The organism is Paenibacillus sp. JT22N12, from assembly GCF_056269365.1.
Window position 1 is genome coordinate 861,295 of record NZ_JBWDNU010000003.1, and the last position, 57,671, is coordinate 918,965.

50 protein-coding genes (2 of these 50 only partly in view) are annotated in these 57,671 nt (G+C 52.8%); 17 read left to right on the forward strand and 33 right to left on the reverse strand.

What is annotated here, in order from left to right; all coding sequences use genetic code 11:
• A protein-coding gene (locus AC0YOA_RS15370) for an ATP-binding protein (RefSeq protein WP_475787330.1) crosses the window boundary here: on the reverse strand, positions 1–30 show its beginning. 2,091 nt of this gene lie to the left of the window's left edge; the window shows 30 of its 2,121 coding nt (coding positions 1–30); its start codon is at positions 28–30; the stop codon falls past the left edge of the window.
• A 47-nt stretch (positions 31–77) separates the two neighbouring features.
• Between AC0YOA_RS15370 and AC0YOA_RS15375 the strand changes: the two genes are divergently transcribed.
• The 4 genes from AC0YOA_RS15375 to AC0YOA_RS15390 are packed head-to-tail and all read left to right on the forward strand — an operon-like array spanning position 78 to position 3,739.
• On the forward strand, positions 78–806 hold the full coding sequence (locus AC0YOA_RS15375) for a response regulator (protein WP_210040405.1): 729 nt from the start codon (positions 78–80) through the stop codon (positions 804–806).
• Positions 793–1,659: a class I SAM-dependent methyltransferase gene (locus AC0YOA_RS15380; RefSeq protein ID WP_475787331.1), complete on the forward strand. Its 867-nt coding sequence runs from the start codon at positions 793–795 to the stop codon at positions 1,657–1,659. The genes AC0YOA_RS15375 and AC0YOA_RS15380 overlap by 14 nt, the downstream gene beginning before the upstream one ends.
• Positions 1,656–2,414 carry an RluA family pseudouridine synthase gene (locus tag AC0YOA_RS15385; protein ID WP_475787332.1) on the forward strand — a complete coding sequence of 253 codons (759 nt, stop codon included), beginning with the start codon at positions 1,656–1,658 and terminating at the stop codon, positions 2,412–2,414. Before AC0YOA_RS15380 ends, AC0YOA_RS15385 begins: the two co-directional genes overlap by 4 nt.
• Complete coding sequence (locus AC0YOA_RS15390; RefSeq protein WP_475787333.1) at positions 2,411–3,739, forward strand: CapA family protein; 1,329 nt, start codon at positions 2,411–2,413, stop codon at positions 3,737–3,739. The genes AC0YOA_RS15385 and AC0YOA_RS15390 overlap by 4 nt, the downstream gene beginning before the upstream one ends.
• A 136-nt stretch (positions 3,740–3,875) precedes the next feature.
• On the opposite strand, the gene AC0YOA_RS15395 is transcribed toward AC0YOA_RS15390, so the two are convergent.
• A complete protein-coding gene (locus AC0YOA_RS15395; RefSeq protein ID WP_210040398.1) occupies positions 3,876–4,283 on the reverse strand; it encodes a MarR family winged helix-turn-helix transcriptional regulator in 408 nt (135 codons plus the stop codon).
• Positions 4,284–4,476: 193 nt separating this feature from the next.
• On the opposite strand from AC0YOA_RS15395, the gene AC0YOA_RS15400 reads away from it, so the two are divergent.
• Positions 4,477–4,647: a hypothetical protein gene (locus AC0YOA_RS15400; protein ID WP_210040396.1), complete on the forward strand. Its 171-nt coding sequence runs from the start codon at positions 4,477–4,479 to the stop codon at positions 4,645–4,647.
• 6 nt (positions 4,648–4,653) lie between these two features.
• Here the strand turns inward: AC0YOA_RS15400 and gyrA are convergent, their stop codons facing one another.
• The 16 genes from gyrA to leuC form a co-directional block, all read right to left on the reverse strand.
• The gene (gene gyrA, locus AC0YOA_RS15405; RefSeq protein WP_475787334.1) at positions 4,654–7,089 is read right to left on the reverse strand and encodes a DNA gyrase subunit A; all 2,436 of its coding nucleotides are present in this window, start codon (positions 7,087–7,089) and stop codon (positions 4,654–4,656) included.
• An 89-nt stretch (positions 7,090–7,178) separates the two neighbouring features.
• Complete coding sequence (gene parE, locus AC0YOA_RS15410) at positions 7,179–9,155, reverse strand: DNA topoisomerase IV subunit B (RefSeq protein WP_475787335.1); 1,977 nt, start codon at positions 9,153–9,155, stop codon at positions 7,179–7,181.
• A 438-nt stretch (positions 9,156–9,593) separates the two neighbouring features.
• The gene (locus AC0YOA_RS15415) at positions 9,594–10,580 is read right to left on the reverse strand and encodes an ABC transporter permease (RefSeq protein WP_475787336.1); all 987 of its coding nucleotides are present in this window, start codon (positions 10,578–10,580) and stop codon (positions 9,594–9,596) included.
• Positions 10,573–11,568 carry an ABC transporter ATP-binding protein gene (locus AC0YOA_RS15420; RefSeq protein ID WP_475787394.1) on the reverse strand — a complete coding sequence of 332 codons (996 nt, stop codon included), beginning with the start codon at positions 11,566–11,568 and terminating at the stop codon, positions 10,573–10,575. The genes AC0YOA_RS15415 and AC0YOA_RS15420 overlap by 8 nt, the downstream gene beginning before the upstream one ends.
• 22 nt (positions 11,569–11,590) lie before the next feature.
• Positions 11,591–12,415 carry a GDSL-type esterase/lipase family protein gene (locus AC0YOA_RS15425; RefSeq protein ID WP_475787337.1) on the reverse strand — a complete coding sequence of 275 codons (825 nt, stop codon included), beginning with the start codon at positions 12,413–12,415 and terminating at the stop codon, positions 11,591–11,593.
• A 227-nt stretch (positions 12,416–12,642) separates the two neighbouring features.
• Positions 12,643–13,824, reverse strand: coding sequence for a formate-dependent phosphoribosylglycinamide formyltransferase (gene purT / locus AC0YOA_RS15430; protein ID WP_475787338.1), 1,182 nt, complete (start codon positions 13,822–13,824; stop codon positions 12,643–12,645).
• Positions 13,825–13,952: 128 nt separating this feature from the next.
• Positions 13,953–15,782: an ABC transporter ATP-binding protein gene (locus AC0YOA_RS15435; RefSeq protein ID WP_475787339.1), complete on the reverse strand. Its 1,830-nt coding sequence runs from the start codon at positions 15,780–15,782 to the stop codon at positions 13,953–13,955.
• A complete protein-coding gene (locus AC0YOA_RS15440; RefSeq protein WP_475787340.1) occupies positions 15,779–17,560 on the reverse strand; it encodes an ABC transporter ATP-binding protein in 1,782 nt (593 codons plus the stop codon). The genes AC0YOA_RS15435 and AC0YOA_RS15440 overlap by 4 nt, the downstream gene beginning before the upstream one ends.
• Before the next feature lie 306 nt (positions 17,561–17,866).
• A complete protein-coding gene (locus tag AC0YOA_RS15445; RefSeq protein WP_475787341.1) occupies positions 17,867–21,808 on the reverse strand; it encodes a dynamin family protein in 3,942 nt (1,313 codons plus the stop codon).
• A gap of 56 nt (positions 21,809–21,864) precedes the next feature.
• Positions 21,865–22,131, reverse strand: coding sequence for an NAD/NADP transhydrogenase alpha subunit (locus AC0YOA_RS15450; RefSeq protein WP_210040377.1), 267 nt, complete (start codon positions 22,129–22,131; stop codon positions 21,865–21,867).
• Between the two features lie 25 nt (positions 22,132–22,156).
• Positions 22,157–22,810 carry an endonuclease III gene (gene nth / locus AC0YOA_RS15455; RefSeq protein ID WP_475787395.1) on the reverse strand — a complete coding sequence of 218 codons (654 nt, stop codon included), beginning with the start codon at positions 22,808–22,810 and terminating at the stop codon, positions 22,157–22,159.
• A 321-nt stretch (positions 22,811–23,131) separates the two neighbouring features.
• On the reverse strand, positions 23,132–25,831 hold the full coding sequence (locus AC0YOA_RS15460) for an S-layer homology domain-containing protein (RefSeq protein ID WP_475787342.1): 2,700 nt from the start codon (positions 25,829–25,831) through the stop codon (positions 23,132–23,134).
• A 22-nt stretch (positions 25,832–25,853) separates the two neighbouring features.
• Positions 25,854–26,402: a GerMN domain-containing protein gene (locus AC0YOA_RS15465; RefSeq protein ID WP_475787343.1), complete on the reverse strand. Its 549-nt coding sequence runs from the start codon at positions 26,400–26,402 to the stop codon at positions 25,854–25,856.
• A 10-nt stretch (positions 26,403–26,412) separates the two neighbouring features.
• On the reverse strand, positions 26,413–27,939 hold the full coding sequence (locus AC0YOA_RS15470; protein WP_210040371.1) for an N-acetylmuramoyl-L-alanine amidase: 1,527 nt from the start codon (positions 27,937–27,939) through the stop codon (positions 26,413–26,415).
• A gap of 256 nt (positions 27,940–28,195) precedes the next feature.
• Positions 28,196–28,789, reverse strand: coding sequence for a 3-isopropylmalate dehydratase small subunit (gene leuD / locus AC0YOA_RS15475; protein WP_475787344.1), 594 nt, complete (start codon positions 28,787–28,789; stop codon positions 28,196–28,198).
• Positions 28,790–28,839: 50 nt separating this feature from the next.
• Entirely contained in the window at positions 28,840–30,261 is a 1,422-nt protein-coding gene (leuC, locus tag AC0YOA_RS15480) for a 3-isopropylmalate dehydratase large subunit (RefSeq protein WP_475787345.1), read from the reverse strand.
• A 163-nt stretch (positions 30,262–30,424) separates the two neighbouring features.
• On the opposite strand from leuC, the gene AC0YOA_RS15485 reads away from it, so the two are divergent.
• The gene (locus tag AC0YOA_RS15485; RefSeq protein ID WP_475787346.1) at positions 30,425–31,327 is read left to right on the forward strand and encodes a LysR family transcriptional regulator; all 903 of its coding nucleotides are present in this window, start codon (positions 30,425–30,427) and stop codon (positions 31,325–31,327) included.
• 6 nt (positions 31,328–31,333) lie between these two features.
• On the opposite strand, the gene AC0YOA_RS15490 is transcribed toward AC0YOA_RS15485, so the two are convergent.
• Positions 31,334–32,134, reverse strand: coding sequence for a carbon-nitrogen family hydrolase (locus AC0YOA_RS15490; protein ID WP_475787347.1), 801 nt, complete (start codon positions 32,132–32,134; stop codon positions 31,334–31,336).
• A 128-nt stretch (positions 32,135–32,262) separates the two neighbouring features.
• Here AC0YOA_RS15490 and AC0YOA_RS15495 point away from each other — a divergent pair, with 128 nt between their 5' ends.
• From AC0YOA_RS15495 to AC0YOA_RS15535, 9 genes are all read left to right on the forward strand, one after another.
• Positions 32,263–32,706 carry a hypothetical protein gene (locus tag AC0YOA_RS15495; RefSeq protein WP_475787348.1) on the forward strand — a complete coding sequence of 148 codons (444 nt, stop codon included), beginning with the start codon at positions 32,263–32,265 and terminating at the stop codon, positions 32,704–32,706.
• A gap of 124 nt (positions 32,707–32,830) precedes the next feature.
• Entirely contained in the window at positions 32,831–34,021 is a 1,191-nt protein-coding gene (locus AC0YOA_RS15500; RefSeq protein WP_475787349.1) for an aminotransferase class I/II-fold pyridoxal phosphate-dependent enzyme, read from the forward strand.
• A gap of 406 nt (positions 34,022–34,427) precedes the next feature.
• Positions 34,428–35,543, forward strand: coding sequence for a glutamate 5-kinase (gene proB, locus AC0YOA_RS15505; protein WP_475787350.1), 1,116 nt, complete (start codon positions 34,428–34,430; stop codon positions 35,541–35,543).
• 111 nt (positions 35,544–35,654) lie between these two features.
• On the forward strand, positions 35,655–36,902 hold the full coding sequence (locus AC0YOA_RS15510) for a glutamate-5-semialdehyde dehydrogenase (RefSeq protein WP_475787351.1): 1,248 nt from the start codon (positions 35,655–35,657) through the stop codon (positions 36,900–36,902).
• Positions 36,903–36,921: 19 nt separating this feature from the next.
• Positions 36,922–37,806 (forward strand): pyrroline-5-carboxylate reductase, encoded by an 885-nt coding sequence (proC, locus tag AC0YOA_RS15515; protein WP_475787352.1) that lies wholly within the window; start codon positions 36,922–36,924, stop codon positions 37,804–37,806.
• Positions 37,799–39,031, forward strand: coding sequence for a 2,3-diketo-5-methylthiopentyl-1-phosphate enolase (locus tag AC0YOA_RS15520; RefSeq protein WP_475787353.1), 1,233 nt, complete (start codon positions 37,799–37,801; stop codon positions 39,029–39,031). Before proC ends, AC0YOA_RS15520 begins: the two co-directional genes overlap by 8 nt.
• Positions 39,028–39,726: a 2-hydroxy-3-keto-5-methylthiopentenyl-1-phosphate phosphatase gene (locus tag AC0YOA_RS15525; protein ID WP_475787354.1), complete on the forward strand. Its 699-nt coding sequence runs from the start codon at positions 39,028–39,030 to the stop codon at positions 39,724–39,726. The genes AC0YOA_RS15520 and AC0YOA_RS15525 overlap by 4 nt, the downstream gene beginning before the upstream one ends.
• 1 nt (position 39,727) lies before the next feature.
• Complete coding sequence (mtnB, locus tag AC0YOA_RS15530) at positions 39,728–40,375, forward strand: methylthioribulose 1-phosphate dehydratase (protein WP_475787355.1); 648 nt, start codon at positions 39,728–39,730, stop codon at positions 40,373–40,375.
• 108 nt (positions 40,376–40,483) lie between these two features.
• The gene (locus AC0YOA_RS15535; protein ID WP_475787356.1) at positions 40,484–41,605 is read left to right on the forward strand and encodes a MerR family transcriptional regulator; all 1,122 of its coding nucleotides are present in this window, start codon (positions 40,484–40,486) and stop codon (positions 41,603–41,605) included.
• A 36-nt stretch (positions 41,606–41,641) separates the two neighbouring features.
• Here the strand turns inward: AC0YOA_RS15535 and AC0YOA_RS15540 are convergent, their stop codons facing one another.
• Positions 41,642–42,877 carry a DUF2515 family protein gene (locus AC0YOA_RS15540; RefSeq protein ID WP_475787357.1) on the reverse strand — a complete coding sequence of 412 codons (1,236 nt, stop codon included), beginning with the start codon at positions 42,875–42,877 and terminating at the stop codon, positions 41,642–41,644.
• Positions 42,878–43,121: 244 nt separating this feature from the next.
• Here AC0YOA_RS15540 and AC0YOA_RS15545 point away from each other — a divergent pair, with 244 nt between their 5' ends.
• Entirely contained in the window at positions 43,122–43,808 is a 687-nt protein-coding gene (locus AC0YOA_RS15545; protein ID WP_475787358.1) for an SOS response-associated peptidase, read from the forward strand.
• 207 nt (positions 43,809–44,015) lie between these two features.
• On the opposite strand, the gene AC0YOA_RS15550 is transcribed toward AC0YOA_RS15545, so the two are convergent.
• From AC0YOA_RS15550 to AC0YOA_RS15570, 5 genes are all read right to left on the reverse strand, one after another.
• On the reverse strand, positions 44,016–44,303 hold the full coding sequence (locus AC0YOA_RS15550; protein WP_475787359.1) for a stage VI sporulation protein F: 288 nt from the start codon (positions 44,301–44,303) through the stop codon (positions 44,016–44,018).
• Between the two features lie 74 nt (positions 44,304–44,377).
• Positions 44,378–46,426 (reverse strand): ATP-dependent DNA helicase RecG, encoded by a 2,049-nt coding sequence (gene recG, locus AC0YOA_RS15555; protein ID WP_475787396.1) that lies wholly within the window; start codon positions 46,424–46,426, stop codon positions 44,378–44,380.
• Positions 46,427–46,436: 10 nt separating this feature from the next.
• Complete coding sequence (locus AC0YOA_RS15560) at positions 46,437–47,291, reverse strand: DegV family protein (protein ID WP_475787360.1); 855 nt, start codon at positions 47,289–47,291, stop codon at positions 46,437–46,439.
• A 15-nt stretch (positions 47,292–47,306) separates the two neighbouring features.
• Complete coding sequence (locus tag AC0YOA_RS15565) at positions 47,307–49,079, reverse strand: DAK2 domain-containing protein (protein WP_475787397.1); 1,773 nt, start codon at positions 49,077–49,079, stop codon at positions 47,307–47,309.
• A gap of 55 nt (positions 49,080–49,134) precedes the next feature.
• On the reverse strand, positions 49,135–49,494 hold the full coding sequence (locus tag AC0YOA_RS15570; protein ID WP_210047081.1) for an Asp23/Gls24 family envelope stress response protein: 360 nt from the start codon (positions 49,492–49,494) through the stop codon (positions 49,135–49,137).
• A gap of 290 nt (positions 49,495–49,784) precedes the next feature.
• On the opposite strand from AC0YOA_RS15570, the gene rpmB reads away from it, so the two are divergent.
• Complete coding sequence (rpmB, locus tag AC0YOA_RS15575; protein ID WP_210047080.1) at positions 49,785–49,973, forward strand: 50S ribosomal protein L28; 189 nt, start codon at positions 49,785–49,787, stop codon at positions 49,971–49,973.
• A gap of 335 nt (positions 49,974–50,308) precedes the next feature.
• Here the strand turns inward: rpmB and spoVM are convergent, their stop codons facing one another.
• The 8 genes from spoVM to rsmB form a co-directional block, all read right to left on the reverse strand.
• Positions 50,309–50,389, reverse strand: a complete 81-nt coding sequence (gene spoVM / locus AC0YOA_RS15580; RefSeq protein WP_010345573.1) for a stage V sporulation protein SpoVM — start codon at positions 50,387–50,389, stop codon at positions 50,309–50,311.
• Positions 50,390–50,658: 269 nt separating this feature from the next.
• Positions 50,659–50,925: a hypothetical protein gene (locus AC0YOA_RS15585; RefSeq protein WP_475772716.1), complete on the reverse strand. Its 267-nt coding sequence runs from the start codon at positions 50,923–50,925 to the stop codon at positions 50,659–50,661.
• Between the two features lie 14 nt (positions 50,926–50,939).
• Entirely contained in the window at positions 50,940–51,584 is a 645-nt protein-coding gene (rpe, locus tag AC0YOA_RS15590; protein WP_475787361.1) for a ribulose-phosphate 3-epimerase, read from the reverse strand.
• Positions 51,585–51,586: 2 nt separating this feature from the next.
• A complete protein-coding gene (gene rsgA, locus AC0YOA_RS15595) occupies positions 51,587–52,546 on the reverse strand; it encodes a ribosome small subunit-dependent GTPase A (protein ID WP_475787362.1) in 960 nt (319 codons plus the stop codon).
• The gene (gene pknB / locus AC0YOA_RS15600; protein WP_475787363.1) at positions 52,506–54,632 is read right to left on the reverse strand and encodes a Stk1 family PASTA domain-containing Ser/Thr kinase; all 2,127 of its coding nucleotides are present in this window, start codon (positions 54,630–54,632) and stop codon (positions 52,506–52,508) included. Before pknB ends, rsgA begins: the two co-directional genes overlap by 41 nt.
• Positions 54,633–54,637: 5 nt before the next feature.
• Positions 54,638–55,393, reverse strand: a complete 756-nt coding sequence (locus AC0YOA_RS15605) for a Stp1/IreP family PP2C-type Ser/Thr phosphatase (RefSeq protein ID WP_210047075.1) — start codon at positions 55,391–55,393, stop codon at positions 54,638–54,640.
• 4 nt (positions 55,394–55,397) lie between these two features.
• Entirely contained in the window at positions 55,398–56,444 is a 1,047-nt protein-coding gene (rlmN, locus tag AC0YOA_RS15610) for a dual-specificity RNA methyltransferase RlmN (RefSeq protein WP_210047093.1), read from the reverse strand.
• A gap of 252 nt (positions 56,445–56,696) precedes the next feature.
• On the reverse strand, positions 56,697–57,671 hold the 3' portion of the coding sequence (rsmB, locus tag AC0YOA_RS15615; RefSeq protein ID WP_475787364.1) for a 16S rRNA (cytosine(967)-C(5))-methyltransferase RsmB. 558 nt of this gene lie beyond the right edge of the window; only the last 975 of its 1,533 coding nucleotides appear in the window; the start codon falls outside the window, past its right edge — the gene reads right to left on this strand; it ends in the stop codon at positions 56,697–56,699.

Below are 57,671 nucleotides of genomic sequence, written 5' to 3' on the forward strand. Positions count from 1 at the left end.
ACTCCTTTTTTGAAAACGCTGATTGCCCATACCTCCCTCCATTAGATATAATGGTTCGAGATAGGGGAGGGTGTAAGATGAACGGCAGTAAAATTTTGGTGGTCGATGATGAACCGGATATTACCGAGCTAATTGCCCTATATATGGAACGTGAGGGTTTTATTGTCCATTCCACGGATAATGGAGAAGAAGCCATCACCCTTGCGGATGCATTGAAACCGGATCTGATCATTTTGGATATATCGCTTAAGACGCTCGACGGCTTCGAAGTTTGTACAAGAATTCGCGCTTCATCCGAAGTGCCCATCTTGTTCATTAGCTGTAAAAGCGATGATATGGATATTATACACGGTCTGAATGTGGGCGGCGACGACTATATCACCAAACCCTTCAGTCCCAGCCAGCTGGTAGCCAGAGTCAAGGCCCACCTGCGCAGACAGAACGTCTTCGAGCAGCAGCGCGCCGAGAGGGAATACGAAGAGGTTCTGAGCTACGACGGCTTAATCATCGATCTTCTGGCCAGGACTGTCCATGTTCAGGGGAAGGAAGTATTCCTCTCAGCCAAAGAATTCGAGCTGCTTGTCCGTCTGGCCAAGTCTCCCAACCGGGCGTTTGCCTTAAATGAGCTCTATATGATCGTTTGGGGTCATGACAGCATGGGGGATACACGGACCCTTATGGTTCATATCAGCAATCTGCGCAAGAAAATCGAGCCCAATCCGGCAAATCCGCTTTATATTCTGACGGTACGCGGTGTGGGCTATAAATTCAATTTCAAGGAAGGAAGTTCTCATGTACAACGCTGATCAATGGAAGGATTATGAACTACTGGATACCGGAGGAGGTGAAAAGCTGGAGCGCTGGGGCTCCTTTGTGCTCAGGCGCCCGGATCCCCAGGTGATCTGGCCGATCACAAGCGAAGCCGGCTTGTGGACAAGCGCGGACGGCCACTATCACCGCAGTTCGTCGGGCGGCGGCGAGTGGGAATTCCGCACGAAGATGCCCGATCGCTGGTCGGTCTCATACGGCGAGCTGAAATTTCATATCAAGCCTACCAGCTTCAAGCACACGGGGTTGTTTCCCGAGCAGGCTGTCAACTGGAGCTGGATGATGGATAAAATCCGCAGGGCCAACCGTCCGATCCGGGTATTGAACTTGTTCGCCTACACAGGCGGTGCAACTGTTGCAGCCGCAGCCGCCGGTGCAGAGGTCTGTCATGTCGATGCAGCCAAGGGCATGGTGCAGTGGGCCAAGGAGAATGCCCAGCTGTCCGGGCTTGAGAACCATCCCATCCGTTACATTACCGACGATGTGTTCAAATTTGTGCAGCGAGAACAGCGCCGCGGACGCGAATATGATGCCATTATTATGGATCCTCCTTCCTACGGCAGAGGACCAAATGGCGAAATGTGGAAATTGGAAGAGAATTTATATCCATTCCTGGAGTCCTGCAGAGCCATCCTGTCTCCGAACCCCCTCTTTGTCCTCGTGAATTCCTATACGACAGGCTTGTCCCCTTCTGTGCTGCATAACCTGCTGCATATGACAATCGGCCAGAAGTATGAGGGAACGATCCGCTGCGGAGAAATCGGACTTCCGATTAAGGCGTCGGGCCTGACCCTGCCCTGCGGTATACTGGGCCGCTGGGAGAGTCAATGATGAGCAGCGGATATCCTCAGTCCGGCCCGGGGAAGCTGGCGGTTTTATATGAGGATAACCACCTGCTCGCCGTCGTCAAGCCGCCCGGCGTCCTCTCCCAGGAGGATGATACGGGCGAACCGGATATGGTGAATCTGCTGAAGCAGGATTTGAAGGAACGCTACTCTAAGCCCGGCAATGTTTTTGTCGGCCTCGTACACCGGCTCGATCGTCCTGTTGGCGGAGCCATGCTTTTTGCCAAAACTTCCAAAGCGGCCTCACGTCTGTCTGATTCGGTCCGCACCCGTTCTTTCGATAAGATCTATGTTGCCCTGGTCCAGGGAGCTCCTGAAGCATCCTCCGGCCGTCTGGTGCACTATCTGAGCAAGGACGCGAAGCGTAATATCGTTACCGTGTATGATCGGCCGGCAGCCGATGCCAAAGAAGCGGTGCTGGATTACGCCGTTGTCGCAAGCAGGGGCAGCTGCTCTCTGGTTGTTGTCCGCCTGCTGACAGGCAGATCCCATCAAATCCGCGCTCAAATGGCCGCAATCGGCTGCCCGCTGCTCTATGACCGGAAATATGGCGCGGCTGCGGTGGAGGGAGAACGGGATATCGCATTGTGGTCTGTATCAATCGGTGTGTCACATCCGGTAACCAAGGAATGGATGACCTTCCGCTCGCTTCCCCCCATGGAGGAGCCATGGAACAGATTCGACGCGGAGGATTATTCCAGAGGTCTTGAGAGACTGCCGGCTTCAGGAGAACTGCGATGAGAATGCTGCGGCTTGTCATAACGGTAATCGTTCTTCTCCCGCTGCTGTCGGGCTGTATGGATACACCGAAGCTGAACGATAACCCGGGCATTGAGAAAAGCTCCGAAGCCGCAAACACGGATACGGGTACGGAGCAGCTCCAACCAAAGCCGATTGATTCTTCGCCTGCCGCGAAACCTCTTGACACCGAAGTGGAGCCCGCCAACGATATCGCAAATGAACCAGCTGTTGAAGAAACGGATCCAGCAGGAAACGATGAAGTTGTTCCAGATAGCGAAGCGGTATGGATGGCGGTCGGAGATATCATGATGCATATGCCCCAGCTGCCTTCTTCCTATGACGTGAAAACGAAAAAATACAATTTCAATCCCTTTTTCACTCAAGTGAAGCCGCTTCTGGAGCAGGGCGATTGGACGCTTGGCAATCTGGAGACGCCCATCGCCGGCAAGTCGCTTGGCTATTCCGGTTTTCCGCGTTTTAATTCCCCCGTCGAACTGGCAAGCGCTCTTAAATATGCCGGCTTCAATGTGATCACCAACGCGAATAATCACGCCATGGACCGCGGGGCGCAAGGCATTGATCTGACGTTAAAGCATCTGCTGGAACAGGACTTCACTGTCAAAGGAACGGCCAGATCCCGGGCGGAGGCGGACCACCTCACCCTTGTAGATCACAAAGGAATACGCATGGGCCTGCTTGCGTATACGTATGGCACCAATGGTATTCCACTGCCCAAGGATAAGCCTTACGCGGTTTCTCTGATCGACGAAGAGGCCATGGTCCGCGACATCGGCCGTCTCCATGAGGCCGGGGCGGATTTTATCACCATTGCCCTCCATTTCGGCATTGAATACCAGACGGCGCCGAATGACGAGCAAAAGGCGCTGGCCCGCAAGCTTATTGCTGCCGGTGCGGATATTATAGCAGGCTCTCATCCCCATGTGCTGCAGCCCTATGAGACCGTAGAAACGACAGAGCCCGATGGTTCTGTAAGACGCGGTCTGATCATATACTCGATGGGTAACTTTATTTCCAACCAACGCGGGGACACCAAGGATTACGGCGTGATTTACAAGGTTATGATTCATAAAAACAATACAACCCATCGTACGACAATCGGCGAAATTCAGACGATTCCGACATGGGTCTACCGCAGCGGAAACAAGGAAGCCTTTAAATATGCGGTTGTGCCTCTTGCGCAGACGATTAAGAACCGCAGCCTCAAAGGACTTGCCTCTGCGGACTATTCGCTGCTTAGCAGGCAGCTGGCGCTGGTGAACAAACGATTGAATTCCATGGCGGTTCATGAGGCCATTGCCAAATAATCAGGCGGAGCAGCTTAAAGCTGCGCGGCCAGTCAGCAAAAAACGCACATCCGATTCAACGTGAAGATGAAGTCGGCTGTGCGTTTTTTTGTTTTTTACTGGAAATTAACTAAGAGGCCGCTATGGATGCACCTTATTATGAATTTGCGACTTTACCGAGCAGATAAACAAGCAGCTGCTGATTATGCGAGGAGATCCGGTCCAGCGCTTCTCCGATATACGCATCTCTTAATTCAATTCCGCGCTTCGCTTCCGACTCGCCTTTAGCGGTCACATTCACCCATACAATTCTGCGGTCATGATCATCGCGGCTGCGCGTCACCAGACCGCCTCTCTCCATCCGGTCAAGCAGGGTGGTGATCGCGGCGGGCGTCGTCGTTAGATAAGCAAGCAAATCCGAGGGCTTCATCGGCTGATGCTGAAGCAAAAGCTCCAGCACGCCCAGTTGGCCTTCCGTTAAACCCGGTGCAAGCGACTCCTCCAGATGCATTTTCCATTCCTTTGTCATCTTCATCCACAAGCGGGCAAACTCCGCAGATACCATTACCGTCACCACCTCAAGCTCTCTGTATTCTTACCTTCATTATATCATTGGCAAATGTCGGATTAAAGGTTAATGCAATTAATATTTTGCGCCATTAATCGAGTCTTTAGAGAACCTTTAGACAACATATGACATAGATTATCAATATGGGCTGTTGACCAGGATCGAATTGAAGGACAGGAGCGTGAAGAGAATGGATGAGCGTAAGCTGGCTTTGATACAGAAGTTGATTGACGCCGGAATTATATTAAAAGACCCACAATGGCTGGACCGGTTGAATGAACCGGCGCCTCTGTGGGTCGTTCTGGATATTTTGACGCAGTTTATGGAGCGCAGCGAGCCGCCTTATCAGCCGTTTGATTGAATTCTCTTATACCTTATGGAAGAAGGTTACGAGCGGGTCCTTCTTATCGACAGTGACAATGGCCTTGCCTGTCGACTTCCGGTCGCCGATAGGAGCTTTTTCCGTGGTCGTGGTGTGAGCTGCGCCCGATGCCGTGACGGCCAGCAATTCCCGCTCTTCTCTGCAGTAAATGGCGCCGATAAGCTGCTCGCCGTTCGATCTTACCCGCTTGCCTTCCTTAAACTCAAAGCTGATCATGCCCTTGCCGCCCCGTCCCTGTATAGGGTAGTCCATAAGCAGCGACCGTTTGGCAAAACCGAGCTCGGTCAGGACAAGCACTTCTCCTTCATCTCCGGATACCCATTCCGCACCCACGATTTCGTCCTCCGGACGAAGCTGGATACCACGGACCCCTGCAGCTACACGCCCCATCGCGCTCACTTCGCTCTCAATAAACCGGATGCTCATTCCAAGCTTGCTGACCAGCAGCAGTTCCTTGGTTCCATCGCTTGGGACAACCTTGAGCACTTCGTCGCCTTCCGAGACTTTGATAGCCGCGATAGCTGTGGAACGCGTTGAGCGGTATTCCTTCAAGTCAGTTCGTTTAACCTGGCCGCGTTTGGTGACGAATGCCAGCGACCGGCCCTGCTCTTCAAAATCCTTTACCGGAATGATGCTCACGATGGAATCATCCTTCGGAATCGGCACCACATTGACAACCGCCGTCCCCGCATCCTTCCACTTGAATTCCGGAATAAGATGAACAGGCAGCATATAATAATGGCCTTTGCGGGTGAACAGCAGGAGCTGTTCAATCGTGTTCACATCAAGCATGGTCCGGATAAAGTCGCCTTCCTTGACGCCTGCACTGGAGAGTTCTCCGCCTGATCGGGTAAAGGAGAGCTTCGAGGTCCGTTTGATATATCCATGTAGGCTGAGTGTTACATACACTTCTTCAGCAGGCACGATAACCTCGAGATTCACCTTCAGTTCGTCGACTTCACCCTGAATGCCGGAACGCCGGTCGATTCCGAAACTGCCGCGAATATCGAGAAGCTCATCCTTAATGACCCCGATCAGCTTTTTCTCACTGCCCAGAATGGACTTGTAATAGGCGATCCGTTTTTGAATTTCCTTCAATTCCTTCTCCAGCGAAGTAATTTCCAGATTCGTCAAACGATACAACTGGAGTGTCAGAATGGCATCCGATTGCCGTTCGGTGAATTCAAACTTCGAGACGAGATTGTTTTGCGCGTCCTGGCGGTTCTTGGAGGCTTTGATCGTGGCAATAATTTCATCAAGCAGATTCAGCGCTTTAACCAGGCCCTCCAGCACATGGGCGCGGTCCTCGGCTTTTTCCAATTCATATTTGGTGCGGAATGTAACGACTTCCCGCTGATGAGCAATATAAGCGGTGAGCATATCCTTAAGTCCCAGCTGCCTCGGGGTCTTGTTGACGATGGCCACCATGTTGAAATTATAGGTCACCTGAAGATCGGTTTTCTTGAGCAGATAGGCAAGGATCCCCTGCGCATCGACATCTTTCTTCAGCTCTACGACGATCCGCATCCCGTTTCGTCCGCTCTCGTCACGAACCTCGGCGATTCCTTCGACCTTTTTCTCGATCCGGATGTTCTCCATGGCGGTAACAAGCCGCGATTTGACGACTTGATACGGAATTTCGGTGATGACGATTTGTTGGCGTCCGGCCTTCATATCCTCAATAGCAACCTTCGAACGGATATAAATGCGGCCTTTTCCCGTCTCATAGGCTTCACGGATGCCTTCTTCCCCCATGATCAGACCACCAGTCGGGAAATCCGGGCCCTTCACAATGGACATCAGCTGTTCCAGATTCAGATCCGGCTGCTCCATCACCGCAATACAGGCATCAATGACTTCAATGAGGTTATGAGGCGGAATTTCCGTGGCAAAACCTGACGAAATCCCGCTTACCCCGTTAACAAGCAAATTCGGGTAACGGGATGGGAGGACGACGGGCTCTTTGGTTGTATTATCAAAGTTATCCTTGAACAAAACCGTCCGTTTCTCAATATCCCGCAGAAGCTCCATCGCGATTTTGGAAAGGCGGGCCTCCGTATAACGCATGGCCGCTGCGGGATCATCATCCTGAGAACCCCAGTTGCCATGGCCGTCAACAAGCATATGCCCCATTTTCCAGGGCTGTGCCATCCGGACCATACCCTCATAAATCGAAGAGTCGCCATGCGGATGGTAATTTCCCATCACGTCGCCGACCGTCTTGGCAGACTTGCGGTACGGCTTGTCCGGCGTATTGCCGGCATCGTACATGGCGTACAAAATACGCCGCTGCACCGGCTTTAATCCATCGCGGACATCGGGAATCGCGCGATCCTGAATAATATACTTTGAATAGCGTCCAAATCGGTCCCCGACGACCTCCTCCAGAAACGCCGGCAGAAACTGTTCCATCATACCCATTTATGTTTAGCTCCTAACCTTTATTGCGGGGCTGGTACAGGCTGCATCGCTTAAGGGCGCGTTCCTCTCCAACCCCGCTTTATTGCGGGTTATTCTTCATACTCCGTAAAATCAACATTTTCCACGATCCATCGTTTGCGCGGATCCACTTTATCGCCCATCAGCGTCGATACACGGCGCTCGGCTTTGGCCGCGTCCTCGATCTGGACCTGAAGCAGCGTACGGGATTCGGGATTCATGGTGGTTTCCCACAGCTGATCGGGATTCATCTCTCCCAGCCCTTTATAACGCTGAAGCTCAAACTGCTTGCCGAACTCTTTCAAATAGTTTTGCAGCTGTTCGTCGGTCCAGGCGTATCGAACCGTCTCCAGCTTGCCGGATTTGCGGGTAATTTTGTATAGCGGAGGCTGAGCGATAAATACCCGCCCCAGATCGATAAGCGGCTTCATGTACCGGTAAAAGAACGTGAGCAACAGCACCTGGATATGGGCGCCGTCCGTATCCGCGTCGGTCATGATAATAATCTTGTTATAGTTGCATGATTCCGCATCAAACTCGGGTCCGATTCCGGCTCCGATTGCTGCGATAATCGCCTTATATTCATCGTTTTTGAGGATATCGGCGAGCTTTGACTTCTCCGGATTCATCGGTTTTCCCTTGAGAGGCAGAATCGCCTGATGCTTCGAATCCCGTCCCTGCTTGGCCGAGCCTCCAGCGGAATCCCCTTCAACGATAAAAAGCTCGTTGCGGGTGTAGTCCTTGGATTGCGCCGGTGTCAGCTTACCGCCCAGATTGGAGCTCTCGCTCTTCTTCTTGCCGCTGCGAATTTCCTCGCGCGCTTTGCGCGCTGCCTCGCGCGCCCTTGATGCCTGAATCGATTTTTTCAACAGCATTTGGGCAGTTTGCGGATTTTCTTCGAGAAATACCTGCATTTTATCCGAAACAATCGCATCAACTGCGCCGCGCGCCGAGGCGCTTCCCAGCTGGTCTTTCGTCTGGCCGACAAATTCCACTTCCGACATCTTGATGTTAATGACAGCCATCATGCCTTCGCGGAGATCATTTCCCTCAAGGTTCTTGTCTTTCTCCTTGATCAGCGAATTCTTGCGTGCATAATCATTCATCACCCGCGTATAGGCGGTCTTGAACCCCGTCTCATGCGTACCGCCGCCTCGGGTTGGGATTGAATTGACGAACGAGGCCATCGTTTCCGTATATCCGTCATTGTACTGCAGCGCGACTTCGACTTCAATATCGTCCCGCTCTCCGGTAAAATGAATGACCTCATGCAGCACTGTTTTCTCTTCATTCAGAAACTGGACGAATTGACGGGCGCCGCCTTCGTAATAATAAATATCCTGTTTGCCGCTTCGCTCATCCTTTACGGAAACCTTAAGCCCCGAATTGAGAAAGGCAATCTCCTGAAGCCGTTCGGATAAGGTATCAAAATTAATGGCGATGTTGCCGTGGAATACACGGGCATCCGGCTTGAAGGTGACCTTCGTGCCGGTGCGGTTCGTATTGCCGATAACTTCAAGTCCGGTCGTCGGCTCGCCGACATGCTCCTTGCCTTTCTTGTCGACCCAATATTCGAAGCGCTGCTTATGGATTTTACCGTCACGGAAGATTTCCACCTCCAGCCACTCGGACAGCGCGTTCGTAACCGAAGCGCCAACGCCGTGAAGACCGCCGGATTTCTTATATCCCCCGCCGCCGAATTTACCTCCTGCATGCAGCATCGTAAAGACAACCTGCGGAGTCGGAATCCCGGTCTTATGCACCCCTGTCGGGATACCCCTGCCATTATCGCGAACCATGATTGAGCCGTCATTATGGATAACGACCTCAATAACGGAGCAGAATTTTGCCAAATGCTCGTCAACCGCATTGTCGACGATCTCCCAGACGAGATGATGAAGTCCCGAGGTAGTCGTGCTCCCGATGTACATCCCGGGCCGTTTGCGAACAGCGGTTAACCCCTCCAGCACTTGTATATCGTCTGCTTCATAGTTGCGATCGGCAGCCGAAGAAGTTGCGCCCGCAAACAGATCCACCTGCTCAGTCATACACGTCCTCCTAAAAGTTTTGTGTGATACAACTTGATGTACTTCAGAGCGAGCACAAAACTCGCTTCGTAAGCATAATCCAAGTTTTTGCGCGGCTCTGCCTGATGGGACCAGACCATGGTTCCATCAAGCAAAAGCTCGCTTCGTAAGCGTTACTTAAGTTTTGTGTGATACAACTTGATGTACTTCAGCGCGAGCACAAAACTCGCTTCGTAAGCATAATCCAAGTTTTTTGCGCGGCTCTGCCTGATGGAAGCAGAACCTGGTTCCACCAGACGAAAGCTCGCTTCATAAGCATTTCTTGAAGTAATTGTGTGGTACCACTGGTAAATCTCAGTCTCGGCTCAAAACTTGCCTTGTAAGCATAAGCTAATATTTGACGAATATGCAAGACCCTTTATGTTCTTTCGCAAATAAGCACCGCTTACCCAAGCTATTTTAATTCAAGATGTCCTGTTTCGTAAAGACGGTGAATGACACAATTAGTCCTCCGACAGCCCACGCCGCCAAGGTGAGAAGCGAAAATGTAAGGGTCATCCCTTCAATCGGAGGCGGCGAGCCCGCCAGATAGTCGGTCAGCTGCAGATTGACGGCAAAGACATACTTGGCGCTCTCCCAGGAGGAGGACATGCTGGCCAGGATTGTTCCGGCGATAACAGCCGCCATCATCGTGACAATGCTTGCCGCTGTGCTGCGGACCAGGACTGAAACCATTAAGGCCAGTATCGCCACAGTCATCGATGAGAACCAGATCAGACCCGATTGCATCAGCAGGTACTGCCACTGCGGGAGAGCATGAACCAGGCTGTTGTCCACGTTTGCGCCATTCAGCACAAAGCCCGTAAATATCGGCATATTCCAGCCCTGATAGCCAAAGAAGAGTCCTGAAATGAGATAACATAGAATACCGCTCGCGATGACGATCAGAGAGACATAAAGCGTTAGCGCCACCAGCTTGCTGAACAATATTTTCCATCTTCGTACCGGTCTTGTCAGCAGCATTTTGATCGTTCCGCTTGAACGTTCACCCGACACCAGGTCGGAAGCAATGGCCAGCACCAGCAGCGGATAGAACAAAGAGACGGAATTCTCCATAAATCCCCGTGTGAAGGTGACCCCGTCAGGCGAATTCGGATTTACATCGTGATTCAAATAATACTGCAGCTGCTGCACGGCGATTTTTCGATACCGTTTCCACTCTTCCGGAATCCGTTCGCTGGAAAGCGTATTCTGATAATCATTGATTTGCTGGACGAGCTGGTTGCGCCAATCCTTGAAATTCTTTTTGTTGGTTTCGGCAATTTTCACCTGGGCATAAGTAAATACCGGAATAAGGACGAGCAGGACGAGAACGACCACGTAGAAGCGGTTTTTTTTCCAAATTTTCAGCGTCTCATTCTGTATCAGCGGCAGCAATCTATCCAATGCTCTCCCCCTCCGTCATTTTCAAAAATAGCTCCTCGAGCGTAGGTGCAACGCGCTGCACAGACCGGACTCCGATACCGGCACGAACCGCTTGCTCAACGACGTACGGGATTCGTTCAAGCGGCATCGTTGTAATGACTGCCTGCTCCATTCCGGCCAGTATCCCCTCGTCGATCTGATGCTCGTGATCTCCGACAAAAACAATATCCGGCTCGCCTGCAAGCAGCCGTCTCCCCGCGTCAGACTGATCGAACTGCCAGACCACATAACTGCCGGCCTGATTGACAAGCTCGTCAACCGTTCCGACGGCAAGTACGCGTCCATGGCTGATTATGGCGACGCGGTCGCACATCAATTGAATTTCACTGAGCAGATGACTGGAGATAAACAGGCTCATTCCCTGACCTGCAAGCATGCGGACAAATTCCCGCAGCTCCTTGATTCCTTTGGGATCCAGCCCGTTCGTCGGTTCATCCAGAATCAGCAGTTTGGGCCGTCCGAGCAGCGCTTGAGCAATGCCCAGCCTTTGGCGCATACCAAGCGAATATGTTTTGACTTTATCGTGAATACGCTGGTCCAGCCCTACGACGCCGACAACCTCCTGAATGCGTTTTTCATCAATTCCGCGCTGCATCCTGGCAAAATGCTCGAGATTCTCCCACCCGCTCATATAAGTATAGACCTCGGGATTTTCAACGATACAGCCAATATGCTTAAGCGCATTCTCAGGGTCCTGGTGAACATTATGTCCACAAATGCTGATTTCACCTGAAGTCGGCTTGATCAAATCTACCAGCATCCGGATTGTCGTTGTTTTGCCGGAGCCGTTCGGTCCAAGAAAACCGAAAATTTCACCGGCACGGACATCAAAAGAAACGTCATGAATAATCATTTTACGTCCAATTCTCTTCTTCACATCTTTAACGGACATGATAATCTCGTGATTTTCCGCTGGAACAGGCGGCTGGGGCGGTTGGGCAGCGGACATCGAACACATCGGATAAAGCCTCCTATTCCAAGGACTGGGCAATACGCGCGGCGATTTGCGCATAGCCGTCATGATTCGGGTGAAAATGATCGGAAGAAATATAGGTTTGAATGGTATTCTCAAACAAATCGAAGGTTGGGATAAGCGTCATATTGGGATATTGATGAAGCAGCTCATAAGCCTGAGTGTTCCATTTCTGCACCTCGAGGCTGCCTTCACGCAAATCCTGCAGATCATAAAACGGGTTATAAATACCCGTATATACCACCTGTGCCGTCGGATTTATTTCATGCAGCTCCGCAACAACGGACTTCAGCCGCGCGATCCCTATAGGCAGCTCCCTCCGCAGCTTGTCGAGACTGAAATTTCCAGTTGCCTCGCTTGCCTCTTCACCAGTTGCAATCTGAAACAAATCGTTTCCTCCAATGGTAAATAAAATCAAATTTGCTTGTGATATGGAATATCGGTAGCCCTTATCCGTTTTCAGCTGTTCCACAAGCTGATCGGCGCGCAGACCGTTGATGGCCAGATTATTATTCAGCTTAACAGGAATCCTGAATTTCTCCTGCAGGAGCCGGACAACCTGCTTCACGTATCCTTCGCCTGTCGCATCTCCGGTCCCCTTGGTCAACGAATCGCCAAAAGCCGTGATGCGAATTTCTTTACTTGCCGCGAGGCTCGCTGTTTTCTCCGGTTGAACGGCAGAGCTCTCGCCTTCGTATGTCTTGCCGGCCGGCCACAGCATATCTTTGACCGAGTAGCCGAATCCAAACAGGAGGAGAAGAGTGGATGCAAGCGCGGTTATGCTTACGGCTCTCCAAAGCCCCGTCGACCGATTGCTCTTCATGTTATGTATTTCCCCCTATTACTCGAAAATGTAAAATGATGCCGGAAAGGTTCATCAGGCCTGTATACGTTTAAAATAAAGCTTTGCCCACGAATTTGCAAATTATGACGGATTTTGGAAAACAGGTAAAAACCCGAGCGGGCGTAAGTCCGAACCGGATCAGATCAATTGCAGGACCTGACAATTCGTTTCACGCTGGCGCTCGGGCGAGATCATGATCACCACAGTCAGCTGTATTCGATTGTTAGTGATTCCGCCGCCTGTCTTGCAAGCTCGCGCGCTTGCTCGGTATTATCCGCGGAACATAGCGCAACGGCCATACGTCTGCCCGGCTTGGTGACAGGCTTGCCGAACACACGGACTTGTGTATTCGGCAGTGAAAGCGCATCGCCAATGCCGTTGATCCGGAAGGAATCCGAATCCCGGTCCGCCTTCAGCGTATAGGAAGCGCCAGGCGTAAGCAGCCGGATCGTGGGTACCGGAAAGCCGAGAATCGCCCGGGCGTGCAGAGCAAATTCCGATAAATCCTGCGTCGCCATCGTCACCATTCCGGTATCATGCGGTCTGGGTGAGACTTCGCTGAACAAGACGCCTTCGGAGGTCAAAAACAGCTCTACACCGTAGATGCCATACCCGCCCAGCTCCTCCGTTACCGCTCTCGCAATCGCTTCGGCTTCGGCAATCTGCTTGTCCGCCATGGCGTGCGGCTGCCAGGATTCAATATAATCGCCGTCCTTCTGAACATGTCCAATAGGCGCGCAGAATGCCGTACCCGACACGGAACGGACCGTAAGCAGCGTGATCTCGGACTCGAAATGGATGAATCCTTCCACGATTACGCGCTGTTTCTTCGCACGTCCCCCGTCCATGGCGATCTGCCAGCAGCCTTCGACATCCGCTTCCGAGCGGCAGACGCTTTGGCCTTTGCCGGATGAGCTCATAATAGGCTTGATTACGCAGGGAGTACCCAGCTCAGCAACAGCCTGCTGCAGTTCTTCAAGCGTATCGGCAAAACGGTATGGAGCCGTGGGCAGGCCCAGCGTCTCGGCAGCAAGCCGGCGGATTCCTTCGCGGTCCATGGTCAGCAGAGCGGCGCGGGCTGTCGGAATCACATGAAATCCTTCCTGCTCCAGCTCCACAAGCGCGCTTGTGGCAATCGCTTCGATTTCGGGCACAATGAGATCGGGTTTTTCTTGCAGAATAAGCTCTCTAAGCGCCGATGCATCCAGCATGTCGATCACATGGGAGCGATGGGCGACCTGCATAGCGGGAGCGTTGGCATACCGGTCTACGGCAATGGTCTCGATGCCAAGACGCTGCGCTTCCATGACAACTTCCTTGCCCAGTTCACCGGAGCCAAGGAGCATGATTTTTCGGGCATGAGGAGTAAGCGGTGATCCGTAGGACATAAAAAAAAGAACCTCCTGGAAGAAACCGATGAGAGCTAAGCTGCTGTCCTTACGTCATAATGGGACGCACAGCTCACATCGCTATCGTTTTCTTCCATTGTGGAGGTTCCTCGTCAAAAAATCAAGAATTATGCCGATAAAAAACGATATTGCGCTTCAATCAGGCCGTTATACGTGCCTCCATGCCGGATCAGCTCTTCATGACTGCCCTGTTCGACGATGACGCCATGATCCAGAACAACAATGCTGTCTGCGTTGCGGATGGTCGACAGACGGTGGGCAACGATGAAGGACGTGCGCCCTGTAAGAAGCGTCTTGAGCGCCTCCTGAATTTTGAGCTCTGTCTCCGTATCGATGCTCGCCGTAGCTTCGTCGAGAATGAGCACGCGGGGATCGGCAAGCAGCGCCCGGGCGAAGGACAGCAATTGACGCTGCCCCATAGAGAGCGCATTCCCCCGCTCCTGCACCTGCGTGTCATAGCCATCAGGCAGATTCATAATAAAATCATGCGCGTCGACCGCCGTGGCTGCCTTCACCACTTCATCGTCCGTTGCATTCAGACGCCCATAGCGGATGTTATCCCGGATGCTGCCCGAGAAAATAAACGTATCCTGAAGCACGATTCCGACCTGGGACCGCAGGCTTTCGATGCTTACATTGCGGATATCAATGCCATCGACGAGAACGGCGCCTTCAACGGGATCATAGAACCGGCACAGCAGGTTCATAATCGTGCTTTTGCCTGAGCCGGTATGACCGACCAGCGCGATGGTCTGGCCCGCTTTTACGTCCAGCGTAATGCCCTTCAGAGCCGGTCTGCCCTTCTCGTATTCAAAGACGATGGAGTCGAATTTGACGTCGCCTCGGATAGCCGGGAGTTTATTGGCTTCATGCAGCTCTACAACCGTCGGTTTCTCGTCAATGAACTCGAAGATGCGCTCGGACGAAGCCATGGCGACCAGCAGTTGCGCGTACATTTGGCCCAGACGGTTGATAGGGTCCCAGAAATTCCCCACATAGTTGGCAAATCCGACCAGCACGCCGACTGTTATGACGTTGGCCTGGATGAGATGCGAGCCGTACCAGAACAGTATCAGCGTCCCGATTGCAGAGGTGATTTCGATAATCGGACCGAATGCCTGATTGAGCGCCGACGCCCGGTTCCAGGCTTTGATATTCGTATTATTGATATGATTGAAGAATGAGAAATTCGCTTTTTCCTGCGTATAGGCCTGAGTAATCTTCATCCCCTGGATCGCTTCATTCAAATGGGCGTTAATCCGCGACTGCTTCATCCGGACATCCTGCCAGGCAAAACGAATCCGTCTGCGCAGCGCTCCCGATACGATGAACATCAGCGGCACCGTGATCATAACGGCCGCGCCCAGCTTGAAATTCCACAGCAGGAGGATGATAATAATACCAATAAGCTGCACGCAGTCCATCAGCAGGTTGACGACGCCGTTCGTAAATAAATCCTGCAGGGCATTGACGTCATTGGTTACCCGGACAAGCACCGAGCCAGCCGGCCGTTTGTCGAAGAAGCGGAAAGAGAGCTTCTGGATATGGCGGAACAAATCCTGGCGCAGGTCATAAATAACCCTTTGTCCAATCAAACTCGTGTACTTGATCCGGTACGTGTTGGCTGCCCACTGAATAATATAGAGCAGCAGCATCAGCCCTGCGTACATATATAGCTTGGTCAGGCTGGTTTCGCCGCTCTTGGGCGCAATGGCTTCATCAATGGCCACAATGATGATGGCCGGAACGGCAAGTCTCGTCGCGGTTCCCAAAATCATCGTCACGATGACCAAAGGAAGCAGCTGCTTGCTGTACGGCTTCATATACTGGAACAGCCTGCTCAGCTGCGACCAGTTAAAGGGCTTTTCAATCAGTTCGTCATCCTTATAAATAAACCGTTCGCGATTATCGCCGCGAGCCGTCTTCTGCTCACTCACTGGGCGACCCTTCTTTCTGCTGCTGCCGGCTCTGCTGCAGTTACTTGCGGCCGGTCGGCATATTGAATATTGTACGTATCCAGATAAGGGCCTGGAACCCGTATTAAATCCTGATGCTTGCCGCGCTGTACAATATGTCCTTTGTCCATGACAAGAATCTCGTCCGCATGGCGCAAAGAAGAAATCCGGTGGGCGATTATGAAAGTCGTCCGACCTGCCATAACCTCTTTGAAGCCCGCTTGAATCTCATGCTCTGTCTCCATATCAACCGCACTGGTGGAATCGTCGAGAACAAGAACCTTGGGATTCTTGATCAGCGCCCTGGCGATGGCAATCCGCTGCTTTTGCCCGCCGGACAGTCCCATCCCCCGCTCTCCGACAATGGTATCATAGCCCTCGGGCAGCTCCATAATGAAATCATGGGCTTTGGACAGCTTAGCCGCCTGGATAATTTGCTCCTCCGTCACTTGATTGATGCCGTAGGCAATATTGTCCCGGATCGAACAGGAGAACAGGAAGGTCTCCTGAAATACGATCGCAATATGTGAACGCAAGCTTTCGAGCGTAAGATCATTAATATTAAAGCCGTCTATTGTGATCGTGCCCTTCTTGATATTATAGGCGCGCATCAACAGCTGAATGATGGTTGATTTGCCTGAGCCCGTTCCGCCCAGCAAACCGATAACGGTTCCTGGAGGCGCTTCGATGTTCAGATTCGTAACAGCAGGGGCTTTATCCGGATAGTTAAACGTTACTCCGCTGAAGCGGACATGCCCTTCTACGATGTTATCCTCCAGAACAACAGGCTCTTCACCGGTTTTAACGTGAACATACTGGTTTAATAACTCGGTAAGACGCTCTCCGGAAGCTTTGGACTGCGTGTAGTTGTTGATCAGAAATCCGATATTCCACATCGGTCCGATAATGTACCATACCATACTGAAGAAGGCGACCAGCGAACCAAGGGTCAAAGACCCGTTAATCACCAGAGTACCGCCCGCCACGAGCAGGATAACGACGCAACAGCTGGCCAGGAGCTCCATGACCGGGAAGAATTTGGACCATAACAGGGATGCGCCGATCTGATTTTCTTTATACAAATCGCTGCGTTTGGAGAACTTGTCGATTTCATGCGGCTCGCGCGCGAACGATTTCACCGTTCTCATGCCGGTGATATTCTCTTGAACCGTCGTCGTCAGATTGCTCATCGCCAGCCGCATTTCCCGGAAGGCCGGATGGATCTGTTTCTCAAACCGGACTGCCGCGAATGCCAGAAACGGCATGGTTACCAAGGTAATCAATGTAAGCTGCCAGTGGATGTAAAACATCATAGTCGCCCCGAATACGATCATCAAAATCATGTTCAAAATTTGCGCAAACCCGAAAGCGATAAAGTTCCGTACCGCCTCCAGATCAGCTGTCAGACGGGACATCAGATCTCCCGTTTTGGCCGTATCATAGTATTGATACGATAGTTTCTGAAGCTTCTCATAACATGCGTTCCTCAGCCGGAATGCCACCCGGTTGCCGAGCTGGCCGGCAAAATAACCGTGTAAGAACTGCAGGCATCCTTTTAAACTGACGATACCTACCACGGTCAGCGATAATGCAGGCACCCACTTGAAATCACGAGGCTTGATGACATCGTCAATCAAGATTCGCAGCATGTTGGGGTACACAAGCCCTAGCGCTGTTGCACAGATCAGAAACGCAATCGATGCAATCATTTTCTTGCGTTCGACCCAATAATACTCTTTGAGTTGCCTAAAGACGTCCAATGGGTTTTCCTCTCCTTGTTCCTTGCTTTTTTTTATTGAATATGAATGAATATTAACAGCATCATTCCGACACGGCAAACAGAGCTTCGACGCATATAGATGGCAGAATCCGCTTTCTCTTCCATATTGACGATTTGTTAGGGGGTATTCTTCGATATCGTCGCAAATCATGACCAACATGCACACATTGCTCCGTTTTTGCATAATTAGTCTTTGTTTTTGCAAATTAATTTTTCACAGCAAAGAACCTTGCTTCATCCACAGGGATGATTGGCAAGGTTCTTCTTCTTATTTTCAGCTGGGTCTTTATAAAATCATCAATTGATTCTGGAGCTGTTTGAGCTTCTCCAGATCGGTATTTCCTCTGATCGAGGAAAGCTTGCCTGAAACAAACGACTTCAGATCCGCCAAAAGAACCCCGATGATAGCCTGCGCCGCCATTTGCCAGAAGCCGTCATAGCGCACTCCCCACTGAAGCTCTGCCCGGGCAATCCAGCTTTGCAGCGGCTGCGTCAATTCAGCTTCCAGGGCGCTGCGCAGCGCCCCCTTGCCCTCCCCTTCGAAGAAGTGGCGCGGCGATTTGAAGCGGCTCCACAGCCATTTGGAATCGATGGCATTCGCCTGCCAGGGAGGCTGCTCCTCCGGTGTAGGGATCTCTAGCGGTTTAAACGCAGAAGCGTGAAAGCCCTGGAGAGTCTCTGCCACCTCTCCGGTCAGATCAGCAAACTGCTTGGCAGCCAACCGGTTCAGCGTATTGTCCAGGCGAAGCGAAGTGGCCTGGAGCTCCTGGGCCAGCTCGATTTGCAGCAGCCGCTGGAGCTCCAGCCAGGCGGTCCATAGAGCTTTGCGCAGATCCCGGCCGTCATCCTGCAGAACAGCCGGATTAAAGGCAAAATTAAAGTGCTCGCCGAAGCGCAGCTGCACACGCTGCAGAACATAAAACAGCAGCTCTTTAAGCTCCTGCTCCAGCTGGGGATTGCCTCTGGATAAAGGCTGCTCCATCTCGCGGATCCTGCTGCGCGCAATATCGGCGCTTGCGAGCAGCTCTTCCCCCGCTTTCGCGCGTGAGGCCGCATCGCCCGATGCCGCATCAATCCAGTCGGCCAGCGTGCGTCTGGCCCGCTCCAGCTCCAGCTCCGCCGAGGCAACAGCCAGGCGGCCCAGATCATCGCGGGTGAAGGAGAGAAACGCCTCTTCGAAGGCTGCGATGCCCGAACCGTTGATTAACGTCAGGTCGCTGCGCAGCTTGCCGTCCAATGCCTGCAGGCTGGATAACGGGAAGATCCGCGGAAAGCGGATGCCCTGCTGCTGCAAATTGCGCTGCACATGGGCGAGCACGCTCTCCAGCTCCTCGCTGTCGGCCGCGAGATCCGCGGCATTGACGATGAAGAACATTTTATCCAGCTCGAACTGGTCCTTCACACGGCCCAGCTGCAGCAGAAACTGGCGGTCCGCCTGCGAGAAGGCGTGATTATAATAGGTTACAAACAGAATGGCGTCGGCATTCTTAATATAATTGAAGGCGACGCCCGTATGCCTTGCGTTGACGGAATCGGCGCCCGGCGTATCTACAAGAACAATTCCCTGCGCTGTCAGCGGATTATGGTGGTAGAGCTCAATCTCACGGACAAAACAGGACTTCGCCTCTTCGGCCACATAGCGGCGATAGGCTGCGCTGTCCACATGCAGCTCGCTGCCAAGCAGAGACTCATGCTCCTGCCAGCCTTGGTAAGCGGCTTTGAGGAAGCTGTAATGCGGCCTGCCGCCGGCATGCACCCCGTCAGGAGACAGCTTGGCGATGCTCTGCATCAGTTGATCAGACGTCAGGCGCTCAGCCGCTTCTCCAAGCAGGGATAAGGAATAGCAAAGATCGTCGAGCATTTCTTCCCGCGTTTTCAATAATACGCTCGCGGTGCCGTGGACCTTCTCCCCTGCCGGAGCGACAATACGGTTGACAGCTGCCGTTGTCGGATTCGGCGATACCGGCAGGACGGAATCGCCAAGGAGCGCATTCGCCAGCGAGGATTTGCCCGCACTGAATGCTCCGAACAAGGCTATGGTGAAGCGGCTGCCCTGAAGACGGCCCGCTTTGTCGCGCATTGCCTGCGCGGCGGATGAGAAATCCTGGTTGGGCGCAAGCAAATCCGCGGCGCGGTACAGCCGCTCGGCAGCCTGGCGCTGCGGGCCAAGCGCGCCGCTGTCCGGTTCGGATGGCGGCGCCACGCTTGGAGTCGCCTGCCGGCGGTCATTATCGGCGGCGGGCGGCGGCGAATTGCTGCCGGAGCCCGCCTTGTTATTCGGCGCGTTGTCTGGTTGCGACGTGCGGTCTTCAAGGTGCCCGACGCCGGCGATGCCATCCGGCAGCGGCTCAGTCGTATTGCCAGAGGCGAGAGGCTGAGGCGAATTGGCCTCTTCGGCAGCGTCGTTGTCCGCGACGGCTATCCCATCCGGACGCGGCTTGGATGTATTGCCGGCGGCGGGCGTTTGGTCCGCAGCCGTATTAGCGCCAGGAGCATCGGCGTTGACCGTGCCGATGCTGCCGTTATTCGCGGGGGCATCCCCGCGAAGCATGCGCGCTGCGGAATCGCCCGGAGTCCCCGGCGATTGCGCGGCCTGCGGCACCGGCAGCGCCGGGCGCTCCGGCGCTGGCGGCAGCACCGCCGCCAGGCGCGCCAGGTGCCCGCTCGCGCGCTCCGCCAGCGCGGCAAGCTGCGCCAGCGCCCCGGCCTGGGCGGCAAGCACGCCCAGCCGCTCGCGCACAGGAGCGGCTGCAGCTTCGCCGGCCGCCGCTGCCCGCTGCCCAAGCGTGTCGATCCACTCCATCGCCCGCTTGCGGTAAATCCCCTTCACATCCGCGGCAAGCTCGCGGCAGTAGTTCATCGTGTACTGGCTGCCGAAGACGGCGCCGGCTTTCACGTGATTCAAGAGCCACTGCGCTTCCACCGATCCGGCAATCGCCACGACCAGCTGCTGCTCCATCGCTTCCCCGCGCCATCCGATTTCATCGGCAGCCTTGCGGAGCAAGTCCAGCAAATGCCATTCAATCCCGGCTTTCACCAGGGATTCAAAATCCGCTTGAAAGGCCGCAAGGCGCCGCTCCTGCTCCGCGGCCGTTTTACCGCCGGAAAAGAGCAGCCCCATCTTAAAGCCGGGCTTACGGCTCTCCAGAAACGACTGCGCCAGATCACGCGTCGGAGCCGGCGTCACATTCGCATTGTCGAGCAGGCGCTGCATCTCGAGGCGCAGGCGGACGGGAAGACCGTCAGACTGCGCCTCCAGCTCTGCCAGCTGAGCTTTTAACCCGGACAGTTCCTCAGCAGCCTGCTGCGACCCTTCTTCCCCGCCGGCTGCCGCCAATAAAAGCTCCCGCTCAGGCTCTGCAAGCTCATCCAGCACTTTACCGTGGGAACGGATCAAGTGCCGCGCTGAAGCATCTACGCTGCAGAGAGCCAGAGGACCGCGCAGCCCGGCGAGCTCCGTCAGCAGCCCCTCAAGCTTTCCCCACTCCGAATAGGGATGCCCGGGCTCCCGGAGCGACAAATAAACGATCCCGCTCGGCTCCAGATGCCAGTTGGCGAACGCTTCATCCACGCTTTGACGATAAGCTTCAAAACTCAGCTCGCTGTTGCGGTGCTTGTCGATTTGATTGACGATCAGATAGAGCGGCTTGCCCCAGTCCTTCAACTGCTTGGCAAAAGAAAAATTGATTTCCGACTGTACGTGGTTGTAGTCCATAACGTAAAAAACGACGTCTGCCAAATGCAGCGCCGATTCGGTCGCCATCCGGTGAGCGTCATCTGTCGAGTCAATGCCGGGCGTATCCAGAAGTACAGTGTGATCGCCGAGCCGTGGAATCGGATAAGATAAGGAAATGGATTGAACTCCTTCCCCATCCTTGCAGTAATCATCCAGAAGCTCCAGGGCAACGTCCAGCGTCTCTTCTCTGCCGCCCCGCATACGGGTGATGGTTGCTTTGGGCTCCCCGCTTTGGATTGTAACCACATTGGCGCTTGTCGGGATCGGACTTGAAGGCAGCAGCTCCGTTCCACAGAGCTTGTTTACCAGCGTCGATTTGCCAGCGGAGAAATGCCCGCAGAATGCGGCTGCAAGCTGCCCGGCATATAATTTGCCGCGCAGCTCCAGCAGCCGATCCGCATTCCGCTTGTCGCCGGCTTCGGCCATGAGGGACCCTATTTGTTTCAGAGCGGCGTCAAGCGGATGAACAGCAGTTGCACTAAGTTGATTCATTTCTCTCTCTCCCATTATTCATAACCCTACCAATTCGCTATGTCAGTGGTTTATGATTAAGCTGTTTGCTCGGACGGCAAACAAATTTCAAATACTTCGCCATGCTGCAGGATCGTTACGCTGCGTTCCTTTTCTTTCATCACGACAACCTCGGGCTTTACGCGCATGCGCTCAATATATTGATCCGGAACGTCCCCTGCTCCGCTTACTGTAACGCCTTCGATGATGACTTCTTCGTTTTCTTCGGGAGGTGCTTCCATGATTTGCTCGTAAATATCGGAAAACAAAGCAAAGTCCTTCGTGTACACAGAAATGCATTTCATTCTTAATCATCCTCTTCTCTAAAATTTAATTAGCCTTTGCCTTCCGGCTTGTGTTCAACTTCATGCGCTGCTGGCCTTCCTTGCACAGATCAAGCAGCGGGCATACAAGGCACTGCGGATTTTGAGCTTTACAATGATACCTTCCGAAAAAAATAAGCCGGTGATGTGTATCGGTCCACTGCTCGCGCGGAACAAGCTTCATCAGCTTCTTCTCCACCTCGAGCACGCTATCGTCCGCTTTGGCGATACCAAGCCGTTTGGACACCCGTTCAACATGCGTATCAACCGCAATCGCCGGAACGCCAAAAGCATTGGATACGACGACATTGGCCGTCTTGCGTCCGACACCGGGCAACCTGGTCAAATCCTCATGCCGCCGGGGCACTTCTCCACCGTATTCGTCCAGCAGCATGCGGCAAAGCTTCTGGATATGGGAGGCTTTGTTGCGATACAGCCCGATCCGGCGGATATCCTGCTCCAGCTCTTCAAGCGGAACTGCCAAATAATCGGCTGGTGTCTCATATTTCTTGAATAGGTCGGCTGTCACTTTATTAACCGTTTCATCCGTACACTGTGCCGAAAGAAGAACGGCTATGGTCAGTTCAAACGGATTTCGGTGGTTCAGCTCACAGTGAGCATCCGGAAACATCTCGCCAATGACCCGCAAGATATAAGCCATCTTATCCTTAGCTTTCAACTGTCTCTCTCCCCTATTTGGGCTATCGAATCAAAGTGTAGCGAAAAATGTCACAATAAGCAACCGTAAACAGGAGCTTCCTGCGACTTTTTCAAGAGATTTTCATAAAATTATTTAATTTAGCCGCAATTCCATAAGAATAACCTGTCCCTTCCAAAAATTAGCTCAATCCTCCCAAAATGAAATTTTGTAAAAAGATTCAAATGTTTTACGTCATGATCATGCTCTCCTGGAGGTGAAAATGGCCATAAGGTTTAAAAAAGCGCTGTGGGATGATCCCGCAGCGCTTTGTTTAAACCTGATCTAACTCTTTTTCACAACTTCCAGCAGCTCGCCTTGAACGATGTAAAGGGTGATGCTGTCTCCTTCTTTTAAATCCGACCACTGAATTGCCGCATCGCCTTGGGACAACTTGGTCCTGGACGTAACCTTGAAGGTGTAATTATTATCCGTAAGTCCTGTTCGCTTAACCGAAAGCAGGCCTGCCGAGCTGTCAAACTTCCAGAAGCTTCTTGCTGTACCGTTGTTTACAGTTATCAGAGTCTGTTCTGCGGCATCCTTGCGGACCTCGATCCGGTCACCTGCCTGCAGTACAGCTGCGGAGCTGCCGGACACTCCATTTTTGATAACCGTATAGGCTGCACCTAGCGGAACCTCAGTAGAAACACCGTTATAGTCGACGATGGTCACTTTATCGGCGGCAACTGCCGACACCCTGCCTGATGCAACAGCGACCTTCTTGAACGATGACGGCGTAGAACCTGTAAAGGTGATATTGCCCACTTGACCGGCTGTCAGGCCGGAAAGCGTAATAAGCTCTCCGCTCTCATTATAGAAGCTCCAGCCGCTGACTGCCCATTCATTGGTAGTCTGATCGGCATTTTTAACCTTCAGCTTCTGGCTGTTCACGTCAACCGAGACCACTTCCACCTGTTTGGCGGAATGAATCTGAAGAGTGACGGCCTTGTCCTGAGTGGTGTTCAATAGCAGGGTGACCACATCACCCGCCTTCACATCTGCGAGTGTAGCGTTCTTGCCAAGCGCCTCCACTCCCAGTGCATCAAATCCGATTGTGAACGGAGAACCGCCGGTCAGCGTCAAATTCAACTGCCTGGAGGTTTGATTAATCGAAACAACCGTACCGGTGTACTTATAAACGAACTGAATGGATATCGCTTTGTCATCCGTATAGCCAATTGTAACCTTGCGGTCCTTGATCAGCATCGTTGCAGCACTTGTCAGCGGAATTGCTGTTCCGTTCATATCGATCTTCGTGCTGTCCGTCAAATAGATCGGAATTAATTTCGTGCCATTTTTGACGACCAGTGCTTTGAGCTCAGGCTCATAGCTAACGATTACCGCGCCATTGATTGTCTCAACCTTGCGGTTCAGCACTTTAATGGCGCTGACTTGATCCTTCTCGTTCAACGTCAGCTCGAGACGGTCACCTTTGACCAAATCAACGAGGTTGGTGGACGTTAGACCCTCGATCGTAACACTAATGGAATCCGCTACGAATTTGGCTTCCAGCTGCGTTCCGCCATCCCGAATATAATTGATGGTTTTATTGTCACTGCTTGCGGAATAGAACTCACCCTGCACCGACTTCGCTGATGTTTGCTGAACGGTAATTTTCGTCACAATGCTGTTCTGAACCTCATAGGTCAGGGAGTCTCCGGCTCGAACCCCGGCAAGGCCGCCCTGCAAAATACTTCCCTGCCACAAGATGACCGCTTGCGGCGAGACGCTCAGCTGTTCCTCGGCATTTGATGCCGAATTGATGACGCTGATCGTCGAGGCTGCGGCATCTACAGCTTTAACGAGACCGCTGCCCGTTTTATTGATTGGCGCGGATTGCACAGCGATCGAAAGTACACGCGGCACTTCGCGATAGGTATCGCGGGTGATCGAAAGCGTGCTGTCCTTGACCAGCGAAGCTACCGGAATCACAGAGCCGGCGGCATCCTTGACCGTTACAGAACTGTCGTAGGCCACTGCAACCGGGGTATCGTTGACCCATATCCACAGCTTGTTCTCAGCAGGAACTGCACGGTCGAAGGTACCTGTAATCGTCTCCACCAGCTGCTTGTCATCCAACTGTTCCACATATAATGCTTGATCCCCGTAGGTGATAACTGTCACATTCGTATTTGGCAGAAGCTGATCCAGGCCTACAGCCTTCTCGGAGTCAAAGCGGTAAACATTCGTATCCGGCGACAAGAGCAGCGTCTGATCGCCTTGCGGCTTGTACAATTGAATGGAAGTGTCCGACTTGGCGGATAAAATGCCTGTCTCCTGACCCGGAAAAGCAACGGGGAACTGGCTCTCCGCCCGGCTAAGCAGGGTTGCCATAGCTGCCCTTGTTATCGCGCCTTTCGGCTCGAATTTGTCGGCAGTCACACCATTGACCAATTTCAGGGAAACGGCCGCATTCACATAGCCGGCAAACCCTTCGCTCACGCTGTTCCTGTCAGAGAAGGCCACAGGCGTGGAAGCCAGCTCAGCGGCTGCGGATTGTTTGCCGATCGCATTGACGACAAGCTTGGTGATCCATTCCCGTGTTGCTTTTTTGGCTCCCCATGTGACGGCTTCATTCTCTTCCGCCAGTTTGAATTCTTCATCCCGGTCAAGCAGGCCCTTCTGAAAAGCAAGTGCGACATAAGGCTTGAAATAATCGTTTACCTTGAATGCGCTGGAGAAGACGACAGCCTGATCCTCCTTGACTTCATTCTCAATCCCGATAAAACGGATAGCCATCGTGACTGCTTCTTGCTGGCTGACATTGTCATTTGGCTTGAAGACGCCATTGTCGCCCTTGACAATACCTTGAAGAGCCAGCTTGGTAATATGCTTCTGCGCCCAATGTGCTGCAGGAACGTCACTGAATTTCGTAACTGCAGAGGAATCCGCAAAAACAGCTCCACCAGTTATGGTGAAGCTTGAGAGTACGGAGAATATAACAAGCGATGAGACCCCTTTTAACCATTTGTTTGCTTTGAACATACCGGCGAACTCCCCCTAATGACTATTGTTGCTTCATGATTGGATGATCGAGCTCCACATGACCCATTAAACTTTCTTCTTTCTCGCCGTCTACAAGAATATCAAGAGAAGTCACATCTTCGAATTGAAACATGGTCTTCTGGACAGCATCAACCGCCATCTGTTCGCCCGGACCTCCTAAGCGCGCTTCATCGTTGATATGAATATCCAGCGTTACCGCACCGTTCTCCACCTTGGCGCTGAGAAGGTCGATATGCTTCCATAGCGACAAGCCTCCGTCTTTGCCATCCTGTTGAAGTGCTTTATAAGCATTTTCAATTTTTTCCCTGGTGTCCGCGTACTGAATATCTGCCTGCTGCTCCTGCAGCTCCGTCATTTGCTCATCGGTATAATAAACCTTGATCGTCTCGCTCTTCTTCTCTACTACCGGGACCGGCTCCGGAGGCGTCTGCACCTGATCGGAACTTCCCCCTTGCGTGTTATCCGGCCTGCTCCCGCATGCACTCATGGTCAGTATGGCTGCGGCAGCGATCAGGACAAGCAGTATGCGTGAAGCAGCTGGTTGTTTCATCGGCTTCCCCCTAGGTAATATTCAAGTATTCTTTAATTCCGGCTACAACCTGAGCTGCAATGGCATCCTGTCTTGCCGGATCGAAGAGTGCTGCGGCATCGCCTTTGTTGGAGAGATATCCCGCTTCCAGAAGAATGGCCGGCATCGTCGTTTTCTTGATAACCACAAAGCTGGCTTGATGGACCTTCCGGTCGGGAAGAGCGGTCCCTGCCACGAGATGCTTATGTATCACATTCGCAAGCGCGAGACTGCTGGCACGGTTATAATACGTTTCCGAACCTGATGCTGACGAGCTTGTAGCCGAGTTCGCATGGAAGGAAATGAATATATCCGCATTCATATCATTGGCAATTTTGGCTCTGTCATCCAGCTCGACGAAGGTATCGTCCGACCGGGTCAGGTAAGCTTTAATTTTCGGTTCATTATCCAGCAGCGCCTTCACTTTAAGCGTGATGGACAGATTGTATTCTTTTTCGTGCTTGCCGTTAACGGCAGGCGCACCTGGATCTTTGCCTCCGTGGCCGGCATCCAGAACGATTTTGTATACGCCAGGATCTGCCGGATCAACATTACCTGGAATGCCTGGATCAACATTGACAGGATCGGTCGGGGCTACAACATCCGTAGGCTCCAGAACGTCAATGCGGATCACCTTGTCCTCCCGGGCAATATTAATAGGCGTCGGCGCTGTCAAATCCAGTACGACTCTTACCGTTGAAGGCTTGTCCTTAAACAAGGAATAACGCACACTTACGAGCGACGGATGATTATCCATCGAAAATTGTCCGGAATAGCCATTTGATAGATTTGCCATAAACGTAGACGAGAAGGCCGTGTATGGAAAATCTATAGCGATTTTCTGCTGAATTTCTCCGCTTCCCGCAATCGTTTCTTGTACCAGATCGCCTATTTCGCCGTCATACCTTACATAGATGCTTCCTATACCGTCATATTCAATGGTGTTGATCGTTCCGGTAGTTTCCGCCGACGGCGAACCATCGCTTCCGGTTTCCGTTCCGTCCTGTCCAGGGATTGTCCCGTCTCCAGTACCAGCGTTGCCATCCTCTTCACCTGGAAGCACTACTGGCGGTTTCTCGACTTCTTGTCTGGACTTGTCAAACATCTGGACCGTTCTTGTGGCGGTGTCCCAGGATACCTCGAGCCCAAACTGCTCTCCGACAAATCGAAGCGGTACAAGGGTAGTATTCTTCGATATGTATGCAGGCACGTCCAGAGAAACTTTCTGCCCATTCACCAATGCAGTTTTACTGCTGATCGTCAGGACCATAATCGTTTCCCCATTGGATATATTGACATTCGGGGAAGACCATGCCACATCAAAACCCAGTTCTTCCGTTACTGTTCGCAGCGGCACCATCGTCGTTTGTTTGACTATTTGCGGTGCTGCAGGCGATTGTAGTAGTTTGCCGTTCAAATAAAGCTTGGGAACAGGCACAGCGGCGGCAGCTCCCACCAGACCAGGGAACATAGAGACGAACAACGTTAATAACATTATAGCGGTTACAAACTTCTTCATCTTTCACCTCGATGACTTGATTTTCGCCTCCGAGCAGAGCGAACAGGCCGATGCTTACAGACATTTATTAGACGCAGCTTGTCAGAAAAAGTTGCGTATTCAGGAAAATTGTAACTCTATCGCCAATGAAAGATGAAACGGCTTGACGCGCACAAAATAAACTGAATCTGTAGTTTATGATATTTGAAATGCAAAAGGCCTCCGGCAAGACCGGAGGCCTGTATCAAAACCTATTGTTTTATAAATTAATCAAAAATTAATAGGCAACCCGGCTTGCTTCATAGGCTGAAATCGCCTCTTCATGCTGAAGAGTAAGGCCGATATCATCCAGCCCTTGCAGCAGGAATTGCCTGCGGTGCTCATCCAGATCGAAGGAAATTTCAAGCCCTGCGCCGTCAGTGAGTTTCTTGTTCAACAGATCCACCGTCAGCTTGTAGCCTTCTTCAGCCGCAGTGCGTTGGAACAGACCATCCACCTGCTCTTCGCTCAAGCGAATCGGCAGAATACCGTTCTTGAAGCAGTTATTGTAGAAAATATCTGCAAAAGAAGGTGCGATAATAACTTTAAAGCCATAATCAAGAATGGCCCAGGGCGCATGCTCACGCGAAGATCCGCAGCCGAAGTTGGCACGGGAGATCAATACCGAAGCGCCTTGATAACGCGGCTGGTTCAGGCTGAAATCAGGAATAACGTCACCCTTCTCATCCCAGCGCCACTCAAAAAAGAGGAATTGGCCAAAGCCGCTCCGTTCAATACGTTTAAGAAATTGTTTTGGAATAATGGCGTCCGTATCCACATTGACGCGGTCCACAGGGGCAACTAGCCCCGTCAGCTCTTTAAACTCTTCCATCTATGGTAACCCCTTTCGAATCTTGTTTCATGAAGTCAGGTCCGTCAAAACTAGCTCAGTACTTCGGATTTGATTTTCCAGTCGCGAACATCGGTGAATTTGCCCATAATGGCGGCAGCTGCTGCCATAGCCGGGGATACGAGATGCGTGCGTCCTCCGCGTCCTTGACGGCCTTCGAAGTTCCTGTTGGATGTCGATGCGCAGCGCTGTCCAGGCTGCAGAACATCGGGATTCATAGCCAGACACATGGAGCAGCCCGCATCGCGCCATTCGAATCCGGCGTCCGTGAAGATTTGATCCAGACCCTCCTGCTCGGCTTGAATTTTGACACGGCCCGATCCTGGAACCACAATGGCCGTAACACGGTCGCTGACCTTGTAGCCTTTGGCAATTTCAGCCGCAGCGCGCAGATCCTCAATCCGTCCATTCGTACAGGAGCCGATGAAAACATAATCAATCGGGATTTCATTCATAGGAGTTCCTGGTGTCAGACCCATATACTCCAAAGCCTTCTCTGCCGCTTTGCGTTCATTCTCCGTAGGAAGCTCAGCCGGTACTGGCACTTTCGACGTAATGTCTGTTCCCATACCAGGGCTTGTGCCCCAGGTCACTTGAGGAATCAGGGAATCTACATCAAATTCCAGCACTTTATCATAAGAGGCGCCGTCATCCGTGGCCAGATCCGTCCAAATCCGGACAGCGCGGTCAAAGGCTTCTCCCTGCGGTGAATACTCACGGCCGCGCAGGTAATTGAACGTGGTTTCGTCAGGAGCGATCAAGCCTGCCCGCGCACCGGCTTCAATCGACATATTGCAAACGGTCATCCGCTCTTCCATAGACAGGGAACGAATAGCCTCGCCCGTAAATTCCATGACATAACCGGTACCGAAATCGGTTCCGTATTTGGCGATGACGCCAAGAATCATATCCTTCGCGGTCACACCAGGCTTGCGGCTGCCGACAAAGCGGATTTCCATCGTTTTGGGCTTCGATTGCTGCAGACATTGCGTGGCCAGAACATGCTCCACTTCGGATGTTCCGATACCGAATGCCAATGCGCCAAAAGCGCCATGAGTCGAAGTGTGGCTGTCGCCGCAGACAATGGTTTTACCCGGATGAGTCAGTCCCAGCTCGGGTCCCATAACGTGAACGACCCCTTGATCGAGACTGTCCAGATCAAACAGCTTTACGCCAAAATCCTCGCAGTTTTGAGTCAGTGTGTCAATTTGCTGCTTGGAGATCGGGTCCGTGATATTGAAGCGGTCCTTCGTCGGTACATTGTGGTCCATCGTTGCAAAAGTCAAATCCGGACGGCGTACCTTACGGCCCGTCAAACGGAGTCCTTCAAAGGCCTGCGGGGATGTAACCTCATGCACCAGCTGCAAATCGATATACAAAACACTTGGTTTGCCCTCTTCGGCATGAATGACATGATTGTCCCAAATCTTCTCTACCATTGTTCTTTTTGCCATTGTTTTCACCTCATAAGTTCAATAATTCGTTCTCTTTTTTTATCGATGATAGTATCATAGCATTTCTTTCTTCATTGATCCAAGATATAATATCTATAACATCAATAGGTTAGGCCTATGGCACCCGTGTAACGAAAATATCGCTGAAGGAGCGTCACGCATCTTGGAATTCCGCCAACTGCAATATGTCATTCAGATCGCCAAAGAAAAAAACTTTTCCCGCGCCGCGGAAAAGCTTCATATCGCCCAGCCTTCCCTCAGCCAGCAGCTGTCGAAGCTGGAGAAGGAAATCGGTGTTCTGCTGTTTCGCCGGACCACTAATTCTGTCGAGATGACGCATGCCGGCTCCGTATTTGTGGACAAGGCGCAGAATATTCTCGACAGCATCGAACAGCTGAAGCAGGAGCTGGACGATATCGCCCATATGCGCAAAGGCAAGCTGGTTGTCGGCAGCCTGCCCATTACCGGCTCTCATGTTCTGCCGCTCGTGCTTCCGGTATTCGGCAGACAGTATCCGGAAATCGAAGTCGCGCTTGTCGAGGACAGCTCGTTCCGGCTGGAGCAGCTGACCGCAAGCGGACAAACGGACTTGAGTCTGCTGTCGCTGCCGCTTCACGAACCCTCTCTGGCCTGGGAGCCCTTGATCGAGGAGGAAATCTGTCTGGCCGTGCCTCCCGAGCATCCGCTTGCCCTTAAGAACGAGGCTGTAAACATCCAAGACCTCGCCCAAGAGCCCTTCGTACTGCTGAAGAAAGGACAAGGCTTCAGGCAAATCGCTATCGAGCTTTGCGAGAAAGCCGGATTTCAGCCCCGAATTGTATTCGAGAGCGGAAATATTGAAACCGTGCAATCGCTCGTCGCCGCCGGAATGGGCATCGCTTTTGTTCCCAAGATGGTGGCAAGGGCCAAGTGGTACGAATTCGCGCCTGCCTATTTGCCTTTTGCCGAGCCTGCGCCTTCGCGTACGCTTGTCATTGCAAGCCGCAAGGGACGGTATCTTTCGAAAGCGGCGGAGGCTTTCATCGAGACGATGAAATCAACAATCGAAAGTCATTTTCATTCTTGAATTTCCTTAGTAAAGCGATGGACGGCGATCCTCAAAAACGGGAATTTTTCCGCGTATTTGATCGACCAGCTCCAGATCGATTTCTGCCCGCAGAATGGTTTCTTCCTCCCCGGCTTCAGCGATGATTTCTCCCCATGGATCAATGATCAGCGAGTGACCGAAAAAGGAGCTTGTGCCGCTGGTGCCGCAGCGGTTGCAGGCGATCACGAACATCTGGTTCTCAATTGCGCGCGCCATAAGCAGCGTACGCCAGTGGTGCATTCGGGGATTCGGCCACTGTGCGGGAACAAACAACAGCTTCGCCCCATCCAGCGCCAGCTTCCGGGCCAGCTCCGGAAACCGGATGTCATAGCAGATCATCATACCGGCATCCGCTCCGGACACGCGCAAGCTGCCCACTTTATCCCCCGGCTGCAGATGCTTCTCTTCATTCATCAGACGGAACAAATGAATTTTCGAATACTTCGCCTCCACTTCGCCTTGGGCATTAAACACATAAGTCGTATTATAAACGCCCTCGTCCCTGCCCTCGGCAATAGAGCCTCCCACTATTTGAATACCATGCCCGCGGCTGAATGCAGAGAGCAGCGCCTTCGTCCGCTCACCCCCGCGGTCCGCAATTTCACTGATTTCTTCAAGCGCATACCCGGTATTCCACATTTCAGGCAGCATAATCAAATGCGGCTTGTCATTGCCCGCGGCCGCCTTCTCAAGCATGACTTCCAACTTCTTGAAATTCTCATCCGGATGACCGGCCTCCACATCCATCTGAACCAGAGCAATTCGCAGTTTATTCTTCGTAGTCATAGCTTGCGTCCACCTTCCTGTTCGGGCAGCATTTTCTTTTCCCTAATGATACCGCCTCATGGTTCTCTGTCAAGATGGGCATCGTAACAAGGTAACCATCTAACATGAATCGTAAAGGAGAAATGAAAATGAAAGTAAGTGCCAAGCTGATTTCTCTTCTGATGCTTGTTTTCTGTTTAATGATACCGGCTGTTGCCAGCGCCCGGTTGGCTGACGACGGAACCGCTTCTCAGAGGCCGGTTCAGGCCTTTGATATCGAAGCCGGAAAAGTCGTAAAATCCATTCCAAACAGCAAGGAATTCCAAACTTATGCGATCAATTGGCTGGGCTCTGTTACAGGTCTTGCCCCGCAGACCAAGCCGGATGACAAATGCGGCTATGTCTTCCGTATTCCGCTGAACGAGCCGGCAGTGGTCCAAGCTGGTTCTGTCACGGTGCGTACGGCAGATGTGTTTCTTTTTTATTGTCCCGGAAAGCCTCAGATTCTGCTCATCTTCGACGAGAACAGAAAGCCCTATTTGCTGCAGTTTAAAGCGGACACCAAGCCTTTCCTGGCTCAAATGGGACTTTAATGTGATTGTTGGCCTCCAGCGGGTCCCGGCCTTTCGTCAGCCACATTGCTCGACACCTCTTCCTATAATATGCTAAATTAGGCTTAGGTTTTTGGTACGCAGCAAATTAGTGGAGTGATTGAAGATGAAGGATATCAAATCTTTTCCAATAAGACCGGCAGACCGGATGTCCGGCTTGCCGGCGCAATTTTTTGCAGCGCTGGTCGGCAAGGCGGCAGCCCAGGCAGCCAAAGGGCGAGACGTTATCAATCTGGGGCAGGGCAATCCGGATCAACCTACCCCCGCGCATATTGTTGCGGCTCTGCAGGAAGCGGCACCCAATCCGGAATATCACCGCTACCCGCCCTTCAAGGGCTTTCCTTTCCTCAAGGAAGCCGTTGCCCAGCGTTATAAGGAGGACTATGGCGTTACCTTGGATCCTGAGAAGGAAGTCGCCATCTTGTTCGGCGGCAAGACCGGTCTGATCGAAATCAGCCAATGCCTGCTCAATCCAGGTGATATCTGTCTGGTTCCGGACCCGGGTTATCCCGATTACTGGTCGGGTGTCGCGCTTGCAGGCGGACGGATGGAATATATGCCGCTAACGGCAGACAACCAATTTCTCCCTGACTATGACGCCATACATAAAGACATCGCAGACCAGGCCAAGCTGATGTTCATCAATTACCCGAACAATCCCACAGGAGCCGTGGCCGGACCTGAATTTTATGCCCAAACGGTTGAATTCGCCGCGCGACATGACATTGTGGTGGCAAGTGATTTTGCATACGGGGCGATTGGCTTTGACGGCAACCAACCGGTCAGCTTTCTGCAGACCCCCGGAGCCAAGGAAGTCGGCATCGAGTTCTACACCTTATCCAAAACCTATAATATGGCAGGCTGGCGGGTTGGTTTTGCGCTTGGGAATCCGGAAATTATTTCACTCATTAATTTGATTCAGGATCATTATTACTGCAGTCTTTTCGGAGGCATACAAGCCGCATCGGCTGTTGCGCTAACCGGTCCCCAGGATTGCGTGACCGAGCTTCGCACAACGTACGAAAGCCGCAGGAACGCTCTCTACAATGCTATGGGCAGGATCGGCTGGGAAGCTCCCAAGCCCGGAGGCTCCTTCTTCTGCTGGCTGCCGGTGCCTAAAGGATATACCTCGGCCTCATTTGCCGATCTGGTCCTCGAGCGGGCTGATGTTGTCATCGCCCCAGGGATCGGCTTCGGGAGCTATGGCGAGAATTATGTCAGGCTGGGACTGCTTGCTCCGGAAGCGCGCCTCGAAGAAGCGGTGGCACGGATCGGCAGGCTCGGTCTCTTCGGGTAGTTTGCCCCATATTCTTGTTTCTTCATCAGGTGCAGGATGAGGTTCAGGAATGACCCCTGTCCACCGCCTTTACAGGTCGTGTCAGATCATGATATGCTTGATTTAATTGAACACGAACGTTGTGATGGGGAACAGTACGCAGGTTTGAGTCGTGCACAGAGAGTAAATTCGTCAGCTGCAAGAATTTACCCGACCAATGCAGAAATCCCGCCCCGGAACGGCCGGCGATGAGCCGGACAGCACCTGCTGTTATCAGGCTTGATGAAGCGAATGCGGCTTGTTTTCCTTTTAGGAGTACAAGACCGTTTTAATTAAGGTGGTACCGCGGAGGTTATACTTTCGTCCTTTCTATTTATGTAGAGGGCGGAAGTTTTTTTATTTTATTCAGGGGAAAGGATTTGCGATAATGACGGAACGAATCGTGGTCAAAATCGGCAGCAGCTCGCTGACATCGGATGAAGGCGGCTTGAACCGGGAACGGATTGCTTTCTTCTCCCGTGAACTGGCTTCGCTGTATGATGCCGGATATCAGGTGCTGCTCGTCACCTCCGGCGCAGTGGCTGCGGGTTTCCGCAAAATTGGGTACCGGTCGCGTCCAAAGCTTGTTCATGAAAAGCAGGCAGCTGCGGCTGTAGGCCAGGCTCTGCTGATGCAGGCCTATCAGGAAGCCTTCTCAGCCTACGGTACAAACGGCGGAATCGGTGTTGCGCAAATCCTGCTCACCCGTGCCGACTTTTCCAACCGCAGGCGAATCCAGAATGCATTAATGACCATTGAGGAGCTTCTGGAACAGCGGACCGTACCGGTCGTCAACGAGAATGACACGGTTGCAACGGACGAATTGAAATTCGGGGATAATGACACCCTCTCCGCGTTGGTCGCCAATCTTGTAAAAGCCAAGCGGCTGCTCATCTTAACCGATACGGACGGCCTGTACACAGAGGATCCCAGAATCAACCCCGAGGCGATCCGGATTGACCGGGTAGAGGTTATTTCCGAAGATCTCGTCAAGCTTGCCGGCGGCTCAGGATCTTCCGTTGGCACAGGCGGCATGCGCTCGAAAATTGAAGCCGCCCGGATTGCCATGCGCGGAGGCGTGCCTGCCTTTATCGGTCGGGTTCTTGAGCCCGGAGATATGCAGCTTGCGGTTGAAGGGGGCGGAAAAGGCACTTATTTTGATACAAGTCTACATAATCTGCCTATGAAAAAGCAATGGGTAGGCTTCCACTCGCATACCCAAGGACGGATTATCGTGGATGAAGGCGCCGAGAAAGCCCTTCTGCAGGGCGGAAAAAGCTTGCTTCCTGCGGGGATTCGGGAGATCGAAGGCGAGTTTCATCCCGGCGACGTCGTGGAAGTCGTTAATCTGCAGCAGCAAACCATCGGCCGCGGTGTCGTGAACTATGCCGCATGGCAAATCCAGGCCGTCGCCGGGCTCAGCACGCAGGAGGTCCGCCGGAGGGTTGAAGTCAACCGGATTGAAGTCATACACCGCGATGAATGGGTATCGTTCAGCGGATAGAGAAGTCACAGCAAAACTCTAAAGCCTATGCTTCCGAAGTGAGTTTTCCTGTTCAACGAAGAAGTATATCCCATGATGGATCACAGCAAAACTCTTAGGAGGGAACTATAAATGAGCGAAGTACGCGAGAAGGCGGCCCTTGCCAAGCAAGCGGCTGCCATAATGAACCGGATGACAACAGAGCAAAAAAATGCTGCCCTGCTGGCCATGGCCGATGCACTCGTTCGCGAGCATGCCTCGATCACTGCGGCCAACGGACTTGATATCAAACGCGGTCGTGAGAACGGAACGAGTGAATCATTGCTGGACCGGCTTAAACTGAATGAGCAGCGGGTTGCGGCAATAGCAGACGCGCTGCGTCTCGTTGCCGGGCTGCCGGATCCGGCAGGTCAGGTTCTGGAATCCTTCGACCGTCCCAACGGCCTGCAGATTACCAAAATCTCCGTGCCGCTTGGTGTAATCGGCATGATTTACGAAGCGCGTCCGAACGTCACGGTAGACGCCGCAGGTCTTTGCCTCAAAACAGGCAATACCGTTGTCCTGCGCGGCGGATCGGCTGCCATCGAATCGAACCGGAGGATCATTGAAGTACTGCGCGGCGCACTGGAGGAGTCGGCGCTGCCCCCTGACGCGATTCAGCTGATAGAGGATCCCAACCGCTCATCTGTGGATGAAATGCTGAAACTCAATGGCCTGCTCGACGTGGTTATTCCCCGCGGCGGGGCTTCCCTGATTCGCAATGTAGTGGACAATGCAACTGTGCCGGTTATAGAAACGGGCGCCGGAATCTGTCATACTTTCGTCGATGAGAGCGCCGATCCGCAAATGGCCTCCGATATTGCCTTCAATGCGAAGGTTCAGCGCCCATCCGTATGCAATTCGATGGAAACCTTGCTCGTGCATGAAGCATTCACCGCAGATCATCTGCGATTGATTGCTGACCGGCTATTAGCCGCCAATGTTGAAATTCGCGGATGCGAACGGACCTCCGCACTTATTCCTGAGGCCAAAGCGGTAACCGAAGAGGATTATGCCACTGAATACAATGATTACATTCTAAACATCAGAATTGTAAATAATCTGGACGAAGCGCTTGCTCATATCGGGAAATATGGAACCATGCACTCGGAGTGCATCGTCACCGGGAATCAAGCGAATGCCGCGCGTTTTCTCCAGGAGATCGACGCTGCAGCTGTCTACCATAATGCATCCACGCGCTTCACAGATGGCTTTGAATTCGGCTATGGCGCAGAGATCGGCATCAGCACGCAGAAGCTGCATGCGCGTGGTCCTATGGGCCTTCCGGCTCTGACGACAACAAAATTCCTAATTTCCGGCAGCGGGCAAATCAGAGGTTGATGAGGAGGTTATCTTTAAAATGTCACAATTATTCTCTGCCGGTGTTTCACCACAGATCAGTTCGCTCCGGTTGTGCTTTTACGGTGCGGGATCGATGGCGGAAGCGATTGTTCGCGGCCTGCTGGACCAGGGGCTGACCGCACCCGGACAGATCGGTATCATCAATCGCCAGAATGCAGCCCGGCTTGACGAGCTTGCCGCGCGTTACGGCGTTCAGGCCGCGTTTGATAATGAAGCCAAAACAACCATGATCGGCGAAGCCGATATCGTATTTCTGGCAATAAAACCCAAGGATGCCGCTGAGGCATTGAAGCAGCTGCGCCATGTGCTTCGCCCCGATCAATTGATCGTCTCGGTTATCGCCGGCCTGTCGATTCATACGATGGAAACACTGCTGGGCCAGCCGATGAACATTGTCCGCACGATGCCCAATACGTCAAGCACGATCGGTCTTGGCGCAACGGGCATCAGCTTCTCCTCCACGGTCTCCGAGGGACAGCGCAGCCTCGCAGAGGCCATGTTCAAATCCGTCGGCATGACGGCAGTCGTCGAGGAGCATCTTCTGGATGTAGTGACAGGTCTCTCGGGCAGCGGTCCCGCTTATATTTATTATGTCATGGAAGCGATGATCGAAGCCGGCCGGGGCCGCGGTCTCAGCGAGGAGGCTTCCCGCGAATTGACAATCCAGACCGTTCTGGGCGCCGCCCATATGGTCAAGGCGACCCATGAGCATCCGGCGGAGCTGAGAAGAAAAGTGACTTCCCCCAACGGAACGACACAAGCCGCAATAGAGACGCTTGACGCGCACGGCTTCACCCAAGCCCTCGTCCATGCGATAGGGCGGGCCACCGACCGCGCCGCCGAGATGGGCAAAGACATCGAGAGGAGTGCAACTCATGAGTGATCAGGTATGCATCGCGACTTACCGCTGTTATGACGATAAAGCTGATTTTCACAAGAAAGCCCAGGGCATTGCTGTCGGGCTGACCGTTGGCAGCTGGACCGATTTGCCCGAAGCCCGCAAGGCGGAGATGGAAAAGCATCTTGGGCGTGTCATAGACGTCAGCGTTCATGAGCCGGAAGGTGCGGTGCCCGGCGAGCGGTTTGCCGACCTCCAGATCGCGTATCCAGACATTAATTTCAGCCGCGATCTCCCCGCCCTGCTCGTCACCGTATTCGGCAAGCTGTCGATGGATGGCAAAATTAAGCTGCTGGATCTTCAATTTTCCTCAGCCTTCACTTCGGCATTCCCCGGCCCCAAATTCGGTATTGCCGGGGTAAGGAAGCTGCTTGGCGTCCACGACCGCCCTCTGCTGATGAGCATATTCAAATCCGTCATCGGCCATGACCTGACCAATTTGCGGGAGCAATTTTATCAGCAGGCCCTGGGCGGAGTCGATTTGATCAAGGATGACGAAATTCTCTTCGAGAACCCGTTGACTCCATTGGAGAAACGGGTAGAGGTTTGCATGGATGCCGCGCGTCAGGCGGAACGCGAAACCGGACAGAAGCTGCTGTATGCAGTCAATCTGACGGGGCCGACCTCACAGCTTGCCGCTAATGCCAAACGGGCAATCCGTGCAGGCGCTAATGCGCTCCTGTTCAATGTATTGGCGTATGGCTACGATGCCCTGCATGAATTGAGCTGCGACCCGGACATCGCCGTCCCGATCGCCGCCCATCCCGCCATGGCAGGCGCTTTCTATCCGTCGCCGCATTATGGGATCTCCGCCCCGCTGCTGCTGGGCAAGCTGATGCGTCTTGCCGGGGCCGATCTGGTGCTCTTCCCTTCGCCTTACGGCTCTGTTGTTATGCCTAGAGAAGAAAATCTTGCTGTCCAGGCAGCTCTCGTCGATCCCGGCCTCCCCGTTCCGTCCAGCTTTCCCGTCCCTTCTGCGGGTATCCATCCCGGACTGGTTCCGCTTATTTTGCGCGACTTTGGACAGGAAGTCGTTGTCAACGCGGGCGGCGGCATTCATGGCCATCCCAAGGGGACAGCGGCGGGCGGACAAGCTTTCCGTCAGGCCATAGCGGCAACGCTTGCCGGAATTTCACTGCCAACGGCAGCGGAGCAGCCGGGACAAGAAGCTTTGAAAGCGGCCATCGCCAGCTGGGGGTATAAGGAATGAGCCTGGAAAAAACGAATCCGGTATCGGCCAGTGGGAAAAAGCGCATCATTTTTTGCGATTTTGACGGGACTATTACCGAGAACGACAATATCGTGGCCATCGTGCGGCATTTCAATCCGCCGGGCTGGGAGCAGATCGTCGATGATGTCGTGTCAGAGCGCAAATCCATCCGCGAGGGTGTCGGCGAGATGTTCCGCCTGCTTCCGGCAGCGCGAAAAAAAGAGGTTGTGGAATACGCAATCAGCAATGCGCGCATTCGTGCGGGCTTCAGCGATCTGCTGGCATACAGCGAAGCCCATGATATCGAATTTTATGTAACGAGCGGCGGGATTGATTTTTTTGTATATCCCCTGCTTGCTCCCTTTGGCATTGCCGAGGACCATATATACTGCAACGGCAGCGATTTTACAGGAGAGCAGATCGAAATCACCTGGCCTCATCCCTGCGACGGAAACTGCAGCAACGACTGCGGCATGTGCAAAACGACCATCATCAGGCGCTTTCCTTCTGAGGCGTACACGCGGATATTGATAGGCGACAGCGTAACGGATTTTGAAGGGGCCAAGCTGGCTGACGTCGTATTTGCCCGTTCCCACCTGATCAGCAAATGCAAGGAGCTTGGACTGCCTTATAATGAATTTGAGACGTTTCATGATGTGATTGCCGTTCTTAAACATGAGGAGGATTCCCATTAATATGATTTTTGCAGACATTGCTACTGAAGAGAAACAACGGGTTCTGGCCGAGCTTGGCGAGGTCAAGCGTTTATTCGCTTCCCGCGGCTGGTTCGCCGGAACAAGCGGCAATCTGTCCATCCGGGCAGGAGAGTTTGCACCCGATTCGTTCAACTTTGCCATAACGGCAAGCGGGAAAGACAAGTCGCTCTCAACGCCGGAGGATTTTCTGTTCGTCGATCAGAACGGGTCACCCAGCGAAACCACCAGGTTAAAGCCATCCGCAGAAACCTTGATTCACTGCGAGATTTACAAGCTAACCGGATGCGGAGCCATTTTCCATGTCCACACCGTTATGAATAATGTGATATCTGAACTGTTCTGGGACCGCAAATCGATCCCCGTTAACGGCGTGGAGCTGATCAAGGCTTTTAATATCTGGGAGGAAGAAGCCCATATTGAAATTCCCATTGTCTCGAATTTCGCTCACATTCCAAGCATCGTTCCGGAGATCACTGACCGGCTGGATCCGCGAATTCCCGGCATCATGCTGCGCAAGCACGGCATCTATGCCTGGGGCGCCAATGCTTTTGAAGCCAAACGGCATTTGGAGGCATTCGAGTTTCTGTTCGAATATGTTTACCGCTGGGAGCTGCTGCAGCGAAAATAAGGAATCATTTCAGCAGTATACTTCATCCGGCAGATTGGGCGGCATAGATGGCGCTTGACCTTCACGCAGGGTCAACGTTTACAATCGGACATGAAGGAGATGGTTCATATGCCGCTGTACATCCATGAAACCGCAAAATGGCTCGGGACTACGCCCCGGGCCATTCGTTTATATGAAGAAAAAGGATTGATCACGCCGGACAAATCTCCTGTGAACGGATATCGCATCTATAGGAAGCAGGACCTTGAGCGTCTGCGGTGGATTATTGCGCTGCGGGAGCTGGGCTTATCCCTGGCTGCGATCAGTGACATGATTCCCTCAGCCCAGCCATTCCTCCGGGCAGATGAAGATTCGGAATCCATGGATTCCACAGACATCCCGGATCATGCTCCCGGCATATCCTCGCATACCCGGAAAGATGCCTCACTCGCGCTTCTCGGCAAGCTGGATGAAGCCAGAAAAGCGATCTACGAGGAATGGTCCCGTCTCTCGCAAGCGCTGCAGGCCCTGGACAGAATGCTTGCATCAGGATTTGTCCGGCAGGATCTGACTTTAACGGAGCTTGAATCAACCGCCGCCGAAATCAGGCAATTGTCAGCCGTAAGAAGCTCCTGGCATGATCAATGGGATTATGACCGTCTGGCCGCGAGCCATCGTGAGCTGGCCGTTCTTCAGGCGCTTCACCCGCTGGTGAATGAACAAAACTATCAGCTTGCACATGATGCTATTGCGCAGTGGATCGATCCTGTCTCTGGCGATCGCGGGATTGACCTCGCCGCGGGAACCGGCAGTCTGACCGCCCGTCTGGCCCGGTCGGGGGCTGTATTAACGGCGGTAGAGCAATCCGTGGAAATGCTCGCCCTTCTGCGCAAAAGCCTGCCTGAAATCGAAGCAAAGCAGGGAAATCTGCTCGCGCTGCCCTTCCAGGGAGCGGCATTTGATTTTGCCTCATGCGCTTTTGCCATGCACTATCTGGATGAGCGTCAGCAGCAGCTGGCTCTGGCCGAAATGGATCGTATACTGCTGCCTGACGGCCGTCTTTGTCTGGCGGGTGTTGTGATTGAATCATCCCCGGCGGATCCTCCAGCGAAATCGCCAGCACAATATCCAACCGACCCCAAGCAGGTGGCCGCATGGCTCGGACAGCTTGGCTATGAAACCATTATGCCGACGCTCACGCCCTCGCTGTGGATCATTTTTGCACACAAGCAAAGACGGAACCGAACATGAATGGTTATGCTGCCATTTTAACCATGCCTCGAATTATCACTGCATCCCGGATTGGAGACGCTCCGCCCCCATCACCGCCAATTCAATTTTGTTAATGCCCAGGCAGTGTTCATTCGTAATTTCAAAAATCGGCGGCAAAGGCAGGCTTTCAAAATATTGCTCGATCCCCCCTGCCCATTGCATCCAATCCTCACCGCCCGCCCGTTCGAAGGGCTCGTCGGACCAGGCTGCCTCGAGCACCGGGCTGTAAAGCGGCTTGGCGCCGTTAATGAGCCCGCATCCATTCAGACGCTCGGAATATCGCTTGGGCTGCCGGCCGCCGCTTCTCCTGGAAGCAAACAAATGCGGAGCGTAATCGGCCCTGGAGCCCGTATGGGGAACCGCCCTCACAAAAGCGAGCACGCCTTCGAATACCTCCGGCACTCCGAATAGAATCGCATACAACCGTTTACCGAATTCAATCCGCTCCTGCAGGCTGCTGAAGTCTTCAAGCACAAGCCCGGCGAGCTTCATCTGCCCAGCCACCGGCGAACCGTAGGGCATAAATACCGCATTGGTCTGAAGCGGGGATTGCAGTTGAAAAACAAGCTTGCTCAGCACATGCTCCTCATAGAAAGGCTGCTCCACCACACGCTTTTCGATGAAATGCTGTTCGTTCACGATGAGCGCCGTCGTCAGCAGCGCTGTCTCTTTACGCTGCCAGAATTGAGCCCATACACAGCTCATGAAGCTGGATACTCCCAGCTCCGGGAGAAGATGCGAGTAATTCATGCCGTTCCTTTTCCCCGCCTCATACAGCAGCAGCTGGGGATAGGCATCCGAGAAAATCAGGGCATTCGCCCGCTCCAGCAGGAGAAAGTCTGACCTCCGCTGCTCTTCAGGGAGCAGTCTTGGCAGCAAATCCCCCTGCAGGTCAGTCATGTTCCAACCGCCATTGCGGGAAACCATATGAGCAAGCAGCGCCCAATGCAGCTCCGGACAGCGAAAATAAATGGCTCGGTAAGCCTCTGTGCGCGTAATGTTGTTGCGGTTGGCCCGCTCGGCATCAAGCTGTATCCGATAAAGCAAAGTGCGCTCCGCCTTGTTGATTTCCTTGTGTTTGCCTGAATGCTCCGCCCGATCCGATTCAGCAGCTTTATTCATCTCCGTCCAGGCTGTATGAAGCCTGCGAACCGAATCCTCCTGCAGACGGGGAAGCTTGGCCGTATCAGCCAGGTGCCTCGAAAGCTTCCGGGCATTTCTCTTCTCCTCCAACAACCGGATAGCTTTCATAGGGAGCTTTATTATGTTTTTGATTATTTGGTATACTCGTTTTAGTAATGAATGCTGATCCGCCAAATTCCCAGTCCCCATCCTGCCGCCCCTTTACACTGCTATTATTCATCAGTATAGGCAAGCCGGGGCGCTGTTAGCCATTCAGGAGGCTCCCTTCTTGAAGGACTGCGGCTTGCAGCCAACGGAGCAAGATCATTTGCTATCTAAACTGATTTTATTGAATAAGGAGGCGCATTGGCTTATGTGCGGACGCTATACCATAACGGTATCCATCGAGGAGTTAATGCTGCGCTACTGGAATCTTGATACGGCCATTCCCTTTCACCATCCCAAGTACAACGTCGCTCCGGGACAGATGGTGACCGCCATCATTCACGATGGCAAGAAGAACCGGCTGGGCGAGCTGAAATGGGGGCTGGTCCCTTCATGGGCGGATGATCCGAAGATGGGGGGCAAGCTGCTGAATGCACGTTCCGAGACCGTATGGGACAAGCCGGCCTTCAAAAAACTCATTCAGCGGAAACGGTGCATCCTGCCTGCCGACGGCTTCTATGAATGGCGCAAGGATGCGGCGGCCAAGCAGCCAATGCGGATCGTTCTCCGCAATTCCAGCCTGTTCAGCATGGCTGGCCTGTACGATACATGGGTTTATCCCGATGGGCAGAAGCTGAGCACCTGTACAATTCTGACGACGGATGCCAACGAGCTTATGCAGCCTATCCACCACCGGATGCCGGTCATCCTGAAACAGGAGGATGAGCAGGCTTGGCTGGATCGGACGTTTCAGGACCGTGAACGGCTGAGCCAAATGTTGATGCCTTTTCCAGCGGACGAGCTCCGTGCTTATCCTGTTACTACGGACGTAGGCCGAGTATCCTTCGATGAGCCGGCCTGTATTGAACCATTGGCCGATGACAGTACGCCCTGATGCTGAAATAGATGGATAAGCTCCATCGCTGCTGCGCAGGGGCGGCCCACTGATTCATAATTCCATGAACAGCAAAAAACCGCTCCCTCGCGATGGGAGCGGCTTTTTGCTTCTGATGCATTTTTTTTGAGTACTCATTGGCAGTGGTTAGAACATACTTGATCTCATTCCAGGTCACGCACTGAACCGGTCACCAGGCTTGCCGGGCTAACGGAACATCGCCCATAATTTAATCAGATGAATCGTATTCTTAGGATCTATGCGCTGTCCCAGGACAAATGAAATCATCTGATCCTCCTGTACCTGCGTGAGCGGCTCCTGTAAAATTCCCGCCGTGGTACGGACCAGCCTCCGCACCTTCGTCCGGTCCTGCAAATCCGATTTGCTCAAACCATCCAGGGCTTTCTTGACACGATCCTTGGTAGCTTGGTTTTTCATTTTCACTTTGACGCGCTCGACCAATTCGGGCCGAATCCCGTATTTTGTGTAGCTCATCAGCAGTTTAGCACCTCCGTCCGGCTTTGAAAAGCCAATCGTAGTACTATATGCCATAGACGGGCTGAAAAAAACTAGTCCAACAATTCGCCCTGAAAAAGTTGATCCTGCTTGAGCACCACGCGCAGCTTTTCGTATGCCGCCGCCGTCCAGAAATCCACCTGCCCCGTCAAGTCAGCGGCATCGTCGCGAGCCATCTCAAGCACCTCGAAATCCGCCGCCATATCGGCCAGCTTGAAGTCAGGAACGCCGCTTTGCTTGGTTCCAAAAAAATCGCCGGGTCCGCGCAAATCCAAATCGCGCCGGGCCACTTCAAATCCGTCGTCCGTCTCCGTCATGACCTTCATCCGTTCACGGCCTGTCTCCGATTTGGGATCGGCAATGAGGACGCAGTACGATTGATGGCCGCCACGGCCCACACGGCCGCGGAGCTGATGAAGCTGCGACAGTCCGAAGCGCTCGGCATCCATAATGATCATGAGCGTCGCATTCGGCACATCCACACCGACCTCGACAACCGTCGTGGCCACGAGCACATGGATGCGGTTATCGCTGAATGAGCGCATAACCTCGTCTTTCTCCGCAGCCGGCAGTCTGCCATGGAGCAGACCGATTGCCAAATCGGGAAACGCCTGCTGCAGCTGGACATGCAGATCGATGGCGTTTTGCACGTCAAGCTTTTCCGATTCCTCTATGAGCGGACATATAAAATAAGACTGCCGCCCGGCATCTACCTCGCGCCTGATAAACCCGAACACACGCTCCAGCATCCCGTGCTTTACCCAGTAGGTCTGGATCGACTTCCTGCCTTGAGGCCGCTCGCGCAGCGTGGAGACATCAAGGTCGCCAAAGGCCGTAATCGCCAGCGTCCGCGGAATCGGCGTAGCCGTCATCGTCAGCACATCGGGGTTCAAGCCCTTCCTGCGGAGAATGCTCCGCTGGTTGACGCCGAACCGGTGCTGCTCATCCGTTACCACAAGACCCAGACTGCGGAAATTGACGCCTTCCTGAATGATAGCGTGGGTCCCGACGACAATATCGGTTAAGCCCATTTGCAGACTGGCGACGGCATCCTTTTTCTTGCGGTCGGTCAAACTGCCGGTTAATAAACCCACTTCCATCCCCACCGGTTCAAATAAACGCTGCAGGGAACGAAGATGCTGCTCGGCCAATATCTCGGTCGGCACCATTAGCGCCCCTTGATGACCGGCTTTGACTGCTGCGAAGAGCGCAATGGCGGCGACCACCGTTTTGCCGGAGCCTACATCGCCCTGAAGTAAACGGTTCATACAGGAGGGCTGCCGCATATCGGTCAGGATCTCATTGACGACCTTCTTCTGCGAGTCCGTCAGCTCGAAGGGCAGCGTCTGGGCGAACATCCGGATGGATTCCGCGTCGACGACATGCGCGATTCCATCCATCCGCTTCCGGTTTAATGAGCGGTAGGCCTGCAGCTTCAACTGAAAGAGGAATAATTCTTCATATACCAGTCTGCGCCTGGCCGCCTGCCCTTCCGATGTATCATCCGGATGATGAATGCGCTGCACCGCCTCCCGCCGCGGCATCAGACGATGCTTGTCCACCAGCACATGCGGCAGCACCTCTTCAATCATCGCCCCATACTGCTCCAGCGCCTGTTTAATGGTTTTCCTGATCCAAGGCTGGGTAATGCTGCCCCCGACGGAATAGACCGGCTGGAGCGTCCCTGAACGCGCTGTGCCCTTATCCGGGAATTCCGAGTCGGAGACCGTAAGCTGCAGTCTGCGCTGCTCCCATTTGCCCGTCAAGATGATTTCCCGGCCGGGAGTCAGCTGATCCTGCAGAAACTGCCGGTTAAACCACACCGCCGTCACCAGCAGGCCGTCCACCATCACCTTGCAGGTCAAGCGCGATTTGGCACGCCCGTAACGCTGCAGCGAGGGAACGCTCATAATTTTCCCTTGAACGGTTCCTTTTTCCCCGTCCTTCGTTTCCGCCAGTCCTTTGATCCGGTAGTCCTCATACCGGAATGGGAAATAATCCAACAAGTCGGCAATCGTATGGACGCCAAAGGCGTGAAGCTCCTGTTCCTTTTGAGCGCTCACGCCTTTGGCCTGCCGAACCGCTATCTGATCAAGCCTCATCATACTATTTTCACACCCGATTTATGAATAATGCGGCGGTACCAGGACCGACATGCGTTCCAATGACGGCGCCGATCTCCGTTTGCTTGATATTGCGCACATTCAATTGTGCCTGGGCAAGCGCTGCAAGCTCCAGTGCGTTATCGCTTTTGTAGGCCCAGGCGACCATGATTTCAATGGGATCATTACCGAAATCCTGTTTGAACAGATCGATGACCCGCTGCATCGCTTTTTTTTGTCCCCGGACCTTATCGATCGCAGTCACCTCGCCGCTGTCATCCAAAGACAGGATCGGCTTCACATTCAAGATCGATCCGAACAGCGCCGCCGCTTTACCGATTCTGCCGCCTCTTTTGAGATATTCCAGCGTATCCACCAGAAAATACAATCTCCGGTCCTTGGCCAGACGGTCAATTTCCGCCAGAATCTCTTCCTTGGAGCTCCCCGCCGCCGCCATTTCCGCCGCTTTTACGACAAGCATTCCAAATCCGTAGGAGGCCGACTTGGAGTCGATTACTGTGATATCGCCTTCCTCTTCGAGCAGGGAAGCCCCCAGAGAAGCGGATTGATAAGTGCCGCTGACCGCGGATGACAAATGAATGGAAATAACCGATACGCCAGGCGTCTGCTTGGTCAAGCGGCTGTAAACCTCCATAAACTCAACAGGCGAAGGCTGTGAAGTTGTGGGCAAGGACTGTGAGGCCGCCATTTTCTCATAAAATTCATTATTTCCGATCGTGACGGCATCCTGATAGGTCTGCTCTCCGAACATGACCTTCAGCGGCACCATATCGATGCCAAGCTGCTCCCGAACCCGCCTGGGAATATCCGACGTGCTGTCTGTCACAATTTTGACCGTGCCCATATCCAGTTCTACCCCCTACTCAACTGCAAATAGATAAGGATAAAGCGGTTGTCCGCCCTCATGCACCTCAAGCTCGGCATCCGGATAGGTATCCCGCACCCAGGCTTCCAGTTCGGAAGTCTCTGCCTTGTCAGCCGGCTCTCCCGTCAATACCGTGATCAGCTCACCACCGTTCTCCAGCATCAGCGTGAGAAGCTCCCTGCAGGTCAACTGCAGGCTGGGTGTGGCGCTGACGATCGCTTTTTCGAAAATACCCAAATAGTCTCCTTCGCGTATTTCGATGCCGTCAATGGTCGTATCCCTGATGGAATGCGTGACTTGTCCCGAGCGCACTTGAAGTGCGGCCTCCGCCATCGCTTCCCCATTCACAGCGGCAGAATGCTCATCACGGAAAGCCAGCATAGCTGCAAGACCCTGCAGAATCGTTCTCGTCGGTACGACCGTCACATTTCTTCCGGATAGCTCCGCCGCCTGCTCCGCTGCCAGAATGACATTCCCGTTATTGGGCAGCAGATAAATTTGGTCTGCGGACAGCGACTCGATCGCTTTTACAAAATCCTCCGTCGAAGGATTCATGGTTTGTCCGCCTGACAACACGATATCAACATTGTTTTCGAGGAAAATCGAATTGATCCCCTCACCCATGGCAACGGCGATAATTCCGTACGGAGCCCATTCATGAGCCTGCTCAACAGGTACGGAATCAGCAGGCGCGCCGGTCAAGACCTCGGGAACGGCAAGTCCAAGCGCTGCATCCTCTACGCTTATGGACTCGCTCACCCCCGCTCTCTGCCAGGCCTCTTCTTCAGTCTCTGCGGTTTCACCGGCCTTCATCAGCTCCCGGTGCTGCTCGCGCATATTGAGAATATGAATATCCGTAAGCTCGCCGTAGGGCAGAGCATAATTGAGCACATCTCCGGGCCTGCGCGTGTGCACGTGGACCTTGATCACCTCGTCATCGGTGATGACCAGGAGAGAGTCGCCGTCCCGGGAAAGCAGCCGCTTGAACGCGGTCTCGTCGAATCGCCGCACACCAGGTCCGGCAAGCTTTCGGTTGATGAAAAATTCCATATCGTATAAGAATTCAATGGTTTCCGTTGATAGACGAGACTGGGCGCTTGCCGGCTGCTGCTTCTGCAATACCGGCGCCGCGGGCTTCTGTACTTCGTAATAATCAGACCGGATTCTTTGAAAATCATTATCCTTCGTTTGTTCAGCCAGTGCATCCAAAAATCCTTCATAAATATAAACAAGCCCCTGTCCGCCCGAATCCACGACGCCTACCTGCTTCAGCACAGGCAGCTGATCCGGCGTACGCGCCAGCGCCTCGTCAGCTTTGCTATGAAGCTCGCGGATAAGATCAATCATATCGTTTGAACGCCTTGCGTAGGCAACCGCATGCTTCGCCGCTTCTTTCGCAACGGTCAGGATCGTTCCTTCTACCGGCTTTGCCACAGCGCGATAGGCCATATCTACACCGCTTTGCAAAGCGGCGGCGAACTGCACGGTATTCACCTCTTCAAGAGCCGATACGCTCTTAGCAAAACCACGAAACAACTGCGATAAAATAACGCCGGAATTGCCCCTGGCGCCCATAAGCAGCCCTTTGGAAAGCGCTTCCGCAACTTTGCCCACAGCCGGAGAAGGTTTATTTTGTAGTTCATTCGTGCCTGAGGTCATCGTTAAATTCATATTCGTGCCGGTATCTCCATCGGGTACCGGAAACACATTTAACGCGTTTACACGTTCCACGTTCCGTTGAAGAAATGCTGCTCCGCTGAGTACCATTCCCGAAAAGTCAGACCCGTTAATCAAGCGTTTATTCAAGTGCCCTAGCCCCTTCCTACCGAGATACACGTACGCCCTGGACAAAAATATGTACGTAGTCCACTTCCAGACCAACCACTTCGTTGAGCACATATTTTACTTTTGACTGGATATTGTGTGCGACTTCCGAAATTTTTGTTCCGTAGCTCACGATGATGTATAAGTCGATATGTACGCGTTCGTTCTCCCGGCGGACTTCGACCCCGCGGGACAGATTATCCCTGCCGAGCAATTCGGTGATCCCATCCTTAAGCTGTTTGCGCGAAGCCATGCCAACCAGTCCATAACACTCCAACGCCGCCGAGCCGGCAAGCACAGAGATTACATGATCGGTTATGAAAACTTTCCCTACTTCCGAGTTAAGCTCAAGTGGCATGGAAAATCACTCCTTCTTTAACTATTATGGACTAAACAACATTGTACTATAAATAACGACGTTTTAGAAGTATAGACCCCATTTTACGTCAATTTTCTGCTAATTGCTCCGTCTCCCGAAAGAAAATCCCCTGGGCAGGTGCTTGATGGATACTGGAGGATATGCTATTATATTTAAGTGTGTTTATTTGCAAGGAGCTAATTAATTCTTCTTGTGAACAAAAGCTTAATTGTATTCTTTGAATTGTAATTCAAACAGGATCGCAAAAAATCCTGAGGAGGTGTATTTTCATGTCACGCAAATGTTTTATTACGGGCAAAAGCCCAGGAACGGGTAATCACGTTTCTCACGCCAATAATAAAAACCGCCGCACTTGGGGCGTCAACGTTCAAAAGGTTCGCATTCTTGTTGACGGCAAGCCAAAACGCGTTTATGTCAGCACTCGCGCTCTGAAAGCCGGTAAAGTAACCCGCGTATAATCGCCAAGAAGAAATATGTGACGCCGTCCTCTGGCGGCGGAATCAGCTTTCTTCCCTCTGAAATATAAGCAAAGCGTGGAGTACGTTAACCTTTCTCATATTTCATGGAAAAGCACCCGAATCCGTTCAGGTGCTTTTTTTGTATTCCAACAGCTATGAACTTACGGTTGCTTCCAGAAGCTGCGCGACGCACAGCAAGTCGAGCCCCGGTATTCAATTCAATCCTGGTATCTCTACACAGAAAACAGCCGTCCGTGGCACGGCCGGCCTCTGCTTCCTGCGCGCTACCCGCGCACGCAAGTCCTTGCAGCGCGCTCTGCATAAGACCAGCGGGGCTAGTTTTTCTGGAACGTATTTAAGATCGCTTTGACGAATCCACCTAAAAATTTCGGCAGCTTGATTGTGTAAAATTTCATGCTCCACCCCTCCTCCAAAGCTTACAACAACAATTGCGAGTTCCTGCTGCTGTGGAAACCTGACGTACATCGTGAACCGTCCTTATCCTAGAGAAAGCCGCAGTTAACTTGTTCTCGAAAAACAGCTCTCTTCGCCTTCCCATACGCTGGGACATTACGACATAAAAAAAAGGCTACAAGAACGTTCGTTCATGTAACCATCCTATGCAATTCCGGATTGTCCTATTCCAACTTGGGGCTCCTCATGTTGTGAGCTACCCTTTCACCTGTTAAGGTTGAATAGGATTAGCTTTCATGTAGCTTACCATGGCAATGATGATGACAAACAAGAAGAAAAAGAACACCGCAAGCAGGATAAAAATAATGCGTGACCCGATTTTTGGGAATTTGCGAAAAAATAATACTCCGATCACCAGCGCAAGCAAAGAGAACACGATATTGATTCCCGTCTTGAAGGTGGAAAATAAACCAAGCATCAGGCCTGCCCCCAGGCTGTATATAAAGATCAGCAGGCCGTTTTTTATCCGCTCTCCCATGGATCCTGGCCCTCCTAGCGCAATGCGGCTATGGCAGCCGCGCGGTCTTTCTGTGAGAACACGCTGCTTCCGGCTACCAGCACGTTGGCACCGGCTTCCTGGACGAGCGGCGAAGTCTGGGCGTTTATTCCTCCGTCAACCTGCACATGAACGTCATTCAGGCCCCGGGCCAGCAGCATCGCTTGCAGCGCTCTGAGCTTGGTTACAGATTGCGGGATAAATGCCTGTCCGCCAAAACCGGGATTAACGGTCATAATCAGCACCAAATCCAGGTCGTCGAGCAGGTTCTCCAGCACATTAACGGGGGTAGTGGGGTTAAGTGCGACCCCGGCAGGCAAGCCCGCTTCTTTAATCATATGCACAACTCTGTGCAAATGAACACACGCCTCCGCATGAATCGTAATTCGATCAGCCCCTGCCTGTACAAAGTCTGAAATATATCTCTCCGGCTGTTCAATCATCAGATGGACATCAAACGGCAGCTTTGTATATGGACGCACAGCGCTTATGACAACCGGCCCGAATGTGAGATTCGGGACAAAATGTCCGTCCATCACATCAATATGAATCCAATCCGCGCCGGCCTGCTCCAGTTCTTTGATATCTTCTCCCAATGTCGCAAAGTTTGCCGACAGAATCGATGGTGCAATAAGCGACATGTTTAATACCTCCGCTTTCTCTCTTTCATTTCATTCATGAAATGCTCGTAATTTTTATGTCTGGAAGGGGCAATTTCGCCGGCCTCCAGCGCCTCCAGAACGGCGCAGTCAGGCTCATGAAGATGCGTGCAGCCGCGGAATTTGCAGGAAGGCGCAAGCTTGCGCATTTCCCGAAAGCAATCTCCCAGCTCATCAATGCCAAGCTCCGTAAAATCCAGCTGGCTAAACCCCGGTGTATCTGCCACATAACCTCTTCCTGTATGGATCAGCTCGACCTGGCGGGTTGTGTGCTTGCCTCTTCCCAGCCTGGCGCTGATTGCATTGGTTTCAAGCGATAGGCCTGGAACCAGCGCATTCAGCAAAGAGGATTTGCCGACACCGGATTGACCGGCGAATACGGCGATATGACCGTGCAGCCGTTCCATCATTTCAGAGGTTCCTTCGCCAAGCCTCGAACTTGTGGTGATTACATCATATCCGATCGGTTTGTATATTCGAAGCACCTCATCCATGGATTGACGCGCCTGCTCCGTTTCCTCGCCCTCCACGGTCAAATCCTGCTTGCTGAGGCAGAGCATGGCCTCGATTCCGGCATGTTCGATGTGGACAAGAAACTTATCGAGCAGCTGCAGATTAAGGGCAGGCTCTGTAACGGAAAAAACCAGAACGGCCAGATCGACATTCGCCACAGGAGGGCGAGCAAGCTCTGAACTCCGGGGCAGGATCGTATCGACCGTTCCTTCGCCATTCTCCGTCCGCTCATAGAGCACCATGTCGCCGACAAGCGGCGATTCACCGCGCTTCTTGAAGATGCCGCGGGCACGGCATTGAATCGGTTTTGACCCCGCGGCATCCTCTTCAGGAAGTACATAATAATAGCCGCTAAGCGCTTTTACAATCCGACCGACATGTTCTTCCCGCTTACTGGGGCTGGTCTGTTGTGTTCGTGCTTTGGTTGCCATTTATGTCAGTCTCCTCATTTTGGTCCGGTTGATCCACAGGCGGATCTTCCGGTGGCGGTGCCATTCCAGGTATGGTATCCGGCGTAGAATCCGCCCCCGCCTTCACTTCTTCATAGGTGCGGGCAAAAGTATCGGCAAACTGCCCGTCCCGGAATACAGAAACCATCGCTTCCGTATTCGGATCCAGTACAACTTTTACATTGAAGGTCTCGGTATCATTAATGGTTTTCTTGCCCCACTCGATATTTTCCCCGCGCGCATCGGTATATGTAATGCGCACTTCACTAGGCTGTCCTGCAATTGCCGGTGAAACCGTAATATTGAATGTGTATTCGAGAGCATCCTCAGGGTAACCGGAGCTGATCGTCAGCGTGATTTCATCACCTTTGGATACAGGCGCATCCTTTTCAAACGGATATTGGGTAAGAACCGTTCCTTCTTCTTTATAACTGCCCTCGCGGACGATATCCTTAGCTTTGACTACCAGACCTTTTGCTTCCAGCGCTGCTATTGCGTCTTTCTCGCTTTTGCCCACTACATCAATCATAGGGAAGGTTTCCTTGCCCTTGCTGACCTTGAAGGCGAAGGTTGCTTTCTTCGGATCGAACTGCTGGCCGGCTGCCGGCGTCTGTTCGGTGACCGTGCCAGCTTCCTGGTCGCTGAACACATCTTCTTTGCTGATCCGCTCCTCGGAAACACCCAGTGCGATGAGCGAATCCACCACCTCTGTATAAGTCTTTCCTGAGTAATCCTCTACGCCTTCAAGCTTAGGTCCCTTGCTCACATACAGCTTGATGAAGGAGCCTACCTTAACCCGCTGGTTGACTTTGGACTGTTCATAGACCGTACCTTCCGGGATATCCGCTTTTTCCATGTATACGGTGGGCTCTTCCACCTTCAGGCCAACCTGCTCGAGATTCTGGCGCGCTTCCGCCTCTGTCTTGCTGATCACGTAAGGCACGTCCACTTCATCAATATCGAACCAGCTCAGCACCGTTCTCGCACCCCAGAAAACAAGCGCAATGACAATCAACGTTACAAATACTGTAATGACAGGCTTGACCCATCTGCGCCTGCTTTTGCCTTCAACAAGTCCTGTGGAATCCCAGCGGTTCTCCTCCGTATCGGTCGATACCGCCTTGTCGCCACGCCCATTCCCTCCAGTCGACGCCAGCGTATCGATAATGCTGCCGCGAATAGCCGGCATCACGCGCGTTTCTTCAAAATCCGAACCGCTGACAAAAGTGATCTTCGGCTCCTTCAGACGCTCGGGCTGCAGACAGGTTTCCAGATCGCGCAGCATCTCGTCTGCCGAATTGTAGCGTTCACTGGGATTTTTACGCATCGCCCGTAAAATCACATTCTCAACACTTTGCGGGATATACGGATTGACCACCCTTGGCTCTTCGAATGTCTCCTGCAGATGCTTGAGCGCGACGCTGATCGGGCTCTCGCCAAGAAATGGCAGTTTGCCGGTCAGCATCTGATACAGCACAATACCCAGTGAATACAGATCCGACTTTTCTCCGGTGCTAATGCCTTTGGCATGCTCGGGGGAGAAATAATGCACCGAGCCCAGCACCGAGCCCGTTTGTGTAATCGTGGAGGAAGTAACAGCACGGGCGATGCCGAAATCGGTAACTTTCACACGTCCGTTCTTGCCTATTAATATATTATGAGGCTTGATATCCCGATGAATAATTTGGTTATGATGGGCATGCTCCAGCGCATCGCATATCTGAATGGCTATGCGAACCGCTTCTTCGGGCTGCAGCGGCGCCCGCTCCTGAATAATTTCGTTCAGGTTGTGACCTTCAACATATTCCATGACAATATAATGGGTTTCGTCCTCTTGCCCTACATCGTAAATGCTCACCACATTGGGATGAGACAAGGCGCCTGCGGATTGGGCTTCCCGGCGGAACCGGCGGATAAACTCCTCGTCGTGCACAAACTGCTGCCTTAAGATTTTGACGGCAACTTTGCGGTTAAGCAAAATATCATGGGCTTTATATACGAGAGCCATTCCCCCGCCGCCAATGCGGGTAATGATCTCGTATCGACCGCCTAATTCATGTCCAATCATGTCGGTCACTCCTCTTGCTCTGTGTCTTCGGCATGATGCAGCAGGACGACCGTGATATTATCGTCCCCGCCGGCCAGCAGCGCCAGCTCAACGAGCTTGTCCGCTTTCCCTTCCAAGTCGAGCTCCTCCTGGAGAATCGTCTCGGCTATTTCCTGTTCGGTGACCATATTGGTAAGACCGTCGCTGCAAAGCAGAAGCAGATCGCCGGGCAGCCATGACAAGCCCTTTACATCAACCTCCACATCAGCGTCTGTGCCAAGAGCCCTGGTAAGCACATTGCGTCTGGGATGCCGGGCTGCTTCCTCCACGCTGATTTGTCCCGATTTAACAAGCTCATTGACCAGCGTATGATCTACGGTCAGTTGGGTTAATACCCCGTCTCTCCATTTGTACGCCCGGCTATCCCCGATATGACCAATTACGCCATTGTCCGGCTGCAGCAGCGCCGCCACCACTGTCGTTCCCATATTATGGTATTGATCATTGCGGGAAGCCATATCAAATACAACCTCATTGGCCTGCAAAATTGCTTGGCGGATCAGCATTTTCCTCTCATCCATCGACAGCTCCGCAGATGTTCCCTGCATGGCTTCGCGGAACGTCTCGACTGCAAGCTGGCTTGCTACATCGCCAGCCTGGTGACCGCCCATGCCGTCAGCTACAATGGCTACGGCAATGCCGGTTTCCGTCATTTCCGCATATCCCCGGTCCTCGTTCACGAGTCTTATCCGTCCGATATCACTGCGAAAAGCTATCTTCATATATTCACCCCACCGCTCCGTCCATATGTTTGGCCCGTAGTTGTCCGCAGGCTGCCGCAATATCATGACCTTGTTCTCTGCGGATCGTCACATTAATATTATTACGTTCCAGTACCCGGTGAAATTCAAAAATCTGCTCGCGCGGGGTTCTGACATAATCACGCTCCGGCACGTGGTTGACCGGGATCAGGTTGACATGACAGAGCATGCCTTTGAGCACATCTGCCAATTCCTGGGCATGCTCACTCTGATCGTTCACACCGCCGATAAGGGCATATTCAAACGTAATGCGCCTTCCGGTTTTGGCGATGTAATTGCGGCAGGCTTCGATGACATCCTCAAACGGAAAACGGCGGTTGACCGGCATCAGCTTGGAACGCAGCTTGTCATTAGGGGCATGGATGGAGATGGCCAAGTTGATCTGGGTGTTCTCTTCGGCAAACTTGTACATGCTTGGCACAATACCGCTTGTTGACACCGTAATATGGCGCTGACCGATATTGAGGCCTTTCTCATGGATCATGACCCGCAGAAATGCCATGGTCGCATCATAATTCTCGAAAGGCTCTCCGGAGCCCATAATGACGATGCTGGACACGCGCTCGTTAGTTGCATCAAGCATCTGCTGCGCTTTCACCACTTGAGCCGTGATTTCACCGGCCGTTAGGTTACGCTTCAGCCCGCCAAGCGTGGAGGCGCAGAAGGTACATCCGATACGGCAGCCTACCTGGGTCGTCACGCAAATACTGTTGCCGTAGCTGTGGCGCATAATAACCGTTTCTATCGCATGGTTGTCATGCAGGCCAAACAGGAACTTCACGGTTCCATCCTTGGATTCGAAGCGTGTAATTTCGGAAAGCGTCACGAATTGAAACTGATCGTCAAGCTTCTGGCGCAGCCCCTTGGAGAGATTCGTCATATCCTCGAAGCTCATCACACGTTTGACATAAAGCCATTCAAAGAGCTGTGTGCCGCGAAAAGCGGGTTCTCCGTTTTCTTTCATCCAATCTTGCAATTGGTCAATCGTATAGTCGTAGATGAACGGTTTCATCATTTCACACCTGTTTCTTATATTATGGAATAGGCAGTCTTCTTGAACCATCAGAAAGGAAATTATCCAACCTGATATTATAGAGTGAAGAAACTTGACTTCGCCGCCAGAAGACGTGGGAAGTGTTTCTTCTTACCTGCCATCGCTTATTTTACCACAAACGCCCATGACAGACCACAGAGGCCGCCTTGGGCGTCATTTTCACGCGTTTATGCACGATTTCACAGCTGTTCTGCCGGTTTCGATACGGCTTTACTTCGCCCGTTTGAACCGGGCTATAAAAAAGCCGTCGCTGCCAAAATGCTGAGGCAGCAATTGAACCGCACCACTAAAATCTACACCGATCACGCCTGCCTCACGAAGAGGCGCAAGGACCTGCTGCGGCCAGTCGGCATCGGGAACAAAGGAAGGGTGCCTCTGCACAAATGAAGCCATTTGCGCCTCATTTTCCTCACTTTCGATTGTGCAGGTGCTGTATACGAATGTGCCTCCGGGCTTTACAAGCTTGACCGCCTCATCCAGAAGACGCTGCTGCAGCCGGGCAATCGATTCAATATCCTCAGGCGACTTCGTCCATTTGATTTCCGGCTTGCGCCGAATGACACCAAAACCCGAACATGGAGCATCAAGCAGTACAACATCAAAGTCAGCCCCGGGATATCGGCTCGCCAGATCGGACGCATCCCCGCTGACAGCCTCGACCACAGTGAGGCCAAGCCGCTCTGCCTGGTCTTCAATCAGCTTGCGCTTGTGAGGATGCAGATCGTTGGCGATGAGCCGCCCCGAGTTGTCCATAAGCTCAGCCAGATGAGTCGTCTTGCCGCCAGGAGCGGAGCAGCAATCCAGAACAGTCATACCCGGCTTTGGCGCGCACACCTGGGCAACAAGCATCGAGCTCTCATCCTGCAGGGACCAGAGACCCTCTCCATAAGCCGCAAGCTGTGTCAAATTGCCGGCATGGCCGCTCACAACCAGTCCGCCTGCCGCAAGCTTGGATGGTGACGCCTGAATTCCCTCTTTGGCAAGAAGCTCTGCTGCTTTCTCCTCAGAAAGCCGGAGCGAGTTCACACGCAAGCTGGCATGGGGAGATTCATTTCCTGCCCTGCATATCTCTTCCGCGACCGCTTCTCCATAGGACTCAATCCATCTTCTGACCATCCAGTCGGGATAGGAGTAGGTGAGGCCGATGCGCCTGACGGGATCAATCTCTTCGATCGGAAGCTTCAT

Excerpts from the sequence above, each read along its gene's own strand:
- AC0YOA_RS15375 (WP_210040405.1), top strand. The coding sequence starts at position 78 with ATGAACGGCAGTAAAATTTTGGTGGTCGATGATGAACCGGATATTACC.
- AC0YOA_RS15380 (WP_475787331.1), top strand. The coding sequence starts at position 793 with ATGTACAACGCTGATCAATGGAAGGATTATGAACTACTGGATACCGGA.
- AC0YOA_RS15385 (WP_475787332.1), top strand. The coding sequence starts at position 1,656 with ATGATGAGCAGCGGATATCCTCAGTCCGGCCCGGGGAAGCTGGCGGTT.
- AC0YOA_RS15390 (WP_475787333.1), top strand. The coding sequence starts at position 2,411 with ATGAGAATGCTGCGGCTTGTCATAACGGTAATCGTTCTTCTCCCGCTG.
- AC0YOA_RS15395 (WP_210040398.1), bottom strand. The coding sequence starts at position 4,283 with ATGGTATCTGCGGAGTTTGCCCGCTTGTGGATGAAGATGACAAAGGAA.
- AC0YOA_RS15400 (WP_210040396.1), top strand. The coding sequence starts at position 4,477 with ATGGATGAGCGTAAGCTGGCTTTGATACAGAAGTTGATTGACGCCGGA.
- gyrA (WP_475787334.1), bottom strand. The coding sequence starts at position 7,089 with ATGGGTATGATGGAACAGTTTCTGCCGGCGTTTCTGGAGGAGGTCGTC.
- parE (WP_475787335.1), bottom strand. The coding sequence starts at position 9,155 with ATGACTGAGCAGGTGGATCTGTTTGCGGGCGCAACTTCTTCGGCTGCC.
- AC0YOA_RS15420 (WP_475787394.1), bottom strand. The coding sequence starts at position 11,568 with ATGTCCGCTGCCCAACCGCCCCAGCCGCCTGTTCCAGCGGAAAATCAC.
- AC0YOA_RS15425 (WP_475787337.1), bottom strand. The coding sequence starts at position 12,415 with ATGAAGAGCAATCGGTCGACGGGGCTTTGGAGAGCCGTAAGCATAACC.
- purT (WP_475787338.1), bottom strand. The coding sequence starts at position 13,824 with ATGTCCTACGGATCACCGCTTACTCCTCATGCCCGAAAAATCATGCTC.
- AC0YOA_RS15445 (WP_475787341.1), bottom strand. The coding sequence starts at position 21,808 with ATGAATCAACTTAGTGCAACTGCTGTTCATCCGCTTGACGCCGCTCTG.
- AC0YOA_RS15450 (WP_210040377.1), bottom strand. The coding sequence starts at position 22,131 with ATGAAATGCATTTCTGTGTACACGAAGGACTTTGCTTTGTTTTCCGAT.
- nth (WP_475787395.1), bottom strand. The coding sequence starts at position 22,810 with ATGGCTTATATCTTGCGGGTCATTGGCGAGATGTTTCCGGATGCTCAC.
- AC0YOA_RS15460 (WP_475787342.1), bottom strand. The coding sequence starts at position 25,831 with ATGTTCAAAGCAAACAAATGGTTAAAAGGGGTCTCATCGCTTGTTATA.
- AC0YOA_RS15465 (WP_475787343.1), bottom strand. The coding sequence starts at position 26,402 with ATGAAACAACCAGCTGCTTCACGCATACTGCTTGTCCTGATCGCTGCC.
- AC0YOA_RS15470 (WP_210040371.1), bottom strand. The coding sequence starts at position 27,939 with ATGAAGAAGTTTGTAACCGCTATAATGTTATTAACGTTGTTCGTCTCT.
- leuD (WP_475787344.1), bottom strand. The coding sequence starts at position 28,789 with ATGGAAGAGTTTAAAGAGCTGACGGGGCTAGTTGCCCCTGTGGACCGC.
- leuC (WP_475787345.1), bottom strand. The coding sequence starts at position 30,261 with ATGGCAAAAAGAACAATGGTAGAGAAGATTTGGGACAATCATGTCATT.
- AC0YOA_RS15490 (WP_475787347.1), bottom strand. The coding sequence starts at position 32,134 with ATGACTACGAAGAATAAACTGCGAATTGCTCTGGTTCAGATGGATGTG.
- AC0YOA_RS15495 (WP_475787348.1), top strand. The coding sequence starts at position 32,263 with ATGAAAGTAAGTGCCAAGCTGATTTCTCTTCTGATGCTTGTTTTCTGT.
- AC0YOA_RS15500 (WP_475787349.1), top strand. The coding sequence starts at position 32,831 with ATGAAGGATATCAAATCTTTTCCAATAAGACCGGCAGACCGGATGTCC.
- proB (WP_475787350.1), top strand. The coding sequence starts at position 34,428 with ATGACGGAACGAATCGTGGTCAAAATCGGCAGCAGCTCGCTGACATCG.
- AC0YOA_RS15510 (WP_475787351.1), top strand. The coding sequence starts at position 35,655 with ATGAGCGAAGTACGCGAGAAGGCGGCCCTTGCCAAGCAAGCGGCTGCC.
- proC (WP_475787352.1), top strand. The coding sequence starts at position 36,922 with ATGTCACAATTATTCTCTGCCGGTGTTTCACCACAGATCAGTTCGCTC.
- AC0YOA_RS15520 (WP_475787353.1), top strand. The coding sequence starts at position 37,799 with ATGAGTGATCAGGTATGCATCGCGACTTACCGCTGTTATGACGATAAA.
- AC0YOA_RS15525 (WP_475787354.1), top strand. The coding sequence starts at position 39,028 with ATGAGCCTGGAAAAAACGAATCCGGTATCGGCCAGTGGGAAAAAGCGC.
- mtnB (WP_475787355.1), top strand. The coding sequence starts at position 39,728 with ATGATTTTTGCAGACATTGCTACTGAAGAGAAACAACGGGTTCTGGCC.
- AC0YOA_RS15535 (WP_475787356.1), top strand. The coding sequence starts at position 40,484 with ATGCCGCTGTACATCCATGAAACCGCAAAATGGCTCGGGACTACGCCC.
- AC0YOA_RS15540 (WP_475787357.1), bottom strand. The coding sequence starts at position 42,877 with ATGAAAGCTATCCGGTTGTTGGAGGAGAAGAGAAATGCCCGGAAGCTT.
- AC0YOA_RS15545 (WP_475787358.1), top strand. The coding sequence starts at position 43,122 with ATGTGCGGACGCTATACCATAACGGTATCCATCGAGGAGTTAATGCTG.
- AC0YOA_RS15550 (WP_475787359.1), bottom strand. The coding sequence starts at position 44,303 with ATGAGCTACACAAAATACGGGATTCGGCCCGAATTGGTCGAGCGCGTC.
- recG (WP_475787396.1), bottom strand. The coding sequence starts at position 46,426 with ATGAGGCTTGATCAGATAGCGGTTCGGCAGGCCAAAGGCGTGAGCGCT.
- AC0YOA_RS15560 (WP_475787360.1), bottom strand. The coding sequence starts at position 47,291 with ATGGGCACGGTCAAAATTGTGACAGACAGCACGTCGGATATTCCCAGG.
- AC0YOA_RS15565 (WP_475787397.1), bottom strand. The coding sequence starts at position 49,079 with ATGGTACTCAGCGGAGCAGCATTTCTTCAACGGAACGTGGAACGTGTA.
- AC0YOA_RS15570 (WP_210047081.1), bottom strand. The coding sequence starts at position 49,494 with ATGCCACTTGAGCTTAACTCGGAAGTAGGGAAAGTTTTCATAACCGAT.
- rpmB (WP_210047080.1), top strand. The coding sequence starts at position 49,785 with ATGTCACGCAAATGTTTTATTACGGGCAAAAGCCCAGGAACGGGTAAT.
- spoVM (WP_010345573.1), bottom strand. The coding sequence starts at position 50,389 with ATGAAATTTTACACAATCAAGCTGCCGAAATTTTTAGGTGGATTCGTC.
- AC0YOA_RS15585 (WP_475772716.1), bottom strand. The coding sequence starts at position 50,925 with ATGGGAGAGCGGATAAAAAACGGCCTGCTGATCTTTATATACAGCCTG.
- rpe (WP_475787361.1), bottom strand. The coding sequence starts at position 51,584 with ATGTCGCTTATTGCACCATCGATTCTGTCGGCAAACTTTGCGACATTG.
- rsgA (WP_475787362.1), bottom strand. The coding sequence starts at position 52,546 with ATGGCAACCAAAGCACGAACACAACAGACCAGCCCCAGTAAGCGGGAA.
- pknB (WP_475787363.1), bottom strand. The coding sequence starts at position 54,632 with ATGATTGGACATGAATTAGGCGGTCGATACGAGATCATTACCCGCATT.
- AC0YOA_RS15605 (WP_210047075.1), bottom strand. The coding sequence starts at position 55,393 with ATGAAGATAGCTTTTCGCAGTGATATCGGACGGATAAGACTCGTGAAC.
- rlmN (WP_210047093.1), bottom strand. The coding sequence starts at position 56,444 with ATGAAACCGTTCATCTACGACTATACGATTGACCAATTGCAAGATTGG.